The 57671-nt window shown below is 40.6% G+C and carries 56 protein-coding genes and 1 tRNA gene (1 of these 57 only partly in view); 49 read left to right on the top strand and 8 right to left on the bottom strand.

From position 1 onward, the window contains the following. The first annotated feature begins 65 nt into the window (after positions 1–65). From JRG66_RS01770 to JRG66_RS01640, 27 genes are all read left to right on the top strand, one after another. Positions 66–905, top strand: a complete 840-nt coding sequence (locus JRG66_RS01770) for an ABC transporter permease (protein ID WP_265164034.1) — start codon at positions 66–68, stop codon at positions 903–905. 185 nt (positions 906–1090) lie between these two features. Beyond that, positions 1091–2311: an ABC transporter ATP-binding protein gene (locus JRG66_RS01765; protein WP_265164033.1), complete on the top strand. Its 1221-nt coding sequence runs from the start codon at positions 1091–1093 to the stop codon at positions 2309–2311. Next, entirely contained in the window at positions 2296–3213 is a 918-nt protein-coding gene (locus JRG66_RS01760) for a sulfotransferase family protein (RefSeq protein ID WP_265164032.1), read from the top strand. Before JRG66_RS01765 ends, JRG66_RS01760 begins: the two co-directional genes overlap by 16 nt. Positions 3214–3446: 233 nt before the next feature. Beyond that, entirely contained in the window at positions 3447–4841 is a 1395-nt protein-coding gene (locus JRG66_RS01755; protein ID WP_265164031.1) for a capsular polysaccharide export protein, LipB/KpsS family, read from the top strand. 581 nt (positions 4842–5422) lie between these two features. Then, positions 5423–6259 (top strand): glycosyltransferase family 2 protein, encoded by an 837-nt coding sequence (locus JRG66_RS01750; RefSeq protein ID WP_265164030.1) that lies wholly within the window; start codon positions 5423–5425, stop codon positions 6257–6259. A 1-nt stretch (position 6260) separates the two neighbouring features. Beyond that, a complete protein-coding gene (locus JRG66_RS01745; RefSeq protein WP_265164029.1) occupies positions 6261–7097 on the top strand; it encodes a glycosyltransferase in 837 nt (278 codons plus the stop codon). Continuing rightward, entirely contained in the window at positions 7094–8020 is a 927-nt protein-coding gene (locus tag JRG66_RS01740; RefSeq protein ID WP_265164028.1) for a glycosyltransferase family 2 protein, read from the top strand. Before JRG66_RS01745 ends, JRG66_RS01740 begins: the two co-directional genes overlap by 4 nt. A gap of 38 nt (positions 8021–8058) precedes the next feature. Further along, complete coding sequence (locus JRG66_RS01735; RefSeq protein ID WP_265164027.1) at positions 8059–8895, top strand: glycosyltransferase family 2 protein; 837 nt, start codon at positions 8059–8061, stop codon at positions 8893–8895. Then, a complete protein-coding gene (locus JRG66_RS01730) occupies positions 8895–9845 on the top strand; it encodes a glycosyltransferase family 2 protein (protein WP_265164026.1) in 951 nt (316 codons plus the stop codon). The genes JRG66_RS01735 and JRG66_RS01730 overlap by 1 nt, the downstream gene beginning before the upstream one ends. Next, positions 9842–11062 carry a glycosyltransferase family protein gene (locus JRG66_RS01725; protein WP_265164025.1) on the top strand — a complete coding sequence of 407 codons (1221 nt, stop codon included), beginning with the start codon at positions 9842–9844 and terminating at the stop codon, positions 11060–11062. Before JRG66_RS01730 ends, JRG66_RS01725 begins: the two co-directional genes overlap by 4 nt. Positions 11063–11077: 15 nt before the next feature. After that, positions 11078–12229, top strand: a complete 1152-nt coding sequence (gene wecB / locus JRG66_RS01720; RefSeq protein ID WP_265164024.1) for a non-hydrolyzing UDP-N-acetylglucosamine 2-epimerase — start codon at positions 11078–11080, stop codon at positions 12227–12229. A 208-nt stretch (positions 12230–12437) separates the two neighbouring features. Further along, entirely contained in the window at positions 12438–13481 is a 1044-nt protein-coding gene (locus JRG66_RS01715) for a glycosyltransferase family protein (RefSeq protein WP_265164023.1), read from the top strand. Next, positions 13481–14644, top strand: coding sequence for a glycosyltransferase (locus JRG66_RS01710; RefSeq protein ID WP_265164022.1), 1164 nt, complete (start codon positions 13481–13483; stop codon positions 14642–14644). Before JRG66_RS01715 ends, JRG66_RS01710 begins: the two co-directional genes overlap by 1 nt. Beyond that, positions 14641–15792, top strand: coding sequence for a glycosyltransferase family 4 protein (locus tag JRG66_RS01705; RefSeq protein WP_265164021.1), 1152 nt, complete (start codon positions 14641–14643; stop codon positions 15790–15792). Before JRG66_RS01710 ends, JRG66_RS01705 begins: the two co-directional genes overlap by 4 nt. Positions 15793–16067: 275 nt before the next feature. Then, positions 16068–16751: a glycosyltransferase family 10 domain-containing protein gene (locus JRG66_RS01700; RefSeq protein WP_265164020.1), complete on the top strand. Its 684-nt coding sequence runs from the start codon at positions 16068–16070 to the stop codon at positions 16749–16751. Further along, the gene (locus JRG66_RS01695; protein WP_265164019.1) at positions 16748–17824 is read left to right on the top strand and encodes a glycosyltransferase family 2 protein; all 1077 of its coding nucleotides are present in this window, start codon (positions 16748–16750) and stop codon (positions 17822–17824) included. Before JRG66_RS01700 ends, JRG66_RS01695 begins: the two co-directional genes overlap by 4 nt. 44 nt (positions 17825–17868) lie before the next feature. Further along, on the top strand, positions 17869–18780 hold the full coding sequence (locus JRG66_RS01690; protein ID WP_265164018.1) for a glycosyltransferase family A protein: 912 nt from the start codon (positions 17869–17871) through the stop codon (positions 18778–18780). Positions 18781–19018: 238 nt separating this feature from the next. Continuing rightward, on the top strand, positions 19019–20014 hold the full coding sequence (locus tag JRG66_RS01685; protein ID WP_265164017.1) for a glycosyltransferase family 4 protein: 996 nt from the start codon (positions 19019–19021) through the stop codon (positions 20012–20014). Positions 20015–20126: 112 nt separating this feature from the next. Continuing rightward, positions 20127–21689, top strand: a complete 1563-nt coding sequence (locus JRG66_RS01680; protein WP_265164016.1) for a glycosyltransferase family 2 protein — start codon at positions 20127–20129, stop codon at positions 21687–21689. Further along, positions 21686–22702, top strand: a complete 1017-nt coding sequence (locus JRG66_RS01675) for a glycosyltransferase family 2 protein (protein ID WP_265164015.1) — start codon at positions 21686–21688, stop codon at positions 22700–22702. Before JRG66_RS01680 ends, JRG66_RS01675 begins: the two co-directional genes overlap by 4 nt. A gap of 2 nt (positions 22703–22704) precedes the next feature. Further along, complete coding sequence (locus JRG66_RS01670) at positions 22705–23487, top strand: hypothetical protein (protein ID WP_265164014.1); 783 nt, start codon at positions 22705–22707, stop codon at positions 23485–23487. An 83-nt stretch (positions 23488–23570) separates the two neighbouring features. Continuing rightward, a complete protein-coding gene (locus JRG66_RS01665) occupies positions 23571–24503 on the top strand; it encodes a glucosamine inositolphosphorylceramide transferase family protein (protein WP_265164013.1) in 933 nt (310 codons plus the stop codon). Positions 24504–24533: 30 nt separating this feature from the next. Beyond that, positions 24534–25343, top strand: coding sequence for a class I SAM-dependent methyltransferase (locus JRG66_RS01660; protein WP_265164012.1), 810 nt, complete (start codon positions 24534–24536; stop codon positions 25341–25343). Further along, on the top strand, positions 25340–26704 hold the full coding sequence (locus JRG66_RS01655) for a glycosyltransferase (protein ID WP_265164011.1): 1365 nt from the start codon (positions 25340–25342) through the stop codon (positions 26702–26704). Before JRG66_RS01660 ends, JRG66_RS01655 begins: the two co-directional genes overlap by 4 nt. 172 nt (positions 26705–26876) lie before the next feature. After that, complete coding sequence (locus JRG66_RS01650; protein ID WP_265164010.1) at positions 26877–27272, top strand: four helix bundle protein; 396 nt, start codon at positions 26877–26879, stop codon at positions 27270–27272. A 217-nt stretch (positions 27273–27489) separates the two neighbouring features. Next, positions 27490–28608, top strand: coding sequence for a glycosyltransferase (locus JRG66_RS01645; protein WP_265164009.1), 1119 nt, complete (start codon positions 27490–27492; stop codon positions 28606–28608). A 74-nt stretch (positions 28609–28682) separates the two neighbouring features. After that, a complete protein-coding gene (locus JRG66_RS01640; RefSeq protein ID WP_265164008.1) occupies positions 28683–30050 on the top strand; it encodes an O-antigen ligase family protein in 1368 nt (455 codons plus the stop codon). 84 nt (positions 30051–30134) lie between these two features. On the opposite strand, the gene scpA is transcribed toward JRG66_RS01640, so the two are convergent. The 6 genes from scpA to JRG66_RS01610 are packed head-to-tail and all read right to left on the bottom strand — an operon-like array spanning position 30135 to position 36254. After that, positions 30135–32210, bottom strand: coding sequence for a methylmalonyl-CoA mutase (gene scpA / locus JRG66_RS01635; RefSeq protein WP_265164006.1), 2076 nt, complete (start codon positions 32208–32210; stop codon positions 30135–30137). A gap of 3 nt (positions 32211–32213) precedes the next feature. Continuing rightward, entirely contained in the window at positions 32214–33605 is a 1392-nt protein-coding gene (locus JRG66_RS01630) for a methylmalonyl-CoA mutase subunit beta (RefSeq protein ID WP_265164005.1), read from the bottom strand. A gap of 42 nt (positions 33606–33647) precedes the next feature. Next, complete coding sequence (locus JRG66_RS01625) at positions 33648–33965, bottom strand: FtsB family cell division protein (RefSeq protein ID WP_265164004.1); 318 nt, start codon at positions 33963–33965, stop codon at positions 33648–33650. Between the two features lie 18 nt (positions 33966–33983). Beyond that, on the bottom strand, positions 33984–34592 hold the full coding sequence (gene udk, locus JRG66_RS01620; protein WP_265164003.1) for a uridine kinase: 609 nt from the start codon (positions 34590–34592) through the stop codon (positions 33984–33986). Positions 34593–34641: 49 nt separating this feature from the next. Beyond that, on the bottom strand, positions 34642–35076 hold the full coding sequence (locus JRG66_RS01615; protein WP_265164002.1) for a c-type cytochrome: 435 nt from the start codon (positions 35074–35076) through the stop codon (positions 34642–34644). Continuing rightward, entirely contained in the window at positions 35076–36254 is a 1179-nt protein-coding gene (locus JRG66_RS01610) for a PQQ-dependent sugar dehydrogenase (protein WP_265164001.1), read from the bottom strand. Before JRG66_RS01610 ends, JRG66_RS01615 begins: the two co-directional genes overlap by 1 nt. Positions 36255–36484: 230 nt before the next feature. On the opposite strand from JRG66_RS01610, the gene JRG66_RS01605 reads away from it, so the two are divergent. The 15 genes from JRG66_RS01605 to JRG66_RS01535 all read left to right on the top strand — a co-directional run bounded on the left by JRG66_RS01605 (position 36485) and on the right by JRG66_RS01535 (position 48600). Continuing rightward, the gene (locus tag JRG66_RS01605; protein ID WP_265164000.1) at positions 36485–36766 is read left to right on the top strand and encodes a type II toxin-antitoxin system RelE/ParE family toxin; all 282 of its coding nucleotides are present in this window, start codon (positions 36485–36487) and stop codon (positions 36764–36766) included. Positions 36767–36778: 12 nt separating this feature from the next. Beyond that, complete coding sequence (locus JRG66_RS01600) at positions 36779–37078, top strand: HigA family addiction module antitoxin (RefSeq protein WP_265163999.1); 300 nt, start codon at positions 36779–36781, stop codon at positions 37076–37078. 265 nt (positions 37079–37343) lie between these two features. Continuing rightward, entirely contained in the window at positions 37344–37925 is a 582-nt protein-coding gene (locus JRG66_RS01595) for a Crp/Fnr family transcriptional regulator (RefSeq protein ID WP_265163998.1), read from the top strand. Positions 37926–38114: 189 nt separating this feature from the next. Beyond that, on the top strand, positions 38115–38642 hold the full coding sequence (locus JRG66_RS01590; protein WP_265163997.1) for a YceI family protein: 528 nt from the start codon (positions 38115–38117) through the stop codon (positions 38640–38642). Between the two features lie 45 nt (positions 38643–38687). Next, positions 38688–39167, top strand: a complete 480-nt coding sequence (locus JRG66_RS01585; RefSeq protein WP_265163996.1) for a hypothetical protein — start codon at positions 38688–38690, stop codon at positions 39165–39167. Between the two features lie 5 nt (positions 39168–39172). Continuing rightward, positions 39173–39805 carry a DsbA family oxidoreductase gene (locus JRG66_RS01580; RefSeq protein WP_265163995.1) on the top strand — a complete coding sequence of 211 codons (633 nt, stop codon included), beginning with the start codon at positions 39173–39175 and terminating at the stop codon, positions 39803–39805. A 57-nt stretch (positions 39806–39862) separates the two neighbouring features. Next, positions 39863–40432 (top strand): YceI family protein, encoded by a 570-nt coding sequence (locus JRG66_RS01575; protein WP_265163994.1) that lies wholly within the window; start codon positions 39863–39865, stop codon positions 40430–40432. Positions 40433–40518: 86 nt separating this feature from the next. Then, on the top strand, positions 40519–40965 hold the full coding sequence (locus JRG66_RS01570; RefSeq protein ID WP_265163993.1) for a DoxX family protein: 447 nt from the start codon (positions 40519–40521) through the stop codon (positions 40963–40965). 390 nt (positions 40966–41355) lie between these two features. Next, a tRNA-Pro gene (locus JRG66_RS01565) sits at positions 41356–41430 on the top strand. A 261-nt stretch (positions 41431–41691) separates the two neighbouring features. Next, positions 41692–43230, top strand: a complete 1539-nt coding sequence (locus JRG66_RS01560; RefSeq protein ID WP_265163992.1) for a YifB family Mg chelatase-like AAA ATPase — start codon at positions 41692–41694, stop codon at positions 43228–43230. An 8-nt stretch (positions 43231–43238) separates the two neighbouring features. Continuing rightward, complete coding sequence (locus tag JRG66_RS01555; protein ID WP_265163991.1) at positions 43239–44390, top strand: DUF2891 domain-containing protein; 1152 nt, start codon at positions 43239–43241, stop codon at positions 44388–44390. Between the two features lie 89 nt (positions 44391–44479). Further along, a complete protein-coding gene (gene pxpA / locus JRG66_RS01550) occupies positions 44480–45220 on the top strand; it encodes a 5-oxoprolinase subunit PxpA (RefSeq protein ID WP_265163990.1) in 741 nt (246 codons plus the stop codon). Further along, positions 45217–45942 (top strand): 5-oxoprolinase subunit PxpB, encoded by a 726-nt coding sequence (gene pxpB / locus JRG66_RS01545; protein WP_265163989.1) that lies wholly within the window; start codon positions 45217–45219, stop codon positions 45940–45942. Before pxpA ends, pxpB begins: the two co-directional genes overlap by 4 nt. Next, on the top strand, positions 45939–46811 hold the full coding sequence (locus JRG66_RS01540) for a 5-oxoprolinase subunit C family protein (RefSeq protein WP_265163988.1): 873 nt from the start codon (positions 45939–45941) through the stop codon (positions 46809–46811). Before pxpB ends, JRG66_RS01540 begins: the two co-directional genes overlap by 4 nt. A gap of 265 nt (positions 46812–47076) precedes the next feature. Next, the gene (locus JRG66_RS01535; protein WP_265163987.1) at positions 47077–48600 is read left to right on the top strand and encodes a bifunctional GNAT family N-acetyltransferase/carbon-nitrogen hydrolase family protein; all 1524 of its coding nucleotides are present in this window, start codon (positions 47077–47079) and stop codon (positions 48598–48600) included. Here JRG66_RS01535 and JRG66_RS01530 read toward each other — a convergent pair whose 3' ends face one another. Together JRG66_RS01530 and JRG66_RS01525 are read right to left on the bottom strand one after the other, a co-directional pair. Continuing rightward, positions 48601–50004: an aldehyde dehydrogenase gene (locus JRG66_RS01530; protein WP_265163986.1), complete on the bottom strand. Its 1404-nt coding sequence runs from the start codon at positions 50002–50004 to the stop codon at positions 48601–48603. 48 nt (positions 50005–50052) lie between these two features. Continuing rightward, the gene (locus JRG66_RS01525) at positions 50053–50778 is read right to left on the bottom strand and encodes an energy transducer TonB (protein WP_265163985.1); all 726 of its coding nucleotides are present in this window, start codon (positions 50776–50778) and stop codon (positions 50053–50055) included. A 528-nt stretch (positions 50779–51306) separates the two neighbouring features. Between JRG66_RS01525 and JRG66_RS01520 the strand changes: the two genes are divergently transcribed. The 7 genes from JRG66_RS01520 to argB form a co-directional block, all read left to right on the top strand. Further along, positions 51307–51954, top strand: coding sequence for a GNAT family N-acetyltransferase (locus JRG66_RS01520; protein ID WP_265163984.1), 648 nt, complete (start codon positions 51307–51309; stop codon positions 51952–51954). Further along, positions 51951–53138, top strand: coding sequence for an argininosuccinate synthase (locus tag JRG66_RS01515; protein ID WP_265163983.1), 1188 nt, complete (start codon positions 51951–51953; stop codon positions 53136–53138). The genes JRG66_RS01520 and JRG66_RS01515 overlap by 4 nt, the downstream gene beginning before the upstream one ends. Next, entirely contained in the window at positions 53135–54100 is a 966-nt protein-coding gene (gene argC, locus JRG66_RS01510; RefSeq protein WP_265163982.1) for an N-acetyl-gamma-glutamyl-phosphate reductase, read from the top strand. The genes JRG66_RS01515 and argC overlap by 4 nt, the downstream gene beginning before the upstream one ends. Positions 54101–54154: 54 nt before the next feature. Continuing rightward, on the top strand, positions 54155–54943 hold the full coding sequence (gene proC / locus JRG66_RS01505; RefSeq protein ID WP_265163980.1) for a pyrroline-5-carboxylate reductase: 789 nt from the start codon (positions 54155–54157) through the stop codon (positions 54941–54943). Positions 54944–54947: 4 nt separating this feature from the next. After that, positions 54948–56078 carry an aspartate aminotransferase family protein gene (locus JRG66_RS01500; protein WP_265163979.1) on the top strand — a complete coding sequence of 377 codons (1131 nt, stop codon included), beginning with the start codon at positions 54948–54950 and terminating at the stop codon, positions 56076–56078. 83 nt (positions 56079–56161) lie between these two features. Continuing rightward, positions 56162–57118, top strand: a complete 957-nt coding sequence (locus JRG66_RS01495) for an N-acetylornithine carbamoyltransferase (RefSeq protein ID WP_265163978.1) — start codon at positions 56162–56164, stop codon at positions 57116–57118. Positions 57119–57193: 75 nt separating this feature from the next. Continuing rightward, positions 57194–57671: the 5' portion of an acetylglutamate kinase gene (gene argB / locus JRG66_RS01490; protein WP_265163977.1), read on the top strand. Its footprint extends 302 nt past the window's final position; only the first 478 of its 780 coding nucleotides appear in the window; the start codon lies at positions 57194–57196; its stop codon lies off the right edge, out of view.

Below are 57671 nucleotides of genomic sequence, written 5' to 3'. Positions count from 1 at the left end.
TTTCAAAATAATGTTGTTATTTTGAACTCCCAATCTATGCACGAATAATAGCTTAAAATTTGATTATGGAACCTAATGTTAGGGTTTATCAAAAAGGAAATAACCTAAGTCCCGGGAAAGTCTTAAGAGAGAGCCTGCAGGATATTTATAATTCCAGGTTCCTTGCCAGGCAACTGGCAGAGAGAGATATTAAGGCGCAGTACAGGCAATCCTATTTCGGGATTATCTGGTTATTTATTACTCCCTTGGCTACTGCGGCGGTTTGGGTATTTTTGAATATATCGGGAACTATTCGGGTCACAGATACCGGCACTCCTTATCCAGTTTTTGCTTTTTCTGGAACACTACTCTGGTCTATTATTACGGAGGCTATCAACTCCCCTACAGCAAGTACAAAAGCAGCAAAGGGATTGTTGAGTAAGATCAATTTTCCTAAAGAAGCACTTATTATCTCTGGGATCTATAAATTACTTTTCAACTCCTCGGTAAAAATCTTTCTGCTTATTGCTTTTGTGTTCCTGTTTGGGCTGGGTTTTCACTGGAGCTTGTTATTATTGCCTTTAGTGATTTTAAGTGCTGTGCTTTTTGGAGTGACCATGGGCTTGTTTCTAACACCTATAAGTATGTTGTACAATGATGTGGGGAAAATCCTCAGTATGGGGTTTAGCTTTTTAATGTATATTACCCCTGTGGTATATGCCATTCCGGAAACGGGAATTATGAAAACCATTATGCTCGTCAATCCATTTACCCCTCTGATTTTGACAGGACGGAACCTGCTGGTGGGGGCACAACCGGAATATCTTTCATATTACCTCGTGCTAATGGCAGGCTGTATTCCTTTGTTCTTTATTGGGTTAGTGATGTACCGTATTTCTATTCCCATACTTGTGGAACGCAACTAGTGACAAGCTTTGCGAGATCAACGGACCACAGCAATACTGGTGTAGTGGCGTCACTGTAAACCCATAGCCCAAGTCTGCCGACCGGCCGCATACAATCTCCTTTATAATCTTGTGTTAATCTCCCTTTTATTTTCCTATTTTTACTCCCACTCAATCCGCATAAACCGGCAAAATATTCCGTACCAGTGGTAGATAAAGAAATCCGCAACAATTCGTCAGAATTCGTGAAAACGGGGTCAGAGGAAGAAGAAGTCCTCGTTAAGGTAGAGAGCCTCTCTAAGAAGTTCTGCAAAGACCTTAAAACCAGCCTTTGGTATGGGGTCCAGGACCTAGTGGATAATTTTTTTGGAAGTAAGCCAGAAAGGCATCTACGCGATAAGGAGTTCTGGGCTTTAAAAGATATTTCTTTTGAGTTGCGCCGAGGGGAATGCCTTGGGCTCATTGGACATAACGGTGCCGGGAAATCTACTTTGCTAAAGATCCTAAACGGTCTCATAAAACCTGATGCCGGAAAAGTAACTATAAAAGGCAGAGTAGGAGCCTTAATAGAACTCGGCGCCGGATTTAACCCCATTCTTACCGGGAGAGAAAATATCTATAACAATGGGGCAATTCTAGGCTTTACTCGAAAAGAAATTAATGAAAAAGTAGAAGAGATCATCAACTTTGCGGAAATACAGGAATTTATTGATATGCCCGTACAACATTACAGTAGTGGGATGAAAGTGAGGCTCGGTTTTGCAGTTGCTGCTCAAATGGAACCTGATGTGTTATTTATTGATGAGGTTTTAGCTGTGGGTGATGTCAAATTCAGAGCAAAATGTTATGATAGGATTTCCAAATTATTAAATAATTGCGCAATCATCTATGTTAGTCATAGTATGCCATCTGTCAGCCGCATTTCAACCTTTATATTACATTTAAAAAGAGGAAATTCTACAATTTTCAAAAACATTGGAGAAGGTATAAACGACTATTTACATGATTCATCACAAGAACATCGGACTATTAAATTCAACGTTCCCGGTGTCAGTATTGAAAATTTTTTAAATTCTATGTCCGTTACTACTTTAGAAGGAATGAGTTATGAGTTTGATTTGTCAGTTAACAATTTTAAATTTACAAATGGAGGTTTTTACTTTAATATTTTATCCAGTGATCAGCTACCAATCTGTTTCAATCATTTTGCTTTCAATGATGGAATAATGAATGGTAAAAAGAAACTCCAACTGGAAATTGACAGTATTTATTTAACTCCTGGTGAATATTATGTCTCAGTGGTAATATACAATCACAAGGGAAAGGAACAGGTTTTATGGTACCAAAATATGACAAAAATTAAAGTTGAAGGGTTAAATCATTTTAGAGCCCCAATAATTATAGAAGGTAAATGGAGGATAATTTAGATCAAGATTGGTTAATTGTTGGAGGTTCACCTAGATCGGGTACTACTCTTATGGCTCTCCTTCTAAATAGCCACCCGAACATTTTTTTAACTAATGAACATAATTTACCTCAAATTTTAAACATTCTTAAAAAAGCTTTTTTTAAAGAAAATGAATTTTACCGTATAAACTCAAACTTTGAGCGGAATAAAGGTGTCAAGGAAACTTGGACAAATAAGGATATATTAGATCAAACATTACAGAAAAAGAATTCTTTAAATGGTGTTGCTGCATTTTTGTACCAACAAAATGCAAGAGCTTTGGGGAAAGTTAATCCTCTTATTGTAGGCGACAAATTGCCTAGGTACTATTTTGTTGACTTTGAAGAATTCAGCAATGTTGTTGAAAAACCAATAAAAATCATCCACATTAGTAGGCATCCATTGGACGTTATTAACTCTATGCTGATTAGATATCAAAACCGCCTAAAAGGCAAAGATACTTGGACCCTCACTTCTACACTAGAAGAATCATTAAACGAATGGATTCATGGTTGGAATTCTGTTGTAAAAAATGAATCGCAACAAATTTTGCATATAAAATACGAGGATTTATGTTTGTTTGATACTAAAATTATTCTTGAAAAAATTTCAAGCTTTTTACTAATTCCAAATACCTTTAATGCAAATATTATAGAAACCAATCAAAGTAAGCATTTTGAGAGAAAAGCTTTAAATGACGATCATATTATCAAAATTAAGAATCATTTGGGGAGTCTATTAAATGACTGGAATGAAACAAATTTACAGGTCTTGATTGAAAGGTATGGTGAATTTCCGACCATAAATACAATTAAAAAAGAGTCGAAAATATTAAGTAAAATAAATTCACTCAAAAAAAAGATTTTTAGAAAAAAAATCTAAGATCATTATTATAAGAAATGGCTCTTAGGTTCTCATAGCCATTTAAAATATGGTCATCATGGGAGAAAATTTATTATGATAACAATTCATTGCTAAAACATTTACCCTCTTAATAATAAAGTTTTTTCGATTTTAAAACTTAGAACTTGTACTTAATAATGAGAATATTATTCTTCAACGGATTTGTTGTCTTAGTATGAGAAGAATTTAAGAATAGAAAATTGTCTTATCCAATGAATAAAATATTATTTCTTCATAGCCTTCTTACCGAGGAACAAGTTGAATTTATAAATAAAGTTTCAAAAATTCTCCAAGCAAAAAAAACAAGACTTGTATTGTTAGGATGGGATAAAGAGGGGAAATTTAATCTACATCCTGAAAAAATTCAACTGCCTGTTAGTATTACCCAGTTTGATACCATCTATAAAAAATATATAATACGACAGGATTTTGAGCAGTATGCCCTAAATTTAAAGGAACTGGTAGACAGATTCGACTGGTGGTTTCCTAAATCTAGAAATAAAAAAGAACGATCACAAAGAGAATCATTTTTACATTACCATTTGCATTTCTTCCTCAAGCTTATAAATCTTCATGATCCAAGCTTAATTATAGTTTGGAATGGAAATGATCCACGACAATTATTACTTAGCCGATTGTGTGAAAATCTGAATATCAAAACGTTATTTATGGAGAGAGGAACTTTGCCATCTTTATGGTTTTATGATACTAAAGGTGTTTTAGGTAATAGTACAGTTGCTAACTTTAGATTCGATAATGCAGTTTTTGATATTACATATACGAACAGATTGGAGTTATATCAAAATTGGTATTTTCACACATCAGAAACACTTTGGGAACAGCCGGCCAGAAATGAGCAGATTAATATAAAGGATAAATTTGGAATAAAGAGTGGCCAGGAAATAATTCTGTTTGTTGGTCAGGTAGACAATGATATCCAAACCAAATTGTTTAGTCCCTATTTTAAATCTAATAAAGATGCTTTCCAATGGTTTATAAATTATGGAGTAAAGGATGATTACTTTGTTATAGGGAAACATCATCCTAAATCGCAGGTTTCAGTATCACATTACCGGGAGGCTATTGGAATAAATGAAAATATCGTTTGGACAGATGAATTAAAACTGGATGAATGTTTAAAGGTTGCAGATTTTGTGGTCACTGTGAATTCATCGGTAATTTTTGATGCGTTACTATTTGGCAAACCGGTATTATCCTTAGGAACTACAATTTTAGATGGGAAGAACATTTTATACGAATATTCTCCAGCAACATTTGAAAATTTATCCAGGGATTTTTATAGTAAAAATGATTTAACTAAAAAGATTATAAATTTTAAATTCTTTTTAGGCTATTTACTGGAAAACAATTTTATCTATTTTAACGATTCCAATGCCGCCCAAGAGTTCTCGAGAATACTTTTAAGTTTTGAAAAGGATACAACTAAGAAATTAAGCAGTGACAAAAGTCTAAAAGTGCTTGAAACTTATATAGTCAATAAAACCAAGATCGAGAACTCTCATCTTAGGAACCGCTCTGTTACTTCAAAACTAAGCAAGATTTTCAAAAAAATAAGAAAAAGAATAGGTTTAATCGTTGGGAAATAGAAAGAATATATAGGTTGTGTAAATAGTACTTACTTGTTTTAATCAAAGGAGGTCTTTGGATGATAGTTTATGTTTTATACTAATTAAACATATGAACAATAAAATCGTATCAAAATTATGAGGGAACTGCTGATTCTACTGGAAAAAAATAGCAAAGAATTTTAGGAATAGAATTCTTGATTCCACTTTTTTGAGTCAGGATTACATTGGAGTTTCATCAGTTAGAAATTTAGGAGTTAAACCTGCTAAAGGAATTTTTATTTTGCCTTTAGATTCAGATGATATAATCAAAGAAACTTATTTTGAACTGCAGTTGAAGCCTTTCGTGCTAAGTAACTTAAGTATAATACATAATATAACTATTAAATTGAAAGATATAAACGAAGACTAGTGCTTGGCAGAATAAGATTTAACGATGTTATTCAAAGAAAATATTATAACCAATTGTGCATTGTACAAATGCACAGATTGGGCGAGAGTCGATGGGTATGATGAAAATATGATTAGAATCTTTAATCTCAATATTAATAATATCGCAGAAATAAATAACTAATCAAAATAGGTCTGTTGAACAAATTTTAATGAGTACAATAATTTCTATAATAATTCCCTGTTACAATAACGCCAGTTATTTGGACGAAGCACTTGAGTCAGTTATATTACAAACTTTTGTAGAGTGGGAATGTATTATTCTTGATGATGGAAGCACAGATGACACTAGAGAAGTAGTAAAAAAATGGATAAAGAAGGATAAACGGTTCAAATATAAATATCAGAAAAATAGAGGAGTAAGTAATGCTCGAAATTCAGGTATAGAACAATCAAATGGTGAATTTATTCTTCCATTAGATGCCGATGATAAACTAAGTACTAATTATTTAGAAAACTGCTTTAATAAAATGATCTCGGGCAACTGGACGGTCGTGTACGGAAAAGCAATTTTCTTCGGAGATAGATCTGGAGAAATGAAGTTAGTAAAACCGATCTTAAGTAATCTACTGCATTTTAATTGTATTCACTGTTCAGGATTATTTAAAAAAGAAGACTGGAAAAAAATTGGTGGATACGACGAAAAAATGAAATTTGGTTTTGAAGATTGGGAATTCTGGATAAACATTTTAAGAAGGAAGGGGAAAGCTGCTTTAGCAGATAAAAGTTTTCTCTATTACAGGATAAAACCGAACTCGAGAAGTGAAGTAATAAATAACAATTGGCATAAAGAAAATAAAATGATTAGCTACATTTTTCAAAAGCACATAAAATTATATGGATATAAATCAAGTTATGAGCTCTACACAGAAAAATTAAAGCTGGAAAAAAGACTAGAAGCTTCTAGGTTCAATATGTCTTATAAAGATCTGGGAAAAGTACTTTTTCAAAAGTTAGTTAGAACTTTTGTTAACATAATTAAAATATAGAATGGTATCTATTATAATCTGTTCGAAACAAGGTGAAATATCACAGGCATTAGATGAAAATATTCATAGCACGGTGGGATTACCATTTGAATTAATTGTAATTGATAATTCTAATAATTCATATTCTATATTTGAAGCATATAACCAAGGAATAGAAAAGTCAATTTATCCATTTCTTTTGTTCGTACACGAAGATGTGCTTTTCCACACTCCAAAATGGGGTGAAATTTTAATTGGATTTTTTAGAGATAACCCAGGATATGGATTACTTGGAATTGCCGGAGCAGATTTTAAATCCAGAATTCCTTCAGGTTGGTGGGATTGCCCAATCGAAAATAAAATTGTTAATATAATTCAGCATTATCCTAATAATAATCCGGAATTGGAAAATATCGGTTTTGATTCTTCCGGATTGAAAGATGCAGTTGTTGTGGATGGTGTTTTTTTAGCCCTTAGAAAGGATCTTAATATTACGTTCAACGAAAATTTTTCAGGTTTTCATGGCTATGATCAGAATATTAGTTTTGAGGTGATAAAACGGGGATTTCAAATTGGAATTACTGATTCCATTCTTATCGAGCATTTTTCTAATGGGCAGCAAAACCGGGAATGGTTGGAAGCTATGGTGAAAATTCATCGGTCCTACAGGAAATTGTTGCCTTTATATTTAGGTGAGGTGCCGATGGAAAAACAGGAAGAAGTCAATTGCAGAAGATTTCTTGAGAAATGCCTTGAACAAAGAAAGAAAAAGTGGTTTTATTATTACTGGCTCAAATTGGTTTTTTTAAATCCTGTTTCTAAATTCCACTTCAAATTGGCGAAACAACAATTATCATGAAGATAGGGGGGATAGTAGTGACTTATAATGGGATGGAGTGGATAAAAGGATGCCTGACTTCATTATCTCAGTCAGAGTGCGATCTTGAGATCGTTGTTGTAGATAACTCAAGTGAAGATAATACTGTAGCTTTTATTCTTAGCAATTTTCCAGATGTCGTTCTTTTACAATCAAAAACAAATATTGGTTTTGGTCAGGCTAACAATATCGGTCTATCCTACGGTATAAAAAATAAATGGGATTATGCTTTTCTGCTTAATCAGGATGCAGAAGTCTACCCGGAAACAATTGAAGGACTAGTAGAAGTTGCCAAAAAAAATAAAGATTATGGAATTATTTCCCCCGTCCATTTAAATGCCTCAGGACAACAGCTGGATCCTAGTTTTTTGTATTATCTCAACAGGAATAGCAATAACGGAATGACTTCTGATTTGTTATTACAGAAACCCCTTGCGGAAATTTATGATTTTAATATGGTCAATGCAGCCGCGTGGTTATTGCCAGCCAGAACTCTTAGAACCGTAGGTGGGTTCAGCCCAATATTCTTCCTTTACGGCGAAGATGATAATTACTGTCAGCGGGTTTTGTATCATAACCTAAAAATAGGAGTGGTACCATCTGTGTTTATATGTCATGATAGTGGAAATAACAATACAATCCCTCTTGAAAAAGGCAGCGAAAAATACCTGGAGAAATTTCTTAATCAAAAAAAAGTAAGGTTTGGCAATGTAAATACAGAGGAGTACAAAAATTTAGATTCTCTGAAAATGGCTCTTTTAAAAAATGCTGTAAAATCTTTTATTTCGCTAAGATTTAATGATTTTAGAATATACCTGCAAAAAAGAAGAATGATTAGAAATTTGAATTTCAGGAGTTTGATCGAGAACGACAGAAAACCAGGGGCAAATTATCTTGATTTTTAATTGATATCCACTAAAAAATAAACAACTAATTTACGGGCATGGAGGAATTCCCTAAAATCTCGATAGTCATTCCCTGCTATAATGATGCTCCATTTATTGAAAAAGCAGTTATGTCTGCCTTAGATCAGACCTACATTAATAAAGAAGTAATACTTGTTGATGATGGATCTGACATAGAAACAAAAGTTGTGCTGAAGAAATTAAAACCGCGTCTCACGCAGCTTATTTCACAGGACAACAAGGGTCAAAGTTTTGCTCGAAACCGCGGAATCATGGCTTCCACAGGTGAATATATATTTTTAATTGACAGTGATGATTTTGTGGATGCTACTTTTTGTGAAAAGGCAATTCAGGCTTTTCACGACCAGGGAGATGTGAAAATTGTTAGTTGTTATGCAAGAAGATTTTATGATAATGGCGGATTTAATATTTTTAAAACCCGGGGTGGAAGGCTGAAAGACTTCTTACTGGAGAATTATGCTCTCGGTACTTCCATGTTTAGAAAAGATGAGGCAATTAAGGTGGGGCTTTACGATGAAGAAATGGATAAAGGATTTGAAGACTGGGAATTCTTTATCCGATTGCTGGAAAATGGAGGGGAAGCAGTTGTAATACCCGAGCCACTTTATCATTATAGAATAAGGAATGATTCCACTTCTGCGAGAGCAAGAGAAAGAAGAAAGGAATTACTTGAGTATATATACTTTAAGCATAAAAAACTTTACCTACAGCATTTCGATACATTTATCCCATTCCTGCTTGGCCGAATTGAAAAAGAGGAAAAAGAGAAAATAAAGAATACCAGGCGGCTTGAATATAAAATTGGGCAAAGGGTACTGAAGCCTTTGAGAAAAATAAAATCCCTTTTTAGATAGTGGAAAAACCGGACACCCCACAGGTTAGCATCGTAATGGCCACATTTAATCGGGCTCATTTAATAGAAGAGAGCCTGAAATCTGTAATTGATCAATCTTTCAAAAATTGGGAATGCCTGGTAATTGATGATGGTTCTACAGATGGGACGGGGGAATTAATTAAATCCATAGAGCTGATCGATGAAAGGATAAGATACTTTAAAAGACCTGAAAATTATAAAAAAGGCCTCCCCGGCTGTCGCAACTATGGATTGGACATAGCTAAAGGAGATTACGTGATCTATTTCGATGATGATGATATAGCACATCCCGACAATCTAAAGATCTGCGTAGCCGAGCTGGAGGACAATAATGTTTCCTATTGCAGATATTTGAGAGGTGTTTTCAGGGAAGATTTTGACGTGGTGTTCGATCGTGGATTAAACTATTCAAAAAAGATACTGAACATACGGGATTTGGAAGAAATTGTAATGGGCACACTTCCCTTTAATTCCTGTCAGGTAATGTGGCGAAGGGAATGTTTTAATAATAATTACTTTAACGAAGAGTTAATGTACGCCGAGGAATGGGAGTGTTACTTAAGAATTCTTCTTAAAAAAGTCAAAGGAGTTTCTGTGAACAAGGTGCTTTTTTATGGCAGAAAACACCTTAATTCCAATACAGGTGAATTTTATACAAATGATCCTGTGCGAAGAAGGTCTTATAGTAAGGCAGTAAAGCTTGTAATTGAAAACCTAAAGAAGAATGATCTACTTAGTGCAAAATTAAAGCAATACTTCATAAGAATGGGATTCTTCTTTAAAGATTATTCTATTATTCAGTATACCCTGGAAACAGTTGACTCTTCTACCCTTGAAAAATCCAAATACAGGCTGGGTTTTGTGTTATACCCCCTTTTAAAGAGGTATTTTAATTTTGTCCATGATCTAAAGAAAAGAACAAAAAAATGAAGTTTCTGGTAATTGCTCAGGATTTAAAGACTTCCGGAACCAGTGAAGGGATCGTTTCGCGTTCTTTTCTCGGAAAATTAAGGAAGATTTATCCCGAAGCAATTATCAGGGTTGTTTACCTAAGGAACATGGAAAGTGAAAATCAGCTGGATTTATTGCCTGTAAATTCCATTCAGGAAATCCAGGTAAGAAGGTCACCCCCAAAGTTCATCAAAATCCTTAACAGGATCTACTGGAGGGTCTTTAACAGTTCCCTTAATGACCAGTACCTGGTAAGTCAATATCGACACCATATAAAGAGAATTAATTGGACTGAATATGATCATATTTTTATTCGAAGTGCAGGGAATAATTATGAGACTATACTTGCGTGCAGCGGTCTGCCTCTTTTAAAAAATGCTGTAATCAATTTCCATGACCCTTACCCTCAGTTTTTAGATCCCGGTTCAGATCATGCTCCTTCAAAACTGGAGTTCAACAGGCAAAAAAGGATGCGGAAAATAGTGCTACAGGCAAAAACCTGTATCACACCTTCTCAATCCCTGTCTGAAGACCTGGAATTCTTTTATGGCTCCAGGAAAAAGTTTTACACTTTGCCTCATCAGTTCGCCCCTGCTGTATTTGCAAATTCAGCAATAACAAAGAAAAACGGAAATAGGGAAAAAGTGGTGGTCACTTATCAGGGGGCGGTTCAAATGGGCAGGAATCTGGACATACTTTTGGACGCTTATCTGGAATTACTCAACAGAAAAGGAGGCTTTAGGGACACAACGCAATTCCTTTTGAGGATCACCGGACCATATAGTTCAGAATTAAAAGAAAAATATCAACACCATCCGAATTTGATTGTTCTTGAACAAATCCCTTTTTCCAGGTCTGTTCAGGAAATGAAAACTGAAACAGATATTGTCATTATCCTGGAGAATTGTAGAAAGCGCAGTAATATCTTACCGGGGAAGGTTCCTTTTATTGCCTCCCTTAATAAACCTTTTCTCTGTCTTTCTCCGAAAATAAGTGAGTTGCGAAGGCTTATTCATGAACCTGCTTTTGTGGCCACCTGTGACGACCGGGAAGAAATTTTGCAGAAACTGGATCATCTCATTACCTCAGTGTTCCAAAAAAAGGAATTTAAGGAAGATCCTTTTAGAGGGTATTTCAATGAAAAAAACTTCAACAACCGACTAAAGGTAATATTAAAGGTTGGAAACAGCTTTTAAACCTTCTTGTTTTATATGTTTGTAATTGTAGCCAGAATCTACCTCAAATTAATTTCTGTTAATGAACTCCTGCTTGTATTTGGTACTCGACCTGAAGCTATAAAAATGGCTCCGGTTATATTTGAGCTAAGAAAAAAGAATATATCTTTTGCTGTATGTGTGACCGGTCAGCACAGGGAAATGCTTTATGAGGTACTGGATTTTTTTAATATTGATCCAGATTATTCTCTCGAGGTTTTGAGTTCGGAGCAATCTCTGAATGCTTTAAGTGCAAAGCTTCTATTGGCTGTAGATGAGGTACTGCAAAAAGAAGATCCAAGTGTGGTAATGGTGCATGGGGATACTGCAACTTCTTCTATGGCCGCCCTGGCAGCTTATCAAAGAGGAATAAGAGTAGTACATGTGGAGGCAGGATTAAGGACCTATAATAAGAGAGCGCCTTTCCCGGAAGAGATTAACCGGCAGATCACGGCAAGGATTGCCGATCTTCATTTTGCACCCACAGAAAATGCGAAGCTCAATCTTTTACAGGAAGGAATACCGGAATCGACAATTTTTATTACCGGGAATACCATTGTTGAAGCTTTGAAGTACGGCATTGCCAAAAGTAAGACTAGTCATAATGCCGAGATTGAAAGATTATCGAGGTTACTTGATCATGAGAAGAAACTAATTTTGGTCACAGGACACCGGCGCGAAAACTTTGGATTAGGATTGTCCAATCTTTGCGATGCCCTCAGGGAACTTGGGAAAAGTGGCGACCTGGAAATAATTTTTCCCGTTCATTTAAACCCGGCTGTACAGGAGGCAATTTATTCAAGGCTTGAAAAGGAGAAGAACATTCACCTGGTAGGTCCTGTTCAATACAGCACCATGTTATGGTTGATGGAGAGGTGTGCTCTGGTAATTACCGATTCCGGAGGGATTCAGGAGGAGATGCCTTTTTTTCGGAAGCCGCTCATTATTTCCAGGGAAGTCACGGAAAGAATGGAAGGAGTAGAAGCCGGTTTTGCTTTTTTAGCTGGGACGTCTAAAGAGCAAATTTTAAATAAATGCCGCAGCCTGCTTGCAAATCCTCCTGAATTCAGGAGTATGCAAAATCCGTATGGGGATGGTTTGGCTGCAGAAAGAATTGTAGCAGTTTTAGAACAATTACGTGAAGAATAAATCGATCAATATACTTGTTGTTGTAGAATCTCTAGATATAGAAGGCAGTAGTGGTGCAAAAGCAAATCTGGCACTTATTAATAACCTGAGGACGGCAGGATTTGGAATCGAAGTTCTTCACTACACCAGGAAAGAAGTAATTCTGGATGGAATTTCAACTACTGCAATTTATGAGAAACGCAGGAGCCTGTTCTTTATTTTGAGTCGATTGGAAGCTTTTCTTAGGACTCGTTTAAAATTACCGCTTAATCGGGTGGTGGAAAAGCAATCAGGTTTTTCATTTACGCTACTGAATGACCGCAACAGCATAATTTCATATTTAAAAGGAATAAAACCTGAACGATTTGAACTTATAATTACCCTTAGCCAGGGAGGAAGTTTTCGGCCCCATCATGCTCTGTTAAAGTTGCCGGAGTGGCACTGCAAATGGTTGGCCTATATTCACGATCCATATCCTATGCGGCACTTCCCCCCGCCATATACCTGGACAGAACCGGGTTCAGAAAAAAAAGAGTCTTTTGTGCGCCAGATCTCCGAAAAAGCTGCTTTTAGTGCCTTTCCGAGTAAACTACTTTTGGAATGGATGGGACAGTTTCACCCTCAGTTTTTAAACACAGGAGTGATAATTCCTCACCAAATACCTCTTCAGGATAAAAAAAATGTGAAACTACCGGACTGGTTTAATCCTGCAAATTTTAACATCATACATGCAGGAAATTTGTTGTGGGGGCGCGATCCGGTTGGGTTGATAGAAGGATTTCAATGCTTTTTGCAGAATTTTCCTGAAGCAAAGCAAAATGCCCGTTTAATATTTATTGGTGGGAAAAATCATTATTCACAATTGCTGAGGGAGGTCATCCAAAAGCATTCGGAAGTTTACGTTATCGAAGAAAGAATTCCCTATGATTTGGTGGCATCTATACAAAACTTAAGCTCCGTCAATGTAATACTGGAAGCCAAGTCAGATTTGAGTCCTTTTTTGCCGGGGAAATTTCCACATTGTGTGGCTGCTAACCGGCCCATTTTGCTGTTGGGGCCTCCTGTAAGTGAATCTCGAAGGCTGTTGGGAAGCGGATATCCTTTTTGGGAGGAAATAAATAGATCTAATAAAATAGCCCTATTAATCGAACAGCTGTACGATCAATGGAAAAAACGTAGTGTAAGCAAATTAGACCGTCAGGATCTGGAATTTTATTTATCTTATAAAAATTTAAAAGAAGTAATTCTCGGCTTAAAGAAATATGTTCAATAATGAAAATTTTGATGCTTTCTGTCTTATCACATCACTGCTTTAACTGGGCTCTTCAGCTCAAAGATTCCGGACATGAGGTATATTGGATGGATGTATACGACTCAAATACCTACATCCAGAAGATTGATTTTGCGACTCAAATAGTTTCGTGGAAAAATAGAGTCGAAATACCCGGTAAGTATTATCTACGCAAACATCTTCCGGGTCTAAATTACCTGATGGATAAAATTAATAATAGAAAATTTTTAGATGTATTTGAGACAAAACTGCAGGAAATTAAACCAGATGTAGTACAGAGTTTTGAAATGCATTCTGCCTGTATACCCATTTTAAGTGTTATGAAAAAAAATCCAGAGATTACATGGGTATACTCCTCCTGGGGAAATGATCTTTATTTCTTTCAAAGGGATTCGGCCAAAAAGGAAGCAATGCAAAATGTTTTACATCACGTGGATTATATGTTTGCGGATTGTACAAGAGATTTTCATTTAGCTAAAAAATTAGGATTTAAAGGTGATTATTTAGGTACTTATCCTACAGGAGGTGGTTACGATTTAAAAGAACATTCAAGTAATATTTTCGCTCATAAAAGCAAAAGTACAATTCTTATTAAAGGCTATCAACACAGGTTTGGGAGGGCTAAAAAAATTCTAGAAGCTTTATTATTAATAAAGAAAGTCGTTGAGAATAATAAAGTCATTGTCTTTGGAGCAAATGAAGAAATTCAATCCTTTGTAGATTCCGAAATGTCAGACTGGAATAATGTTAGGGTTCTGAGTGCCATAGGACGTGATGAGGTCATGAAGTTAATGGGGGAATCAATTATTTACATTGGAAATAGTATTTCGGATGGAATGCCTAATACCTTACTGGAAGCTATTATAATGGAAGCTTTTCCTATACAGTCAAACCCGGGAGGTGCCACGTCAGAACTCATTCAGCACGGGAAGAATGGATTTTTAATTGAGAATCCCTTAAATGAAAATGAAATTGCCGGCCATATAAAAGTTGCCCTTCAAGACAAAAATATAATAAGAAAGGGAATTGAGTTTAACACAATTTATTTAAAACCCAAGCTGGAACGCGATTATGTGCAAAAACAGGTTTTAGAGAGTTACAGTTTAATTGAACAGCAATTGACTGAGAAATCTGGTTCCCTATGAGAATTTTAATGATCTCCATGTCTTCCAGTCATTTTTTCAGATGGACTGAACAACTTAAAAATTCGGGACATCAGGTGCATTGGATTGATGTCTTTGATTCTAATACTTATGTGGAGAAAATAGACTTTGTTCACCAAACAATTGGCTGGAGGAATAAAATTAAATATCCCGGGAGATATAAATTAAAAGAAAAGCTACCATGGCTGGACAAATTGGTAAACAAATTCAACCAAAGAAAACTGGAAACTGTGGTGGAAAGAAAATTGAATGAGATCCAACCCGATGCAGTTCATAGTTTTGTAATGTATTCAGCCTGTGTGCCAATTTTAAAAGTGATGAGGAAAAATCCGGCCATTAAATGGATCTATTCTGCCTGGGGGAATGATCTTTATTTTTACCAGAACCGGCCACATTACTTATCGAACATAAAGGAAGTACTTCCTGTGCTGGATTTTATGTTTGCCGATTGTAAGCGCGATTATTTCATTGCACAAAAACATGGTTTTAAAAAAGAATACTTAGGGACCTTTCCTACGGGAGGTGGATATGATCTTAAAAGATACGAACAATTTGTAAAGCCATGGGATGAAAGAAAGATTATTCTTGTTAAAGGCTACCAACATCAATTTGGGAGGTGTAATGCCGTTCTACAAGCTTTGTTGGCAATTCGGGAAGAAATAAAAGATTTTAAAGTTGTGGTGTTTGCCGCAAACGAAAAAGTAAAGGAATATGTCGCAAGACCGGAATTCAAAAATTTCAAAAATCTTGAAATAAAGGGATTTGTAAACCCCGGGGAAGTTATGAAATTAATGGGAGAGTCTGTACTTTATATAGGAAACAGTATATCTGATGGAACACCCAACACACTTTTGGAAGCTATAATTATGGAGGCCTTTCCTATTCAATCCGATCCTGGTGGGGCAACTTCTGAAACGATAACACATAATTTCAATGGGTTGTTAATCAAAGATCCGGAAGATCCTTCTGCCATAGCATCTACTGTAAAGACCGCGCTCAATAATCCTGCAATGATGGAAAAGGGAATAGAGTATAATAGGATGAATATTAAGCCCCAACTCGAAAGAGAATATTTGAGATCCAGGGTTTTAAAAGCTTATGGCCTGGTGGAAAAAAGTCTTAAGAACTGAATTGAATGATCAAAATTTTCAAAATAAAAAGTTTCGCTTATACTCCTTTCAATAATCAGAAAGACCTGGAGTATTTAAAAAGTAAAGGCTTGATCCTTACAGAATCTCCCGGGGAAGCGGATATTTTAATAAGTCAAAATTTTCGACATCTTAAAAAGTATTTTTGGCAGTACCGCAGGAAGAAAGCATTTTTGGTCTGGACCTTCGAGCCCAGGTTTGACACCTCTTTCCGGTCTTCGAAAAGTATCCTTTTCGGGCTTCATAAATGTTATTTTATGAATGTATATACAGGAGATGTTTTCACTTCTGCACATACATTTCATTCTGACAAAATTAACAGGCAATTAGATCCGTTAAGCCCGGATTTTCAATTTAAACACAGAAAAATTGTGGCTTTAATGTCTTATTTCAAAGGTGAACATGCAACACCTTTGTACAGGAATGGCCGGGATATCGATCTTATAAAGATGCGCTCCAGGATTGCCCTTGAAGGTTATGCCGGGGGAATAATTGATATCTATGGAAAAGGCTGGCCACAAGGTTTGGCAATCGAAGATTCCCGATCTGGTGACTGGCCAACACGGAAAGCTGAAATACTTGAGAACTATTCATTTAATCTGTGTTTTGAAAACACCATTGCTCACAACTATATAACTGAAAAAATTTGGGATAGTATTGAAAACTACTGTTTGCCAATTTATTATGGAGAGGGAACAGGTGTTTATGATGTATTTCCTAAAAATAGTTTTATAGATTATGCTGATTTTAAGCATCCGGAAGAGCTTTTTAATTTTATAAAAAAGATGAAGAGTGATGAATTCAAATTGAGATTAAACAGTTGTATAGACATTTATAATTCAATAAGTAAGCAAGGGGAGAGCTTTTACTGGAGCAGGAGAAAGGAGAGCCTTGATAAGATTATTTCTAATTTTAATAAAATAATATATACTTCGGTTTGATCACAATAATTTATCCTTTTCGAAACCGGGATTTAATAAGAGTTGAAAACTCTTTTCTTTCCCTCAAGGAGCAAACCTGTAATAAGTTTGAGGTAGAATTTGTCGATTATGGATCTAATGAAAAAACGGCCGGAAAAGTCAGGGAACTTTGTGCTAAATTCTCTTTTGTAAATTACTCTTATTGTTATACTCAGTTTCAACCCTGGAATAAAAGTCGAGCCTTAAATTCGGTAATAAAATCATTGGAATCCGAATATTGTTTTGTTGCCGATGTGGATATTATCTTTCATCCTCAATTTATCGAAAAGGCCATTCAGCTTCAGGATGGCTATAGAAGCACATATTTTCAGGTAGGATTTCTTTCTGAAGGAGCTAAAATATTACCAAATCATTTTTCGACAGGCAACTATAGGAAAAGTACCCGGGAAGCAACCGGTTTAAGTATGTTTCCTGTGAAGTTATTACAGGAACTCCGCGGGTTTGATGAATTTTATCATTTTTGGGGTGCGGAGGATACCGATATGCATGTACGCTTAGAAAATGCCGGATATGAGGTGCATTTTTACGACAAAGAGATTTTGCTACTCCATCAATGGCATGTTTCTTACCGCAGTGCAGAGGAGAAGGTATTAACCGAAAACTTGCAAATAAAGGGAATTGTACAGTTAAACCATCAATATCTTCAAAATACAAGAGTCATTAAAAGAATTCATGCCAATCCTAAAACATGGGGTGAAGTGATGAATGCTACTCAATTAAAAAGTTTGATGAACCAACCATTTACATTCAAATTAGATAACGATAAAAAAAAAGTGGATGCGTTGATATATGGTCAATTACCGCAATTACTAAAGGGAAATTTTAAAGTTCAAATTCGAGAGCAATCGATTTCCAGATCTATTAATTTTCATTTAAAGAGAATTGCCGGGAAAAAGGCGCCAGAGTTCTATTCTTTAAAGGAAGTGAACGACCTTGTTTTAAGTCACTTAATTTCCTTTTACCGCGATTGTCCATACATTTTTAAGGTAAATAGAAAAACAGGGACAATAATTTTTGGCATTATTAACAGTTGAAAGACTTGGATAGGATATAAGAACATTTAGAAGAAATAATTAGGATGAGAAGTGGAACAAACCCTCAAAAGGCTAAGGAGAAGATACGTCTGGAAAATAAATTAAGGGTTATAATGGTAGTTTTTATCCCCAATACTGTGGGGTTTTATGCCAATTCCCTGGAGGTTTTTAAACTCTCACTGAGATCTCTTATTGGCAGCAACAGCGATCAATATAAAATAACTGTTGTTAACAATGGCTCGTGTCAAGAGGTGCAGGACTTTTTAGCGTCATTTTCGGGAGAGGAAATCGATACAATAATATATCACAGTAAAAATATTGGTAAAATAGACGCCCTTATTGGTGCTGCAAGGGGAGCAAGGGAGTCTTTAATCACCTTGACAGATGCAGATATCTTGTTTTTGAAAAATTGGTTTCCTGCGACACAGGAAGTATTCCATTCTTTTAAAAAGGCCGGATCTGTTTCACCAATTCCCTTTCGTCACGGGTTTTATTATGGTACGAGTTCCGTATTAAAAGATATTCTTTTGAAAAAACTCAAATTTCAAAAGCTTAAAATCCCTGAAAATTTTGCAGATCATAATAAATATCTGGAAAGTATAAACTGGGGCAATGAAAAAACAGATTCGTTAGACTGGCCGGTAGTTCAAAAAGCAAATGTAAGGGCAATAGTGGGTAGTGGACATCAGGTGCTCACCATAAAAAGAGAAATTTTATTCTCAACCGTTCCTATTTCCCCTTCCCTCACACTTATTGGTGAGGATTCAGAGTTTAAATATATTGACGAACCTATTGACCGGGCCGGGCTGCTTAGATTAGCAACCTTCAGGAATCATGCTTTCCATATGGAAATACACTGGAACCCTGGATGGAGGAAAAATTCAATGCAGCCGGAGCAGAAGAATCCAAAAGTAGTTCCTCAGATATCAAAGAAAAAGTTATTAAAAATCAACTAACTCTGAATTTTAGGATTTATCAGTTTAGGAAGTTTATATCTAAAAGGTTATTCAATTTAGTATATAAAAAATCATGAAGAAGATCCTTATTATTGGTCCAATAGGAGACGTAGGAGGTAGGGAGATTGAAGCAGGTTTTATCCCTTCCGCTCTTTCAGATCATTTTCAAATTTCAGTTTTTTCCACTGCCAATATCACAAAATCTTCACAGGTTTATAGTTATCCCTTTAAAGGAAAGGTGACTTCTCTAAAAGAAGTACTCTATTTAAATTATATTTCCTTACGACCGGCAGCTTTATTGAGTTATTACAGGAATGGTCAAAATGCTCCTGTACATTATTATGTAAATAATCGTTTTAATTCCGGTAAGGGATTGAAAATAAAGGAAAGGGAGCAACTTAGAAAGGTGATTGGAGAAGTAGACTCTGTTTTTATTATAGCTCATCTTTTCTCTCTAAGAATTAAAGAAATAAGTATAGCTTCAGAAGCTAAAAAGAAGATCATATTCAGAACTACCGGGTCTATAGAATTAAGAAAGACATTTCCCGATTATCTGGAGAAGGTTACCCACTTTTTCCACCATTCTCATGACAATGCCCATAAATTACATAACTACATCAAAAACCGGAACTACTCAATAATTGATCAATCTGCACCGAATGAAGAACTTCTGCTTAAAATCCCTCCATTGAAGCGGCAACCTTCTAACTTCGTTGCCATTGGCAGATTTAGTGCAGAAAAAAACTTTCAATTTCTTATCTCTGAATTTAAAAAATTTTGCCATGAATTGGATAAGTTATATTTAATAGGAGATGGAGAATTAAAGACCTGGTTGCTTGAAGAAAAAGGAGGTAACGAAAATATTATTTTTATGGGACAAAGGACCTCTGGAGAGGTCGCTGAATTCTTTAGAAGTGTGGACTGCCTGATCATCCCTTCATTGCATGAAGCAGGTCCATTGGTAGGGATTGAGGCCATGGCAGCAGCAAAAATTATATTGAGCTCACCTGTAGGTGCGATGCCTGAGCGCCTCAAGGATACTTTGAATAATTTCTGGTTTGAACCGGAGGATGGCGGTTCATTGGAAAGAGAGTTTAAAAGAATTAAAAATCTTTCACTAAAGGAAACTGAAGAAATTTCCCTTAGTAATCGGAAGAATTATTTAAAATCCTATTCCCGGGAGAAAATCTCAAATTTATATTGTCATTCCATTGATCGTATCCTTGGTAATTAAAAGATATATTATCTTTTGACTTTTATAATATAATTGAATCTACTTAATTTCAGGTATTATCTTTCCGAAAATGGAACAATAATATACTACATTTGTTCTAAAGCCCCTCAATTTGAAGATCCTCGTTCATAAAAGAGCACAAGTTCCTGTCGAAGTTATTTCTTCTAACGGGGAAGAGACAGTCCTGGAGAGCACCACATGTACTGCTGCTTTATGGGAACTCGCCGGCCGTTTCCCTCATGAACTTATCGGCTGGTGCGAGGAGGCTTATTCGAAGCAATTGGATCTTACAAAATGGAATGATATTTTTCACCATAATTTGATCATGGCATCCTATGCGGTGGACTCTACTTTTTTACCTGAGAGTATAGGTTACGTAGAGCAGCTGCCATTCGCCAATCTTAATCGTGAGGTACTTTATGGCACCTGGAGAATGAGCAGGGATGTAGGAGGGATATATGGAAAGGTATTGCTGCGGTTTAAGCCTTTAATGAACCAGGTCAAAGATTTTGAATACCTCTTAAATTCCGTTGCAAAACTTGGGCAGCAGAATTCTCTTTTCTGCTACAGTGCTCCCGGCCTGGTAAAGGAACCTCCGGCTAAACCTGTAATACATACCGCTTCCCGACAACAACTTTTCAGTTTTGTATATCAGCATTATAACTCTGTATGGTTGCTGATCCTTACCTGGTGCATTTATAAATATGAGAGAAAGTTTCCCGTTACCTTCCTTAAGGGAGTTAAAACAGATAAATATTTTCAGAAAAAAGTGGATCTCACGGAAATTCCTATCTCTTCCTGCAGATTTACAGAGGTTTCAGAGGCAATAGATGTGGTCATTCCCACCATGGGCAGGCGGGAGCATTTGTACAATGTGCTAAAAGATTTTTCAGAACAAACCCTACTTCCACGAAAACTTATCATAGTAGAACAAAATCCTGATTTAAATTCTGTTTCTGATCTTGATTACCTGAAAAAGGAAAAGTGGCCATTTGAGATCCTTCACCATTTCATTCACCGCACAGGGGCATGTAACGCTCGTAACCTGGCTCTGGCTGAGACGGCAGCCGATTGGGTATTCTTTTCTGACGATGACCAGAGATTTGAAAAAGATTTACTGGAAAGTATTTTTAGGGAAATTAAAAAATTCGGAGTTGATGGTTTAACTACCAGTTATCTGCAAGCCGGAGAAAAAAAGAATTTTACGGTACCAAAACAATGGGGTACTTTTGGAGCCGGAAATAGTGTGGTACTTGGAGCATTCGCCCGAAAGGTAAAATTCTCCCCTGCGTTCGAGCATGGGTATGGAGAAGATATGGATTACGGAATGCAGTTGCGCAACCTTGGTTGCGATATCATATATCATCCCGGTCTTACTATTCATCATCTTAAGGCAGAGACCGGAGGCTTTCGGGAAAAAACCAATATGGATTGGGAAATGGAGCATATTAAACCAAAACCTTCCCCCACTCTAATGGCTTATGCGCTAAAATACTATTCAAAAGAGCAGCTAATGGGGTTCAGGACTTCCTTGCTTCTCAAATACTACAATAAACAATCTGTCAAAAATCCTTTTAGGTATAACAGGGAAATGATAGAAAGCTGGAAGAAGAGTAAAAGGTGGGCAAAGAAATTGTTACTGCTGGAAAGAACCTTTAAACAGAGAGCAGTATGAAATTTGGGTTGATCATTTGTACCTATCAGCGATCGGAGGCGATATTAAACTTGCTGCTTTCCGTTAGGGAGCAAACCCATTATCCCGATCAAATTTTGGTTATAGATGGTTCCCTGGATGATCGAACTGAAAATGTATTGCAGCAGCAGGAATTTTCCAGGCTGGAGTATTTTAAAGTGGGTAAAGAGAATAGAGGTTTAACGAGACAGCGGAATTTTGGGATCTCTAAATTAAGTCCGGAAATTGAAATAGTCTTTTTCCTGGATGATGATGTGATCATAAGCTCAAAATATTTTGAGGAGATCCTGGGTACTTATAAAAATTTTCCTGAGGCATTGGGGGTTTCAGGTTATACCATAAACGAAACTGAATGGAAAGCAGTGGAGGAAAATTACGAACCAACTTCCGGGGAATTTATGTTTGATGGATGGGTGCGAAAAGAAGGCAGCAGGTTTTTATTACGCCGCAGATTCGGGCTTCAACCCGATGAACCACCTGGTTATATGCCCGAATTTTCTCATGGTTATTCTGCCGGCTTTCTACCTCCCTCGGGAAAGACTTATGAAGTAGAAATGCTAATGGGAGGTATTGCTTCTTACCGCAAACAGGTTTTTTCAGAATTCCGGTTTTCACCTTTCTTTGAAGGATATGGCTTATATGAAGATGCCGATTTTTCTCTAAGGGTCTCCAGGAAAGGGAAACTTTATGTGAATACAGCAGCAAAACTGGAGCATTATCACGATGAAGCGGGTAGGCCTAACAAATTCAGGTATGGGAAAATGGTTCTTAGAAATGGCTGGTATGTATGGAGGCTAAGGCATGCAAAGCCTTCCTCAAAAGCCATACTGAAGTGGCACGGCACCTCTTTTTTGCTTACTTTGGTGCGCCTTGGGAACGTTTTTAATACCTCGAAAAAAAAAGAAGCTTTGACAGAAAGTCTCGGCAGGATAGCAGGATGGTGGAGTTTATTGCTGGAGCGGCCGGGTACAAAATTTAAAAATTCCGTAGAATAGGCATGGATTTAAAATCACTCTTCAGATCACGGAATTATCAGCATTTCTTTCACAGGATAAAACCCTTTCCTGCTTCAGTAAAAAAAGAACCGCTTGACTACTCAGGTTTTGAGGATCTAAATGACCTAATTGAATATCTTGAGATAAAAAATTATAAAAAGATCGTGGTTGTGGCCAGTGGCCCTTCTGCCTCGAAAATAAACTATGACCAAGAGAACCTCTATTTTGCCTGTAATGATTCTCTAAGACTGGTGCAGGATCTTCCTCATGTGTACATGCTTTACGACATGTTTTACCTTACCAGGTATTTAAAGACCTATGGAGGTGAGAGTGGCTGGAAAGGGAGTATCTTCTGGTATAACTACAACAACCCTCACTCCCACAAGATCTACAGGCTTACCCGTAAATATTTAAATTACTATTCCAGGAAAAAAAGGGAGTTTTTAATTACCAATAAGGCCGGGGAGGATTTACAACCTGTTTATGGCCAGGTGGAATCGCTACTACAGGAAGTTTTTGATTACAGGCACTACAGAGTAAATTCAGGTTTTAATACCCTTGTGTTTGCTGCTTTAATGGCACATCTTGAAAATAAACCCCTGGAAGTATATGGTCTTGACATGGGCATTGGTGGGAATAAATATTTTAATAAAGATTCTCCCCTGGGGCGCAGTGTGAAGTCCCAAAAAAACAGGGAACTTGTGGGAGTGTTCCTTGATAAACTATATAAGAGTAAAGTTGAGACAATGAATTTCTCTAATTTTCAGGGGAATGTTGAGGGTTAAGCTTTAAATCCGGAGAGAAAATGAAGAGAGGAGGGCTGTTTTTCCTGGGGTTCTTAGGAATTTTGCTGGTAATCATTCTAATAATGAACTACAGATATCCTTTTATGGTTGCCCGGGGAGGAAACTGGTCGGTAGGATATCAGGAAGCCTCTCAGATTTCCGGTTTTAATTTTAGGCCCATTAATATAATTACCCACCAGGAGGTGAACAGGCTAACCGAAGAAGAAACAGCCTATATAGCCGATCCTTTTTTTATAAGAGAGCAGGATACATTTTACCTTTATGTAGAGATCAAAGGGATAGACAATGCAAATATTGCTCTTTTCACTTCTAAAGATGGAGTAGATTATAGCTATGCAGGAATTGTTCTGGATGAAACTTTTCACCTTTCTTATCCTCAGGTCTTCCGTCATGAAGAGAATTATTACATGTTGCCTGAAACCAAAGGCTCAAACCAGGTGCTTCTCTATAAAGCTGAAAAATTCCCCTATTCCTGGCAAGTTGAGGATACATTAATTAAAGATAGGGCTTTAAAGGATGCTTCCATTCTTTTAAGTGATGAACTTAACCTCCTGGTGGCAGTAGATGACGATCTAAAGCAGGTAATGTTCAAGGCAGATTCCCTTTTTGGAAAGTGGAATGAAGTAAAGGAATTTGAACCTCGCTGGGGGAATGAAAGCCGGCCGGGTGGAAGATTTGTTTCAATTGATAAAGACTGGTATCTTCCTCTTCAAAACCATGCAGAAGGCTACGGTACCGGAATCTCATTATATAAACTGCTTATTACTTCGGAAGACTATAAATTTGAACTGGTAGATAAATTACTCCTGAAACCTCAGGAAGAAATTAAGTGGTTGGAGAGAGGAATGCACCACCTGGATGTGCAGCAAATGCCTGAAGGGGGTTACTACATGGTTTATGATGGAGACAGGAGTACAAGCGGGGAGAGGGAACTTCAGTGGAAAAGATCTGTAAAATGGAACCTTGTGGATCTATACAATTACTTGCAGTTTTAATTGGAAAAGTTCTTAATTGGAACTAAAGTTATGAAACAGAAAAAGAGGCCAACAGTAAATCAATTACAGCGGGAATTTTATGATTCCAAGAAGAAAAATTTACCCACCCGACTGTGGTCTTACTTGAGGAATGGAGCTCTTAACCGTATCAAGAAGAAGGTAGGTATTGAAGCCGATATTTATAAGCTGCATAAATCCTGGTTTGGAGATCTCTCCGAAAAGAAAGTACTGGACCTGGGCTGTTATGCGGGAAATTCCCTTAGTTTTTACCTGGCTGAAAATTCGAAAAGTTATCTGGCCATAGATCTTAGCCCAAAAGGGATCGGGAACCTGGACAGGCGTCTTAAAAATATTCCTGGCGCCCGGGCCGAAGTAATGGATTTTCTTTCTGAAGCTTTTGAAGAAAAGGATTTTGATCTTATTTATGCTTATGGTGTGTTGCACCATTTTAAAGATGTAGATCAACTTATCCTGAAGCTAAAGGAAAAGCTTAATCAAAACGGAATAATTGTAAGTCATGATCCGCTGGAAACAAGTTTACCTATCAAGACAATCCGAAGGATTTATCGTCCTTTCCAAAGTGACCGGGCCTGGGAATGGCCTTTTACCAGAAAAACTTACTACAGTTTTGCAAAGGAATTTAGGATAGTCGAAAGAAGGGCGGTTCTGGGAAAGACGAAGTGGACGACCTTGCTCAATGTTCTGCCGGTGCCTGAGGTGAAAAAAATAAAGAAGGCCACCAAGTGGCATCATGAAGATTGGGAGCGTTCGGCAAGAGATGATGAATACATGTTCAGCTGTATGCATTTGAGCATGCTGATGCAAAAAAGGATTAGATGAGGTTTTCGATCTTTTCTCATGTGGAACATATTGAGCGGGAGGGGAAATATTATGCTTACGCCCCTTACGTGCGGGAGATGAATATCTGGCTGAAGCATGTGGAAGAGGTGGAAGTTGTTGGGCCAGCCCCCCGGTCCCCGAAGGGGGAGTTCACAGGGAAAGAATTGTATAGGCATAAAAACCTTACTCTTACCAGAATATCCTCATTTCATTTTTTGAACCTGATAGGTGCAGTAAAGGCTATTTTAAAAATTCCATATATACTCTACAAGATATTAGGAGCAATGAAGAGGGCAGATCATCTGCACTTGCGCTGCCCCGGGAATATTGGACTTCTTGCGTGTATTTGCCAGATCTTTTTTCCATCTAAACCAAAATCTGCCAAGTATGCCGGAAATTGGGATCCGGAGGCGAAACAGCCCTGGAGTTACAGGTTCCAAAAATGGCTTTTAAGCAATACATTTTTGACCCGGAATATGCAGGTGCTGGTATATGGGGAATGGCCGGGGCAGTCAAAAAATGTTGTTCCTTTTTTCACAGCTTCGTTTTCTGAGCAGGAAAAAGCTGAGGTGCCAAAAAAGGCATTTTTAGAACTTTTTATTTTTTTGTTTGTAGGCAATCTGGTGGAGGGGAAGCGGCCACTGGAGGCGGTGAAACTAGTTGAGCAATTAATAGTTAATAGCGAATTATCATTGCCGAAAACTTCTGTATGTCTAAAGATTTATGGAAGCGGACCGGAGAGAGAAAAGCTTGAAAAATATGTAAAAGAAAGTCAGCTTGAGGGTATGGTGCAATTTTATGGGAGTAGACCTTTAGAGGAAGTAAAAGAAGCTTATCAAAAAGCCCATTTTGTGATCCTTCCTTCAAAATCGGAAGGCTGGCCCAAAGCCATTGCCGAAGCTATGTTCTTTGGTTGTATTCCCATTGCTACTCCGGTGAGTGGTGTGCCGTGGATGCTAAATTACGGTAGTAGAGGGATATTATTAGATGAGTACAAGAACCAAGAACCTAGAGCCAAGAACCTAGACGGGGAAAAGGAGTGGTCAGTGGTCAGGGGACAGTGGTCAGAAGGGGAACAAAGCCAACAGCCAACAGCTAACAGCCAAGAGCTAAATAGGAGTGGACAGAGTACAGAGGACAGTAAGGATCAAGAGCCAAGAACCAAGAGCCAAGATAAAGGTAGGCAGTGGTCAGTGGTCAGTGGACAGTGGATAGAAGATATTACTGAAATTAAGGAGTTATTGGCTGATCCAGAACGTATGAAAAAGATGTCTGAGGCAGCAAAAAAATGGAGTCAGCAGTATACGTTGGAGAGGTTTGAAGTTGCTATTAGGCAAATCCTAAAGCGAAAGAAATTGTGAAGATCTTAAGGTTTAAGGTTCATTGTTCAGCGTTTAAGGTGTTTTGGAATTTTAATTAATAATTTGGTTAAAGAAGAGAATTTGTAGTTCTCGAGTTTGAAAATTTGATTCTTAACCAAATATTTCAATCCTTTCCAGAATGCACCGAGAACGTTAAACGTTTAAAAAAACTATGGGGAAAATTGAAAAGTTTGAGGATCTCGAGATTTGGCAATTAGGCCGGGAGATATGCCAGGATCTGGAGGTGCTTTTTGAATCTACGCATCTTGGAAAAAGGTTTTCTTTGCTAAACCAAATGGATAGAAGCTCAGGTTCCATAATGGATAATATAGCAGAAGGCTTTGGAAGAGGAGGAAATCTTGAATTTCGAAATTTTCTTGGTTTCTCCCGTGGCTCCTGTTCTGAGTTGAAGTCTCAACTGTATCGGGCAAAGGATAAAAAGCTGATCACAGAAGCAGAGTTTCTGCAATTGGCCAATAAATGTGAAAAGGAAATCGCAAAAATAACGGCTTTTATAAATTTTCTCAACCGATCTAACCTTAAAGGATCTAAATTTAAAAAGGCTTGAAATTATAAAAAGGAAGCGGATGCACCGATGAACTTTCTTCAAGAATGTCAAAGGAAATTGCGAAAATTAAACCTTTAATAAATTTTATAAACAGATCCAGTTTAAAAGGTTCAAAATTTAAAAAGGATTGAAATTAAAAATTGAAAACGAATGCACCCTGAACGTTTAACGCTGAACGTTTGCAGAATGCACCTTGAACGTTAAACGTTGAACAATAATGAAAAGGGAATATCATAATGAGCCAGGAATCAACATGCGTGTCCTACAGTTAATCGACAGCCTGCGCCCCGGCGGCGCCGAACGCATGTCCGTCAATTATGCCAATGCCCTGGCAAAGCGGATTGACGGTTCTTTTCTCTGCTGTACTCGTATGGAAGGTTTACTGAAAAGCCAGCTGGCACCGCAGGTAGGTTACCTTTTCCTGGAGAAACGAAGCCGTTTTGGGTTAAAAGCACTTTTTAAACTGAGAAGTTTTGCAAGGAAGAACAAAATAAACATCATTCAGGCCCACGGCAGCTCCTGGTTTATGGCTGTACTGCTAAAAATTTCTCTTCCAAAAGTGAAACTGGTGTGGCATGACCATTTTGGAGAAAGAGCGGAAAAAAAATTAAAGCCAGGGATATTATCTATTTTTTCGCGATACTTCGACGGAATTATTTGTGTTAACTCCCAACTCAAAGATTGGGCTGAAAAGAATTTGAATTGTAAAAAAGTAAGTTATATCCCCAATTTTCCATCCCGTCTTGTTGAAGGTGGAGCGTTACCAGGGCTTAATGTGACAGAGGGTTTTAAAATAGTGCATTTGGCCAATTTAAAACAGCCCAAAGATCACCTGACCCTTCTCAAGGCCTTTCAAATATTGGTAGAGATCGATTCTTCTGTCAGTCTGCATTTAATAGGAAAGGAGGAAGAAGATCTCTATTCCAAAGAATTAAAAAAATTCCTGAAAGAGAATGGCTTGAATGAGAAAGTTCATTTTTACGGAGAGCAGGGGAAGGTTGCGGATTTTTTGGCCCAGGCCGATGTTGGGGTACTTTCTTCTTCTTCAGAAGGTTTGCCTGTTGCCCTGCTTGAATATGGTCTTGCAGGTTTGCCGGTGGTTTGCACCGCGGTAGGAGAGTGCGAAGCTGTAGTGGGAGGTAATGGCCTGGTGGTCCCGCCTAAAGATGCTGAAGCCTTTTTTAAAGCACTGCAATACTACTTTGAAAATGAAATAGAGAGGAACCGGGATGCGGTTGCCTTTCAAAAAAGGGTTTTTCAAAATTATTCTGAAGAACAGGTAGTAGAACAGCTTTTAGATTTTTTAAAAGAGTTGTATGTTCATCAGGAGAAATAAAAAAGTATTGTTGATTAAAGAAGATATTGTTGAGAAACAGGAGATCACCTAAAGTTATTCAGAAACTCTTACAGGTGGAGTACATAAAGCTGTTGCTGCTTCATATAGGTATAGCTTTTGCAATTTACCTGTATGAGCCTCTTTCCATGCTTTATTTCTTCTCAGTTTTTGCTTACTTCATATTTATCATACTTCAAAAAAAGAATAAGAACAATGAAGCCTTAATGGCAGCCGCGTATATTGCGGGAGTTGAAATTTTTTGGAGGATGACCGGAGGAGCTATTTTCTATGAGACAGGAAAATATGCTGTAATAATTTTTCTGCTTATCGGTATGCTTTTTAAAGGAGCTTCCGCAAAGACAACACCTTTCTGGCTTTACCTGTTGATTCTTGTTCCGGGGATTGTAATTGCTTCCCTTAACCCCGATTATGATGAGGTGTTTCGAAAAGCAGTGGCATTTAATCTCAGTGGACCTGTTTGTCTCGGGGTCTCAGCTGTCTACTGTTATTACAAGAAAATCTCAAGAAAAGATTTTCAGAGGGTCCTGTTAATGTTATTATTACCCATAATAACTAATATGTTCTACCTCTATTTTTATACCCCAAGTTTGCAGGAGATGGTCATTAACATAGGTGCAAATTATGCAGCTACTGGAGGATACGGTCCAAACCAGATTGCCACGATAATGGGAATGGGATGTTTATTATTAGTCATTCGTCTGTTTGACATTAAGGGGAAATTGGTCAACCTTGTTGATCTGGGATTGTTGGGTATGATGAGCTACAGGGCTTTGATCACTTTTTCCAGGGGAGGAATAGTTACTGCAGTGATATGTGCCGTGGCTTTTATTATGCTTTTGTACTACAAACAAGACCGAAGAGAGCAAAGGCAATTACAATTGAAAGTTATTTTTCTGGGAGGAGTTCTTTTTGCTTCCTGGGCATTTTCGGCAGCCGGAAGTTCGGGTTTGATAGTGAATAGATGGACCGGGAAAGACGCAAGGGGTAGAGAGAAGGAAGATTTGACTACCGGAAGAGTAGACCTCTTGTCGACTGAACTTGAAGCTTTTTATCATAATCCGGTAGTCGGAGTTGGGGTGGGAAAAGCTAAATCTTATAGAGAAAAAGAACTGGGAGAAGAAATTGCTACGCACAGTGAAGTGAGCAGGCTCCTTTCTGAACATGGTTTATTAGGTCTTCTGGGAGTTACAATTTTAGTGGTTGTACCTTTACTCTTCTGGCTGAAATTTAAAAATAACTACTTCTTTCTTTGCTTTATGTTGTTCTGGTTTCTCACCGTAAACCACTCTGCCATGAGAATAGCACTCCCCGCATTTGTTTATGGGCTGGCATTATTGTATATAGTTGAAGATAAAAGAACCGATAGAAGGATCATAATTAACGAAAGAAAACCCGGCTTAGTTGGAAGTTCTCACTCCTGAGGTTCTCAGTTCAATTTTGCTTATCTCAGGTTTTGTAAATTTAGAACAATAGCATTGATATCCGTTAGCCATTACTGACCAACCTTAGTCAATCAAGATCTCTAGCAGTTGAATGGCCGCTTCACTAATCTTTGTTCCGGGGCCAAAAACGGCTACGGCACCTGCGTCAAAGAGGAACTGGTAGTCCTGTGACGGGATCACCCCGCCTACAATTACCATAATATCTTCCCTGCCGTGTTTCCTGAGTTCTTCAATCACCTGTGGCACCAGTGTTTTGTGCCCTGCAGCCAGAGAAGAAACTCCCAAAATGTGCACGTCGTTTTCCACGGCTTGTTTTGCAGCTTCTGCCGGGGTTTGGAAAAGTGGCCCAATATCCACGTCAAAACCAACATCGGCATAACCTGTAGATACTACTTTGGCACCACGGTCATGCCCGTCCTGTCCCATTTTTGCCACCATGATCCTGGGGCGTCGGCCTTCCTGTTCAGCAAACTTGTCGGCCATTTCTCTCGCCTTTTTAAAGGAAGCATCGTCTTTGATCTCTTTTGAATACACTCCGCTAAATGATTTTATCTGTGCTTTGTACCTGCCGTAAACTTCTTCCAAAGCATCGCTTATCTCCCCAAGGCTTGCGCGCTTACGGGCGGCATCTACAGCCAGCGCCAGGAGGTTTTCCTGCCCCGATCTTGCTGCTTCGGTGAGTTTTTGAAGCGCCTGTTTTACTGTTTCATTGTTCCTGTCGGCTTTCAGCTGATTAAGCCGCTCAATTTGCTGCCTTCTCACCGACTGGTTATCTACCTCCAGGGTCACGATGGGGTCTTCTTTTTCCCTGCGGTATTTGTTTACCCCTACAATTATATCCTGGCCGCTGTCAATCCTTGCCTGCTTAATGGCTGCGGCTTCTTCTATTCTTAGCTTTGGAATTCCGGCCTCGATGGCTTTGGTCATACCGCCCAGCTCTTCCACTTCCTGGATAAGCTCCCAGGCCTTATGGGCGATCTTGTCTGTGAGTTCTTCCACATAATAACTACCAGCCCATGGGTCTACAGTCCGCGTGATCTGGGTTTCCTGCTGCAGGTGCAGCTGGGTGTTCCTGGCAATCCTGGCAGAGAAATCTGTGGGCAGGGCGATAGCCTCATCAAGGGCATTGGTGTGTAAACTCTGGGTGCCCCCAAAAGCAGCAGCGGCAGCTTCTATAGAAGTACGTGCCACGTTGTTGAAAGGATCCTGCTCGGTCAAACTCCAGCCGCTGGTCTGGCTATGCGTTCTAAGCGCGAGGGATTTTTCGTTTTTCGGGTTGAACTGTTTCACCAGTTTTGCCCACAGCATCCTGGCTGCACGCATTTTGGCGATTTCAGTAAAATGATCTAAACCTATGGCCCAGAAGAAGGACAGGCGCGGTGCAAAACTGTCGATGTTCATCCCGGCTTCGAGGCCTTTTCGGATGTATTCTAGTCCGTCGGCTAAAGTGTAGGCCAGTTCGATCTCACTGGTGGCACCTGCTTCCTGCATGTGGTACCCCGAGATACTAATGCTGTTAAAGCGGGGCATATTTTTGGAGGTGTACTCAAAAATATCAGAAATGATCTTCATCGAAGGAGTGGGAGGATAGATGTAGGTGTTTCGCACCATAAACTCCTTTAAAATGTCATTTTGAATGGTTCCTGAAAGCAGTGCAGGTTTTACGCCCTGTTCCTCGGCAGCCACGATGTAGAACGCGAGTATGGGCAGTACCGCCCCATTCATGGTCATGGAAACCGACATCTGGTCTAGCGGGATCTGGTCAAAGAGCACCTTCATGTCTTCTACCGAGTCTATGGCCACCCCTGCTTTCCCAACGTCTCCCACCACTCTTTCGTGGTCACTGTCGTACCCGCGGTGGGTGGGAAGGTCAAAGGCTACCGAAAGCCCTTTTTGTCCCGCAGCGAGGTTGCGGCGGTAAAAGGCGTTACTTTCCTCGGCGGTTGAGAACCCGGCGTACTGGCGAATGGTCCAGGGCCGCATCACGTACATGGTGCTGTAAGGCCCCCGCAGGTAAGGCGGAATTCCCGCAGCAAAATTGAGATGAGGCAGATCCTTGTACTCGCAGGCATTTTCGGGTCTTTTGGAATCTTTTTTAATATTTTTCAGTTTTAAATGCTGAAGATCCTTTCTGCTCATATCTTATTTTTCGCCGTTAGTACTTGCTTCCTGCTGTAATCTTTCCTGTTCTGTTTTTTCTGATAAACGTTTTTCAATCACCGGCTGCAGCAGCGTCTTTCGCGGTTTTTGCTTCACGAACGGATACAGCTCCAGCTCGTCTTTCATCCTGTCCTGCGCATTAGGATATTTGTTGGTTCCCACCAGTACCAGTTTGCCTTCATCAAAAGCCTGCTGTTCGTTGGCTGCACTTTCAGAAATTTTCTTCTGAATAATTCCCTCTTTTAATTGAGTGACAAAGCCACCGCCTTTCTCAATATTCTTGAAAATATCCAGGGCTTTATCGGCCATTTCGTGCGTAAGGGTTTCAATATAGTAGCTGCCTTCAGCAGGATTGGCCACTTTCTCAAAGTAGCTTTCGTGCTTAAGGATCAGTAACTGGTTACGGGCTATGCGGCTTCCAAAGTGGTTGTTTTTATGGTAAATGGCGTCATAGGCCATATTGCAAACGCTGTTTGAGCCGCCAAGCACTGCACTCATACATTCGGTAGTGGTGCGCAGCAGGTTTACATTGTAATCGTAAAGGGTTTTGTTGCGGCGGGTGGGCTGTGAAAGTATGTCGCAGCCGGTATCAAGACCATATTCGCTGCTAAGGGTTGAAAATAAAAGGCGCAGTGCCCTTATTTTGGCAATCTCAAAAAAGTAATTTGGCCCTACCGAAACAAGGAACTGGAATTTTGCCCTTTTTGACTCCCCAGCTCTTTCATTAATGTGATTCAGATATTCATTGAGGTGAGCCATGGCGTAGGCCAGCTGCTGCGGAATGGTAGCACCGGCATTTTGATAAAGCCCGGTATCGACAGAAATAAAAGATTCAAGGTTATGGCATTTTTGGAGCAGGGTGTCAAGAAGTTGGTAGTCTTCCTGCTGATTTTTGTACCAGTTGCCGCTGCGGGCAAGATTTCCTATAATGTCAAACTGAAGGAAAACCTTTGAACCTGGCCTTACCTGCTCATCCAGCTTTAGGAAAAATTCTTCGGAAGCAACTTCAGGCTTCAGGTATATGGGAACTTCAGGATTTAGGCCTTCAAAAAGCTGTTTTAGCTCGATTTCTTCGGAAGGAAGTATAAACCAGATGCTTTCGGCGCCTTTCCGAAGGGATTCATGGGCTTTTTTATTGGCTTTTTCAGCAGAAGAGACATAGATCTGCTGGGTGACGTTCCATTTTAAAGGACTTCCAGGCTGAATGGGCTCTGGTGATTCTTCGGCATGGTAAAAAGGCTTTACATTGATGCCATCAAGAGATTTCCACACCAAAGCTTCATTGTAATCGGCTCCCTTCAGGTCATACTGTATCTTCTGTTTCCATTGTTTGGCCGATACTTCTTCAAATTCACTGAATAAATTCTCTCTCATTTCCATAAAATTAAAGGGCCTCTAAAATGCCATTTTTGGCACCTAATCTACTGCTTCCTTATACTCAATGATAAAGATCTCTTCATTTTCCCTCTTCATGAAATATTCCTGCCGGGCAAATTTTTCAAGCTCGAGGGAATCGTTAAGATTATCCATTATGGCTTTGTCGCGTGAGATCTCGTTGAGGTAGTATTCCTTGTTCTTTTTCAGGTCGTCGATCTCAAGGTCGAGTTCTCGGTGAATCAACCAGGAATTACTGTCAAGGAAGAGCATCCAGAAGCAAAAAGCCGCCAGCACCAGCGTATATTTGTTGGCAAAGATGCGTACCCATCTATTGTTGCGGATGTCTTTTAGCTTCATAACCCGAAATATACAAAATTACAGTAAACGCTGGCGAATGATTGTTTGTACAATATCAACAGCTACAGTATTGTAGCGATTGGTAGGGATTATGATGTCGGCAAATTCTTTGGTGGGCTCTATGAACTGCTGGTGCATGGGCTTAAGCGTGGTTTGGTACCTGTTCAAAACCTCTTCGAGGTCACGGCCTCTTTCGGCAATATCGCGCTTAAGTCGGCGTATAAGGCGCTCATCACTATCGGCATGTACGTAGATCTTGATGTCAAACATCTCCCTAATGTCGGGGTGGGTGAGGATGAGGATCCCCTCAACGATGATCACCTTGCGCGGCTCTATGGTAATGGTTTCCCCCGTGCGGTTGTGCTGCTTGAAAGAATACACGGGCTGCTGAATGTTTTTGCCTGCTTTAAGATCTTTAAGGTGGGAGACCAGCAAATCAAAATCTATAGATTTTGGATGATCAAAATTGATCTTGGTACGCTGCTCGTAAGTGAGGTGACTGGTGTCCTGGTAGTAGGAATCCTGAGAGATCACATCTACTTCTTCATTTTTGAGCTCTTCTATAATCTGATTTACAACAGTAGTTTTTCCGCTCCCGGTACCTCCGGCAATTCCAATGATCAACATATTTTAATTTTCGGCAAAGGTAATTATTTACCGATTTAATAAATATGGTTTATTTTTTTATAGCGGCTACTTCTTCTTCGGTCACCTCGCTGTTAAGGCTGTTGCCCCAGGAATTGTTGATGTAGTTCATCACATCGGCAATTTCGTGGTCGCTTAAGCCCAAAGCAGGCATGAGGTTGTCGTATTTCTCGCCATTGACCTTAATTGGGCCGCGCAGGCCATATTTAATAGCGTGTATAGATTCTTCCTGCTTTTCTTTAATCCAGTTTGAATTCTGAAGCGGTGGAAAAACACCTTTTATGCCTTCCCCGCCCGAGAGATGGCAGGAAGCACAAAAGTTGTTGTACACCCGGGCGCCGCGCGAAATACTTTCTTTCATTTGCGGAGAGAATTCCACCCGGGCGGTTTCTTCAGTTTTTTCTTCGGAAGAATTCTTGCATCCGCATAAAACTAGCAGCAGGCAGGCCGTTAAGAGTTTCTTCATTACTGTTGCTTCGGAATAATTCTAACAATACCTTTTCCTTCTACCGAAACATACAGGTCACCTTCAGGCGATTGTACAATATCGCGAACCCTGCCAATTTGCTCAAGAATTTTCTCACGGGCGGTCACGGTTTTACCATCAATCGATAAATGCTCCACGTACTGGAACTTTAGGGAACCCACCAACAGGTCTCCCTGAAGTTCTGGATATTTGTTTGAAGTTACATGTACAAAACCACTTGGGGCAATTGAAGGAACCCAGTAATAAAGCGGATCTTCAAAATCTGGCCCCGAAGTTTCATCGGTGAAGGATGTGCCGTCATAGTTAATTCCGTAGCTTACCAGTGGCCAGCCGTAATTAGCAGCTTTTTTTACCACATTAATCTCGTCGCCTCCCTGTGGGCCGTGTTCATGAACCCAAATCTCGCCTGTGCTTTCATTGTAGATCATTCCCTGCGGATTCCTGTGACCGTAAGAATAAATGGCGTCCAAGGCTTCTTCCTGTCCTACAAATGGATTGTCCTGCGGAATGCTGCCGTCAAGGTTGAGCCTGTACACTTTTCCGCCGTCGCGGGTAAGGTCCTGCGGGTTTACGTCGCGATCGCCGCGGTCACCCACGCTAAAGAACAAATGCCCCTGCCCGTCAAAAGAAATCCGGGAGCCAAAATGCTGACCACGGGTAGAATTAGGCGTGGCCTTATAAAGAACTTCTTTACTGGTTAACTGATTGTTCTCCAGTTTTGCACGCATTAAAGCCGTATTGCCACCTTCGCCTTCACCTTCTTCGGAAGCATAGGTAAAATAGATCCAGCCGTCACTTTCATAATTAGGGCCAACGGCTACATCAAGAAATCCGCCCTGGCCGCGGTTGTACACCTGGGGTGCGCCCTGTACCTGTTGTTTTTGGCCATCTTTAAAGTGGATAAGTTCCCCGCTTTTTTCGGTGATAAGGATGCTGCCATCGGGCAGGAAATCCATACCCCATGCAATCTCAAGATCGGGAACTACCACTTCGTATTCATATTCGGCTGTAGTGAGTTCTTCTTCAGGGATGGTCACTGGAGAATTCCCCACAATAGTGTCATTGTCTATCACCTCGCCGGGTTCCTGTGTTTTCCCGTTATTTTCGCCGCAGGCAATAAAACCAAGGGCAAGGCTAAGAATAAAGAGTCTTTTCATCTTAAGGTTTTTATAGATTGGTTGAACCTCCCGTAAAAGGGAACTTCAAAGATAATAAGAAAAACATGAAGATTGGAAATGGGCTTAAGGGCGAAAAAGAGCACGCCCGATATGCCTTTTTTGAGAGGGAAGAAAAGCCCGGAAGGAGCAGTTAAAGAGCAAGGTTTTTATCGTACATATTTTTTCTTTTTACTTATCTTTGGCGTTAGTACCGTTTAACAATATTAATTGTGATAAAATCATTTGCAGACAAGGAAGCTAACAAGATTTGGCATGGCACCCAGTTAAGAAAGCTTCCTGCTAATTTTCAGAACGTGGCTCGAAGAAAATTAAGAATGATAAATAACGCTCAAAACATAAATGACTTGAGAATTCCTCCAGCTAACCACTTAGAAAAACTGAGCGGAAACCTGGAAGGTTTTTATAGCATTAGAATTAACAAGCAATGGAGAATAATATTCAAATGGAAGAATGACAGTGCATTTGAACTTCAAATCATTGATTACCATTAAAAAGAAAGGAATATGATAAAACTAGAAAACATACATCCCGGAGAAATTTTAAAGGAAGAATTTTTAGATCCGATGGAGATATCAGCTTATAGACTTTCCAAGGAAACCTTTATTCCCCAAACCCGAATTAGTGAGATCATTAAAAAGAAAAGAAGAATAACTGCCGATACGGCACTTCGGCTCTCAAAATATTTTGGGACAACTGCAAAGTTTTGGTTAGGCTTACAGGATGATTACGATCTGGAAGAAGAAAAAATCTTAAAGCAGGAAGAGTTGAGTAATATAAAGCCTTTGGAAAATAACCCGGCCTAACTCTGTACGTTTTAAATCGGGGATTTTGAAGTTAGATTTGCAGGAATTTATATCCTTAACAAAGGCTTTAAAGCTTCAACATCACGCAAAAAGCTACTTCCCTTCTCATTTTAGAAGACTGCTGTGAAAACAAAGGAGACATTTAAAACTCCTGAAGTGTCAAAAATGGCATTTTATAAGCTTATTCCATCATAGAAGCAGGTGATGAAAAGCGGATATAGCCTCGGAAATTATATCTATCTTTAGCCCATATTTCGCTTTTGCCATGTTTGAATTTCTACAAAAAAAGGTCAATGATACCATCACGGTAAGTGAAGAGGAATTCGAGTATGCAAAAACCTTGTTTCAGCCTAAAAAACTTCGGAAAAGGCGCTTCATCCTGGAAGATGGAGATGCCTGTATCTACACCATTTTTGTAGAAAAAGGGCTGCTTAGGAGTTTTACCATAGATGAAAAAGGCAACGAACACATTCTGCAGTTTGCCCTTGAAGGCTGGTGGAGCGGAGACCTTTACAGCTTCCTGACAGGCGAAGCTTCAGAATATAATATTGAGGCCCTCGAAGACAGTGAGCTTTTGCTCATCACCAAAGAGTCATGGGACCAATTGCTTGATGAAGTCCCGGCTTTTGAGCGCTATTTCCGGATTCTTATCCAGAACAACCTGATTGCCACCCAACGCCGGCTCATGGGAACTTTTAGTACCACGGCCGAGGAGCGTTACCAGAAAATGCTGAAGCAGTTCCCCGATGTGATTCAGCGGGTGCCACTTCACATGATTGCCTCATACCTTGGGGTGACACGCGAAACGCTAAGCCGTATTCGCAGCCAGATTACTTCGGGTTCATAAAAATACTCCTCAAAAATGTCATTTTTGACTTCTGTCTTTCAAATTCAGTTGTGTACTGGTTTGAAAATGAGTCTTTCCGCAGAAAACCGTGACATAGATCACGTTCATTTATTATCATAGGTCATTGGCCACGGCAAGCATCGCCCGTAAATTTGCCTTGTAAATAATTAATCATTTAAAACAAAAGATATGGCAAGTACAAAATGGAACATCGACCCAACCCACAGTGAAGTAACTTTTAAGGTAAAGCACCTAATGATCTCTACCGTTACAGGGAAGTTCAAAGTTTTTGAAGGTGGTGCCGAAAGTGAGGGCGATGAATTCAAAAAAGTGAACAATGTTGAATTTAAGGCCGATGTAAAATCTATAGACACCAGCAATGAGCAAAGGGATGAACACCTTAGATCTGGCGATTTCTTTGACGTTGAAAAATATCCTTACCTTGTTTTTAAGGCTGAAAGCTTTGATGTGAACAATGATACGGTTGAAGGCGAGCTTACTATAAAAGATGTGACCAAAACCGTTGTTCTTGATGTTGAGTATGGCGGACAGGTGGTAGATCCTTACGGACAAACCAAAGCCGGATTGACCGTTTCGGGAAAAATTAGCCGAAAAGAATTCGGGTTGACCTACCATGCTGTGACCGAAGCAGGAAACGTGGTGCTGGGTGACCAGATAAAAATAAATGTTGAAGTTCAGTTTGTAAAAGAAGCTTAATTTCATTCAAAGTTAAAGCGCGGGCAACACTAAAAAATGAAGAAGATGGTGAAGAAAACAATAGCAGTTATTGGAGATACCGGGAAGTTTTGCCCTGCTCTCACAAAAGCGGCGGTACAGCAGGACTTGCGCCTGCTGTTTATCTCCCACAATGAAGAGGTGGTCTCTAAGGTGAAGGCCCAGCTGGAAGAATTAAAAAAACCTACCGAAGTAGAATTTATTTCGTGCGAGAAGGAAGGTTGCTGGGAAGCCGAGATTATTGCTTTTACCAGGCCCGAAGAGATTGAACCTGTTCTTTTTGAAAGGATCAGGCAGGTTTCGACCCAAAAAACTGTTGTGGTCATTTCTCATCGACCCGTAAAGACTTCGGAACACGAAAAATTTTGTTTTCAGGAACTGCTGCCGCATTCAAGGCTGGTAGAGCTGGAAATAAAAGGTTCAGAATTCCGCGTTTTTGGAAGGAATTTAGAAGCAAATCAATATGTACAGGAGTTCTTTGAAGCTGCCGGTTACCAACAAAAATAATATATATGGAAGTCAAAATCTGGTCAGACGTTAGATGTCCTTTCTGTTATATAGGAAAGAAGAAATTTGAAGCTGCGCTCGAAAAATTTGAGCATAAAGATAAGGTGAAGGTCACCTGGAAGAGCTTTCAGCTTGACCCGGCTCTACAAACAAGAACAGACATCAACACGCTTGATTACTTTGTGGAAACCAAAGGGGTTACCAAAGAGCAGGCCAGGCAAATGTTGAGCGGGGCCACGCAAATGGCAAAGGAAACAGGCCTTGATTTTCATCTTGAAGATTCGGTGCTGGCAAATTCCTTCAAAGCCCATAAACTCATTCAGATGGCGAAATCAAAAGATCTGGGTAACGAAATAGAAGAAGCCCTGTTCAAAGCCCATTTTGAAGCCTCAAAGAACATAGATGATCCTGAAGTTCTGGTGGCGACAGCCGCTTCAATAGGAATGGATGAGGCCGGGGTTAAAGCCATGCTGAATTCTGATGACTTTGAATACGAAGTAAAACAGGATGAGCTGGAAGCGCGGAATATTGGGGTACGCGGAGTGCCATTTTTTGTGTTTGACGACCGTTACGCCATTTCGGGAGCGCAACCTGCCGAAGCTTTTCTGGAAACACTCCAGAAAACCATGAACCCTTAGCAATTAACAATTACAAGAAACTAAAAATCACAAACTCTAATCAAAAACTTTAAACAAATGAAAAAATTACTTTCTCTTTTAACTATTGCTTTTTTAAGTACAGGCGTGTTTGCTCAAACCACCTGGAAGGCCGATAAAGCCCACTCACAGGTTTCCTTCGGAATTACGCACATGACAATTTCGGAAGTTGAAGGCCTTTTCAATGAATTTGATGCTACGATCGAAGCTTCCGAAGAAGATTTCAGCGATGCGAAATACACAGTGGAGATCCAGGTTCCTTCTATAGACACCGGGGTGGAGATGAGGGACAACCACCTTAAAAACGCCGATTTCTTTGATGCTGAAAAGTATCCAAAAATGACATTTGTAAGCACTTCTTCAGAAAAAGTTGGCGAAGGTAAATACAAAGTGACAGGAGACCTTACTTTTCATGGCGTGACCAAGCCTGTAACGCTTGAGGTTTGGCACCGCGGTACCGTAAAAGATCAAAAAGGGAATTTGATTACAGGTTTTGCCATAAGCGGGGACGTAAAAAGATCTGATTTTAACCTGGGACCCGATTTTCCTGAAGCAGTATTGAGCGACAAGGTGGTAATAGACGTTGACGCCGAATTTAAGAAAGCTTAAAAATAGTATTTTTGGGGTCGGGGACCTTCAAAATGTTTCCCCTACAAAACAATTCTGGTTTCCGGCTCCTTTAAATCATAAACGATATGCTGCATACATTTTTCAATAGAAACTATACAAACATCCAGGTAGATGTGGTGCTGTTGTTGCTAAGAATAGGCGTTGGGGCAATGATGCTGGTTCACGGCCTGCCAAAGCTCGAGCTGTTAATGGCAGGAGGAGAGGTGCAATTTCCCGGCGTGATGGGTATGAACCCTACACTTTCACTAATCCTTGCGGTATTTGCCGAATTTTTCTGCTCCATTTTACTAATCCTTGGGCTTACAACAAGGTTTGCCACAATCCCTTTAATGATTACCATGCTGGTGGCAGTGTTTGTGATTCACGCAAATGATCCTTTCGCAAATCAGGAACTGGGGCTGCATTATTTATTGACGTACCTCGCCTTACTTATATTGGGGGCAGGTAAGTTCTCTGTTGATGCTTTCCTGATAAGGAATGTGGAGAAGCAACAGCCGGCCAATTCATTATAATAATGCCTTAAAAAGCTTATTTTTAGAAGGTTTTCCTGGGCAAATTGGTTTTTATCAGGAAACAACAACTGGAGGAGAGCCCCTGAAAATTTATTTACTTCAGTAAATTTTCAAAAAAGAGCAGGAATTGGGCTTCAATGCCAACTACTTTCTTATATTTGCAGCCGCTAAACAAATTCAGGATTCAGGATTTACGCCTGTTGGAATTTGAAAACTGTTTATTGAAATTTATCAGCATAAGCTGATATAGGGCTTAGTTCTTCTCCAGATTTATCTGGAAATTTGCTCAGGATAAACTCCTGACCGGTTATCGTGCCTGCTTTGGCAGATAATTGGAATTGGGAAATTTTAAAATATTGAATTTTGAATTAACTGCTTTAGCTGTTAATTCGGGGTGTAGCGTAGCCCGGTTATCGCGCCTGCTTTGGGAGCAGGAGGTCGCAGGTTCGAATCCTGCCACCCCGACTTTTTTAACAAATAATCTTCTTTAAAGCCCTGTAAACACAGGGCTTTCTTTTTTTGTATTGAGGTGTTCCGATATTTGGAGTCAATCTCAAAAGTTCCGGTTTAGCTGGATATCCAAAGTTATCTCCCTCAAAAAAATCCATACTTTCCAGAATTACCTTCCAAACAAAATCTGGTCTAAAAGATCTACTTGTTGTTTAAACAGAACATTAAGATCTTAAGCCGAAATTTTTACTACTTTTAGTCAAAAGATTTTATTTAATGCTGGTAAAGGTATACGGTAGTGCGGTTTTTGGCGTTGAAGCCACCACCATCACGGTGGAAGTAAACGTTGATACCGGCATTGGATACCACCTGGTAGGACTTCCCGATATTGCCGTAAAAGAAAGCAGTTTCAGGATTGCCGCGGCTCTTAAAAACGTGGGATATTCGCTTCCGGGGAAAAAAATCACCGTAAACATGGCTCCTGCCGATCTTAGGAAAGAGGGCTCTGCTTACGACCTCACCTTTGCCATGGGCATTTTAATGGCTTCAGGGCAAATAAAAGCAACTAACATAGGCGATTATATCATTATGGGGGAACTCTCTCTTGACGGGAGCCTGCAACCCATAAAAGGGGCTTTGCCTATAGCCATCAAGGCCAAGGAAGAGGGTTTTAAAGGTTTTATTCTTCCGAAGCAAAATGTGAAAGAAGCTGCTATTGTTAGTGGCCTGGAAGTGTATGGTATTGAAAATATAGATGAGATCATCCGCTTTTTTGACAAAGGGGAAGCCCTGGACAGAACCGAAATTGATACCAGGAAAGAGTTTTACCAGGAGCTGGAAAACCCGGAGCACGATTTTGCCGATGTTAAAGGGCAGGAATCTATCAAACGCTGTATGGAAATTGCTGCAGCGGGTGGGCATAATATTATTTTAATTGGTCCGCCGGGAGCGGGAAAAACCATGCTGGCAAAGCGGCTGCCGAGTATCCTGCCGCCCATGACCCTGCACGAAGCTTTGGAAACTACAAAGATTCACAGTGTGGTGGGAAGGGTAAAAGAAAATGTAGGGCTTATGGCTCACCGGCCTTTCAGGAGTCCGCACCACACGATAAGCGACGTCGCATTGGTAGGCGGGGGGGCTTATCCGCAACCTGGAGAGATTTCTCTGTCCCATAATGGGGTCCTGTTCCTCGATGAACTTCCGGAGTTCAAAAGAAGTGTTTTAGAGGTGATGAGACAGCCTTTGGAAGACAGGGAAGTGACTATTTCTAGGGCAAAATTCACCGTGACATACCCTTCAAGTTTTATGCTGGTGGCAAGTATGAACCCAAGCCCCAGCGGATACTTTAACGATCCCGGCTCTCCTGCCACATCTTCCCCGGCCGAAATGCAGCGGTATTTAAGCAGGATAAGCGGACCATTACTAGACAGGATCGATATACATATTGAAGTTACACCGGTTCCTTTTGAAAAACTTAGCGATGAAAGGCGTGGGGAGAGCAGCCTGGAAATAAGAAAAAGGGTGATCGCCGCAAGACAAAGGCAAACCGAAAGATTTGCAGATAATGATAAGGTGCATTACAATGCACAAATGAATGTAAAACAGATCAGGGAGCATTGCGCGCTTGATGCAGATTCCATGAACCTGCTAAAAGTGGCTATGGAGCGGCTCAACCTTTCTGCCCGCGCCTATGACCGAATTTTAAAAGTATCCCGTACCATTGCCGATTTAGAGGATTCAGAAAAAATTAAAGGAGCTCACATAAGTGAAGCCATACAATACCGCAGCCTCGACAGGGAAGGCTGGCTTGGATAATTTATAGTATGAAAAAGAGATTTTTAGTGATCGCTGCGTTTGCAGTAATAGCCTGTAAAGGTAATGATGAAACCCAGGTAAATGAAGGTGTTGAAACAGACTCTACTCTTGTAGATGAAGTTGTGGCCATACTCGAACCTTCAAAGGCCGTTACTTTAACTGTAGAGGAGGCCAATAAGCTGGCCAGGCTTCCACTTAACTGTATTGGGGTTGAATATCCTAACAAGCTCAACCAGACCCTCGCCGAAGCCGGCGACATTGGTGAGCCCCGGGAGCTGCACCCCGCATTTTACGGGTGTTTTGACTGGCATTCTGCCGTGCATGCACACTGGTCGCTCGTTAAGCTTCTGAAAAAATTCCCCGAAATGAAGAAAGCCGAAAAGATTCGGGAAGTTTTAAAGAATTCTCTTACCGCCGAAAATATTAAACAGGAAGTGCAATACTTTAGTCGGGAGCAGGAAGGAAGTTTTGAGCGCACCTATGGCTGGGCATGGGTTTTAAAACTGGCCGAAGAGCTGCACACCTGGGACGATCCGTTAGCAGCAGAGCTCCGTGCCAACCTGCAGCCCCTTACCAATCTTATGGTGCAAAAGTTTGAAGAATTTCTTCCAAAGCTAAACTACTCCATCAGGGTTGGGGAACACACCAATACGGCCTTTGCTTTGTCTTTGGCGCACGATTATGCCTCGACTGCAGGAGATGAAGACCTGCAAATGCTGATCGAGAAAAGGGCCAAAGATTACTATTTAAACGACGATAACTGCCCTATTGAATGGGAACCGGGCGGATTCGATTTTCTGTCGCCCTGCCTTGCTGAAGTAGATATCATGCGACGCGTGCTTCCGCGGAAAACTTTTGACCTGTGGATGCAGGATTTCCTTCCGCAGTTGCAAAAAGAAGATTTTAGCATGGAAGTAGCCGAAGTAAGTGACAGGACCGACGGGAAACTGGTGCACCTCGACGGGCTCAATTTTAGCCGGGCCTGGGTCTTCTACGGCCTCGCCAATCAATATCCCGAGCAGTACGGGCATTTGAGGGCCCTGGCCAACGAGCATGTGGCTTACTCTTTTCCAAACCTGGTGGGCGACAGCTATGAAGGCGGCCACTGGCTTGGTAGCTTTGCTCTTTACGCCATACAGGAAAGTAATAAGAAAATGTAAGGGCCGAAATTGTGAATTCTGCTCCCGGACGATCTTTATCCATTGTTCCGGTTGCAAGGCTATTTATAAAGATTTAGAGAGCTATTACAATGAAAAAAGTACACATAAACTGCGATCTTGGAGAAGGAGGGGAGCATGACGAACAGCTCATGCCGCACATATCTGCCTGTAATATTGCCTGCGGCGGCCATGCAGGAACGCTTGAGACTATGCAGCATACGGTTGATCTGGCTATGGAACACGGCGTTGAAATAGGGTCTCATCCGTCGTATCCCGATAAAGAAAACTTCGGAAGGCTTTCTATTCCCATGGAAAAAGAGGAGCTAAAAAGAAGCCTGGTCGCACAAATTATGAGCCTGAAGCAGATTGCCGAAGCTGAAGGGGCCGTACTTACCCATGTGAAACCTCACGGGGCACTTTATAACGACGCTTTTCACAATGCTGAAGTCGCCCAAATTATCGTAGATGCTATCCTGGAATTTGGGAAAGAACTTGTGCTTTACGTGGCTGAAGGTTCTGTAATAAGTGAGTTGGCAAAAGCAAAATTACAGCTGAAATTTGAAGCCTTTGCCGACAGGAATTACAATGTAAACGGCAGCCTTGTGAACCGGCAGGAACCCGGTGCCTTAATCACCAAAAAAGAGGAGGTGCTGCAGCACCTTTTGACCATGGTGTCTAATCGAAAAATCACCACTCAAAAAGGCCAGAAAATTAACACTTTTGCCAGCACGTTTTGCCTGCACGGCGATACTCCCAATTCGGTAGAAATTCTTGAATATCTCCACAGGGAATTACCTGCCAAAAATATCGAAATCTACAAAGCTCGATGAGTGACTTTCCGAAGATAAAGAGAATGGGTGAGGGGGCTGTTTTGGTAGAATTTGAACCAGAAATTTCTCCCGAAATCCTTGAGAAAGTAGTAAAGTTGAAGAAATTCCTTCAGGAAAAATTAATTAAACAAAAGGTTGAGGTAATAAGTGCATATAACTCATTAATAATTAATTACCTGTTATGTATAGAGGATGTTTATAATGAGGTTTGTGCCCTTTTGGAAGAGTTTTCAGGAGCTAATATAGATGAAATTATTGAATCTGAATTATTTCACGTTCCGGTGTGTTATGATGATGTTTTTGGACTTGATCTCGGGGAGATATCCAAAGCGAAAAACCTGTCGGAAAAGGAAATAATCCGCTTGCATTCTTCGGTAGATTACCTGGTGTATTTTACGGGTTTTTTGCCCGGCTTTTTATACCTGGGAGGGCTGCCTAAAAAACTTCATTTTTCCCGTAGATCCCATCCCCGGAAAAAGGTGCGGAAAGGGGCTGTGGGAATTGGTGAAAAACAGACGGGAATTTACCCGCAAACCAGTCCCGGCGGATGGAATATTATTGGCAATTCGCCGGTAAAATTATTTGATCCGGGAGCAGATAAACCATGTAAGATTTCGGCGGGTGACAGGCTGAGGTTTTACCAGGTAGACCTGGAGGAGCATCAAAGAATTTTGGAACTGGTGAAAAGAGGGGAATTCAGTATAAAATCTGAAAAACTATGATGGCGCAGGTGGAAATTATACAGCCGGGATTATACAGCAGCATTCAGGATTTGGGTAGGTACGGCTATCGCGGATTTGGGGTGCCCACATCGGGAGCCATGGACAGGCAGGCGGCAAAACTCGCCAACCTTCTGCTGAAGAATGAACCAGAGGCCGCGCTGCTCGAAATCACGCTGCAGGGGCCAAAAATGGCATTTTTTGGGGCTGCTAAAATTGCCATTACGGGAGCCCGGCTCTCTCCGGAACTCGACGGCGTGGAACTGGAAAACAATCAGGTGGTGAACGTGCTGCCGGGGCAGGTGCTTGGCTTCGGAAAAAGAAAAAGTGGCTATAGGGCTTACCTGGCGATCAAAGGCGGCTTTCAAACCGGGAAAGTGCTTGGCAGCAGAAGCTGGTATGCCGGTGTAACTCCAAACAGCCGACTGGAAAAGGGCATGAAATTGCCTTTTTTGGAGACTGAGCCCGAATCTGTTTCCAGATTTTCTTCGGTTAAAGTTGATGAGCACATCGCTTCGGTAGTAGTTGAGGCATTACCTGGGCCCGAGTTTGAGCTGCTTCAGCCTTCAGAAAAAGAAGCGCTTCAAAAATGGCGTTTTTCAGCAGCAAAAGAGAGCAATCGTATGGGAATTCAGTTTCAGGAAAAACTGGAGAACAAGCTGGAGGCGATTCTTACAGGGCCGGTGCTTCCCGGTACGGTGCAGCTCACGCCTTCGGGTACTTTAATCGCATTGATGAGAGACGGGCAAACTACCGGTGGTTATCCCCGAATTCTTCAGTTAACAGAGACAGGAATAAATACTTTGGTTCAGAAATTGCCGGGTGAAAAGTTCGGGATAAAGCTGCTTGAGTACAGCCAATTCAAAAAATAGAAGGTGCCATTTCCATAAGGTTGTTTAAATCCCCTACACTTTAAACATCCCGAAAATGACACCCTTCTTTACTAGATTAGGTAGTATAAATTTAATCAAACTCGATATAAAACGGGTAATTTTCTCTAATGATTTAATGATTTGAAGTAAGAAAAATCCTGAATGTGTTAGAGCGGACTAATCAATAGGGCCTTAATAAATTTCTCTGCTGCTGAATATTTTTAAAGCAGCGGCGAAAGAAATATCTTTGTAAAAAAAATTGTAAGTGATAGATTCTGCTAAAATTGAATTGCGAAACCTGAGTGTTAAAGACTATAAGGAATTAAAGATCTCGATGATTGAGAGCTACGATGCCATGCCTAATGAGTATTGGAGCGAGAAGGAGATCAAAAACCTGATCAAGAAATTTCCCGACGGGCAATTTTGTATAGTGATCAACGAAAAGATCGCAGGCTGCGCCTTGTCGATCATCGTTGATTATAATAAATTCGACGACAATCATACTTATGAGCAGATCACCGGGGGCGAAAATTTCTCTACCCACACCAAGAGTGGAGATGTGCTTTACGGGATAGATGTGTTCATTCACCCCGAATTTAGGGGGATGCGGCTGGGACGAAGGCTTTATGAGGCCAGAAAGGAACTCTGTGAACACCTAAACCTTAAATCTATCATTTTTGGGGGGCGAATTCCCAATTATGCCGAATATGCCGAAGAATTTACGCCCAAGCAGTATATTGAGAAGGTGAAAGTGAAGGAAATACACGATCCCGTACTTTCTTTCCAGCTCTCTAACGACTTTCACGTGAAAAAAGTGATCAAGGGATATTTGCCGGGAGATCATGAAAGTAAGGAGTTTGCCACGCTCATGGAGTGGAACAATATTTACTACACCAAGCCCGATAAGCTTATCAATACAGCAAAGACAGTGGTGCGCCTGGGCCTTGTGCAGTGGCAAATGCGGTTGTTCAAGGATTTTGAAGCCCTGGTGTCTCAAATTGAATTTTTTGTAGATGCGGTAAGTGACTATCAGAGTGACTTTATCCTGTTCCCCGAGCTCTTTAATGCGCCTTTAATGGCCGAGTACAACCACCTAAATGAAGCCGAAGCTATCCGCTCCCTGGCTTCATATACCGATAAACTGCTGGAGACTTTTGTAGATTTCGCCATTACCTACAATATCAATATCATTACCGGGAGCATGCCGCAAATTATTGGGGAGCACATGTACAACGTGGGCTATTTGTGCCGTCGCGACGGAAGTTACGAGCGCTATGAAAAATTACATATTACTCCGGCCGAAGGTTCTGCCTGGGGGATGAAAGGTGGCAGCCAGTTAAAAACCCTCGACACCGATTGTGGTAAAATTGGGGTGCTTATTTGTTATGATGTTGAATTTCCGGAATTGGGAAGATTACTGGCCGAGCAGGGAATGAACATACTTTTTGTGCCTTTTATGACCGATACCCAAAATGGTTATTCCAGGGTGAGGCTGTGCGCCATGAGCCGGGCCATAGAAAATGAATGTTATGTGGCAATAGCCGGATCTGTAGGGAACCTCCCAAAGGTGAACAATATGGATATTCAGTACGCGCAGAGTGCCGTATTCACGCCATCTGACTTCTCATTTCCGGTAAACGGAATTAAAGCTGAAGCCACTCCCAATACTGAAAGTACGCTGCTTGTAGATGTTGATCTTGACCTGCTCAAGGAGCTGCACACTTTTGGAAGCGTTAGAAACCTGAAAGACCGCCGTAAAGATCTATATTCCCTTAAACTGAAGAAATAGTTAAAGCCTTTTCATCACTTTTTTAATGAGCGGGAGTTTCCCACCATAAGGAGCATAACGTAGCGGGATATCTATCCAGGTTGCCCGTTTGCTAACGCTCTTTTTGTGCGTGAAAGTGTCAAAAGAGAATTTGCCGTGGTAGCCGCCGTAGCCGCTGCTGCCCACCCCGCCAAAAGGCAGGTTCTTATTGGCGATATGCACCACCACATCATTAACAGCACCCCCTCCAAAACGGTATTTTTGAAGGGTTTTTTCTGAAAAATCTTTGTCTTCAGTAAAAACGTAAAGCGCAAGGGGATCGGGATAATGGCTGATGATCTTATGAATTTCTGATTCTTCTGAATAGGACAGGACCGGGAGGATGGGGCCAAAGATCTCATCCTGCATCACATCAGCTTCCAGGGAAGGCTCGTTGAGCAGGGTGGGTGCGATATAATTATCACCGGGAGCAGTTTCCCCGCCTGTGATAATGGTTTGGCCCTCAAGCATTGCCTGCAGCCTTTCAAAATTCTTCTTATTGATGATCCTCGCATAATCTGGCGACTTTTTTATCTCCTCGCCAAAGGCAGCATTAATTTCCTTTTTTACGGCCTCGGTAAATTCTGTTTTCTTTCGTTTATCTATCAGGATGTAATCGGGGGAAATACAGGTTTGTCCGGCATTTATGAATTTTCCCCAAACAATTCTTTTCGCTGCCAGACCAATTTTAGCCGACTCATGAATGATACAGGGATTTTTTCCGCCGAGTTCGAGAGTTGCGGGCGTAAGATTGGGGGCTATGGCTTTGGCCACAATTCTTCCTACCGGAACGCTTCCGGTGAAGAAGACGTAATCCCATTTCTGTTTTAGCAATACTTCCGAAGTTTCAACGCCTCCCAATACTACTGCAGCCTGTTCTTCAGGAAAAACTTCAGCAAATATATCTTTGGTGAGTTGAGAAGTTGCGGGAGCGTATTCACTGGGTTTGATCACAACGGTATTTCCCGCTGCAAGTGCGCCAATGGCCGGAGATACACTTAACTGAAAAGGATAATTCCACGGTGCCAGCACCAGAACTTTTCCGAAGGGCTGTGGGTATATGTAATCTTTTGATGGAAAATTGAGAAAAGTGCTCTTTACCTTTTGAGGTTTTACCCACTTCTTCAGTTTTTTTATAGTGTATTTGAGTTCGCTAAGAATGAGGGCGGTTTCGGTCGCGTAGGTCTCGAATTCGGGCTTTCTGAAATCGGCAAAAAGGGCGGCGGCTATTTCTTTTTCCCTGCTTTCAATCGCCTTCTGGAGGGCCTTTAATTTTGATATTCTTTCAGTAACATCTAGTGTGTTACCGGTCTCAAAAAAGGCATTTTGAGAGCTGAGCAGTGTAGGAATGTCAACTGCTGCTATATTGTTGATTTCTTCAGCCATAATTTTTCATTGTAATTTACAAAAATTATGACTTAAGCTAAAGCCGTTTTATTTTACGAAGCTCATTGGTAACCTGAACCTTGTGGATACCGGTTCTCCAAAGTGCCGGGCGGGCTCCCATCTTGGCATGTTGCTCAATACCTGAACGGCTACCGCATTGTACCAGCGTGGGGCGCCCTCAACTACCTGTACTTCGCTAATTGCTCCTTCCTCATTAATGGTAAAAATGAGGAGCACTTTAACCGTAGTGCCTTTCTTTTGTTTTTCAGGCACCGGCAGGGTACTTTTCAAATAATTTTGCAGGGCTTCATTTCCGCCGGGATAGGAAGCTGAGACCCAATAAGGGAAATGCTCAATTTTCTCACCTTTTTCATTCCATACCATGCCCGATTTAAATTTGTCTTTTTTAAAGAAGTCGTGCCGCTTTTTATTGCCGTTGGGCCACCAGGCGATGAGCTCGCCATGCCGGTCTCCATTTTTGTAATCAATTTCGTACCATGGCTCTCCGGTTTTGTACCAGAATTTATGTCGGCCTTCATTCACCGGTTTCCCATCTTTAACAGCCAGATACTGTTCTGCAGAAAGGCTGCCATCAAGGCGGTAAGTCAATCTCTTAATTATTGCATCCCCTTTATCAGTTTTTTCCTCTATCTTATAAAAAGTAGCCTCGGCAGGACTGGTCACTACTTCATATTTTTCATTCATGTAAATTTTTTCCTGGGCAGAAAGTATTGCGGTAAAAAGCAGGAGGAGGGCGAGAACTGTATTTTTCATTTTTTATGAACCTTTTTCAGTAAAAGGGAGGAAAATTGAGAATATGATTATTCGGGTTAAAATTCCGCGGGAAAATACTGTAAAAATTTAAAAGCCAAAAAAGGAAATCCGTAAAAGCGGATTTCAAAAATGCAGGTTTAATGCTGAAAGCTATATAAAAACTAAGGTTGGAAGTGATATTATTTTTCTAATTTGTTTTGGTTTTTAAAAAATAAACTTACTTTTACAACGTGATTTTAAAGTTTCAAATAATAATAAGGCCCATGCTGCGCCGCCGGATGTAGTCCATCTGTCAGCGCAAACCCTCTTTTTTGTCTTATTTTTTATTTAATTTTTTTATTTTGAATCACATTTTCCCACAGTACATTTCTCATTTACTTTGCAGGCTTTCTCCCGAAATCTCTTTCAGGCGCCGCCGCAGTTTCCGCCGCACGTTTGTGCGTGCTTAATTTTTTATGGAACCCAGGTGAGTCCGGTTCTTTCCCCGAAAACCCTTTCTTGATTTTTTAACCTTTAATTCTTTAGCACATGAAAATTGTCATTGCTAATGCTTCTCATGAAAAGTATGCACAGGTAATTTGTGATACTATTGAAGAATCTGCCAAAATTCGCGGCACAGGTATAGCGCGCCGTACGCCCGAGTATATTCTTACCAAAATGCAGAATGGCAACGCCGTTATTGCCCTTGAAGAGGACAGGTTTGCAGGTTTTTGCTATATCGAAGTTTGGAGCCACGAGAAGTTTGTAGCCAATTCAGGACTTATAGTTCATCCCGATTTCAGGAATCGGGGACTGGCAAAGGATATCAAAAAAGCCATTTTTGAGCTCTCCCGTAAAAAATATCCTCATGCCAAGATCTTTGGGATCACCACAGGCCTTGCGGTTATGAAGATCAATTATGAGCTGGGGTACCAGCCGGTGACCTTTAGTGAACTTACCGATGATGAGAGTTTCTGGAAAGGTTGCCAAACCTGCAAGAATTACGATATTCTTACCCGTACCGAAAAGAAAATGTGCCTTTGTACCGGTATGCTCTACGACCCTGTGAAAAAAGAGAAAGTTAAAGAAAAATCAAGACTGAACGACAAGGCGTTCACCCGATTAAAAAGTATAAAACAAACCCTTTTTTTCAAAAAAGAAAAAGCGGTTGAAAAAATTGAAAATAAATTAAAATGAAAAAAGTAGTAATAGCTTACAGTGGAGGCCTGGATACCTCTTATTGCGCCAAATATTTGTCTAAAGAAGAAAACTTTGAAGTTCATGCAGTGAGCGTGAATACAGGTGGGTTTAGCCAGGAGGAGATTGAGCGCATTGGCAAAACAGCCAGGGCAATTGGCGCGGCTACCTACACCAACCTGGATGCGGTTTCTTCCTTTTACCAAAAGGTGGTGAAATATCTCATTTTTGGGAATGTACTCAAGAATAATACTTACCCACTTTCAGTAAGTGCAGAACGTATCATCCAGGCGATAGAAATTGTAAACCACGCCCGTAAAATAGGAGCGGGTTATATTGCACACGGTAGTACCGGTGCCGGAAATGACCAGGTGAGGTTCGATATGATCTTTCAGATCCTGGCCCCCGAAATTGAGATCATTACACCAATCCGAGATAAAAAATTGACCCGGCAGGAAGAGATCGATTACCTGCAATCTCAGGGCGTAGATATGAACTGGGAAAAAGCAAAATATTCTGTAAATAAAGGTTTGTGGGGAACCAGCGTTGGCGGTGCCGAGACCTTAACTTCTGAAAAACCCCTGCCCGAAGCAGCTTTTCCTTCACAACTTCAGGAAAAAGAGGCTTCGCGTGTGACCCTCACCTTTGAAAAAGGGGAACTTACAGCCGTGAATGGAGAAGAAAATTCTCCCGAGAAAAATATAGAAAAGCTGGAAGCACTGGCTTCAGCATATGCCATTGGCCGTGACATTCACGTAGGAGATACTATCATTGGGATTAAAGGAAGGGTAGGTTTTGAAGCTGCCGCGGCTTTAATTACTATCAAAGCTCACCATCTTTTGGAAAAACATACCCTCAGCAAATGGCAGCTACAACATAAAGATAATGTGGCCGGCTGGTACGGAATGCACCTTCACGAAGGCCAGTACCTTGATCCTGTAATGCGTGATTTTGAAGCTTTCTTGCAGAACTCCCAGCAGCAGGTAAGCGGGGAGGTTTACGTAAGCCTGCACCCGTACAGGTTTGTTCTGGAGGGGATTTCTTCTCCTTTTGATCTTATGAACAGCGGCTTCGGAAAATACGGGGAAGAAAATAATGCCTGGACAGCACAGGATGCTAAAGGATTCATTAAGATCTTAAGCAATTCAGGAAAGATCTATAACCAGGTAAAACAAAAATCATGATCAAAGCAGGAATAATTGGAAGCGCCGGTTACACTGCCGGGGAATTGATCAGGATACTGGTTAACCATCCGCAGGTAGCCATCGATTTTGTTTACAGTACTTCAAGTGCCGGAAAACCTGTACACGCCATACATCAGGATCTGGTTGGGGAAACGGATATCCTTTTCAGCGACAAAATACATCAGGATGTGGATGTGGTTTTCCTTTGCCTGGGGCATGGGAATTCCAAAAAGTTTTTGGAGGATAACAGTTTTTCAAAAAATACGAAGATCATTGATTTGAGTACAGATTTCAGAAATAAAGAAGAAAAGCACTCTTTTGTTTACGGCCTGCCCGAACTGAACCGCAAGAATATTGAAAAAGCCAATTTCATAGCCAATCCCGGCTGTTTTGCCACGGCAATCAACCTGGCACTTTTACCTCTTGCATATGCAGGCTTACTAAAAGAAGATGTGCATGTGAATGCCGTGACCGGGGCTACCGGCGCCGGAACTTCTTTTTCGGCTACCACGCATTTCGCCTGGAGAGACAACAACTTTTCTGCCTATAAAGCTTTTGAGCATCAACATTTGTCTGAGATAGGACAAAGTGTGCAGCAGCTGCAGGAAGGCTTTGACCACAAGATCAATTTTATCCCTAATCGGGGTAACTTCTCCCGCGGAATTCACTGTACAGCCTACACCTTTTTTGAAGGAGTGCTTGAAGATGCGAATGGGATGTACAAACGTTTTTATGCTACCGCCCCTTTTACTCATATTGTAGAAGAAGAGCTGCATTTAAAGCAGGTGGTAAATACCAATAAATGCCTTATAAGGCTGCAAAAATTTGATGACAAAATATTGATCACCAGCGTGATCGATAATTTGCTGAAGGGTGCCAGTGGGCAGGCGGTTCAAAACATGAACCTCATGTTTGGCCTTGAAGAGAGCCTTGGGCTTAAGTTGAAAGCGAATTATTTCTAACTAACACAGATCTCACAGGTTGTTATACCTGTGAGATCCTTAAACCTACCAGATATGAAAATAGCAATTCTTGGAGCGGGAAACCTGGGGCTCTCAATCGCCAAAGGACTCCTGGTGAGCAATGCTTACAACACCCTTTATCTCACTAAAAGAAAAACAGAGGCTATTCAGCAATATTCTGAATATGAGAATGTGGTGGTTACGAAAAGTAACCGGGAAGCTGTTCAAAATTCTGATATTCTCATCCTGGCAGTGCAACCCAAGCAAATTGAAACCGTACTGGAGGAAATTAAAAACGACCTGCACGAGAGGCATGTGATTATTTCGACCATCACGGGAGTGAGTGTAAGCAGGATCGAAGATTTGGTGGGAGATCATATCATAATCCGGGCAATGCCTAACACTGCCATTGCCGTAAAGAAATCAATGACCTGCCTTTGCAGTAATGAAAAAGGGCGAAAACAACTTCAGGTAGCAGAGGCCATTTTCAACAAAATGGGCACCAGCATGGTAATTCCCGAAAACAAAATGCAGGCGGCAACAGTAATATGCGCCAGCGGTATTGCTTTTTGGATGCGATTAATAAGGGCAACCACTCAAAGTGCCGTGCAGTTGGGTTTTGACGCTAAAGAGGCACAGCAACTATCCATGCAAACCTGTCTTGGTGCAGCGAGTTTATTGATAGAATCGGGTAAACATCCCGAAGAAGAAATAGACAAAGTAACCACTCCTATGGGCTGTACCATTGAAGGCCTTAACGAAATGGAGCACCACGGCCTCAGTTCTTCGCTAATACGGGGAATGCAGGCTTCATTCAAAAAAATCAATAATATTTCTAATTAGCCCCATGAATTTATTTGACGTTTATCCATTATATAATATTACTCCTGTAAAGGGAGAAGGCTGCCACGTGTTTGATGCTGAAGGCAAAAAGTATCTCGATTTGTATGGCGGTCATGCCGTAATTTCGATAGGCCATTCCCATCCTTCTTATGTGAAAGCCGTACAGGAGCAGGTTCAAAAACTGGGATTTTATTCCAATTCCATAAAAAATCCGTTACAGGATGAACTTGCCGAAAAGCTTTTACAGGCTTCTGGACTTGAAAATTATAAACTTTTCCTTTGTAATTCGGGTGCCGAGGCTAACGAAAATGCACTAAAACTCGCCTCCTTCCACACAGGGAAAAGCAGGATCATCTATTTCAAAAATGCCTTCCACGGAAGGACTTCCGGTGCTGTGGCAGTGACCGATAATGAAAGTATAAAAGCTCCTTTTAACAAGGCTCATGAAGTTACCTGCCTTTCTTTTGAAGATGTGGTAGGCCTCGAAAATGAGCTTTTAAAAGGGGATGTTGCCGGGGTCATTGTGGAGGTCATTCAGGGCGTTGGTGGTCTCGATGAAGCTTCAACAGAATTTTATCAGGCTACCGCGAAGCTTTGCCGGAAATACAACGCGCTCCTGATAGCCGATGAAGTGCAGTCGGGTTACGGCCGCACGGGCGATTTCTTTGCCTTCCAAAAACATCAAATTTACCCCGATATTATTTCGGTGGCAAAAGGAATGGGCAACGGGTTTCCAATAGGTGGAATCCTTATTTCTTCGGAAATTGAAGCCAGGCACGGCCTGCTGGGAACCACCTTTGGAGGTAATCATTTGGCCTGTGCAGCGGGTATTGCCGTTCTTGACGCGATTAAAAATGAAAACCTGATGCAAAATGCCGCTGAAATCTTTGAATATGTAAAGGAAAAAGCCACTGAAATTCCGCAGGTAAAGAAAATAAAAGGAAGAGGCCTGATGCTGGGACTCGAATTTGACTTTGAAGTAGCCGCTCTTCGGAAAGACCTGTTGTTCAATTACCAGGTCTTTACAGGTGCAGCTTCCAATAAAAAGTTATTGCGAATCCTGCCGCCGCTAAGTATCCAAAAAGGGCATTTTGAGCAGTTCTTTTCGGCCTTAAAATCGGCACTTGAAAAATAAAGAATAAATAAAATCTCACAGATTAAAATGAGACCTCACAGGTTTTTTAAACCCTTGAGGTCTCAATAAACATATTTTTAAAAATGAAGAATTATATCAGCCTGTCAGATATAGAAAATTTTGAACAGACGATAACTGAAGGGCTTCAGCTTAAAAACAACAATACTGCAGCAAACCTGGGTAAAGGAAAGACTTTGGGAATGTTGTTTTTTAACCCCAGCCTTCGCACCCGCCTAAGTACCGAAAAAGCTGCAAAGCTCCTCGGTATGGACGTGATGGTGATGAATGCCGATAAAGACGGTTGGGCGTTGGAATTTGAAGATGGTGCCATAATGAATTCCAATAAAGCAGAACACATCAAAGAAGCAGTTGCCGTTTTATCCCAATATTGTGATATTATTGCGGTTAGGGCATTTCCCGGTCTTGAGGACAGAAAAAAGGATGAAGAAGACCTGGTGATAAAAAGTTTTAAGAAATACGCTACAGTACCCGTGGTTAACCTGGAAAGCGCGACCGGACATCCGCTGCAGGCCCTCACCGATGCCATGACCATTACCGAGCTTCAAAAAACCAAAAGGCCAAAAGTGGTGCTCACCTGGGCACCTCACCCGCGGGCCTTGCCTCAAAGCGTTCCCAATTCGTTTGTCGAGGCCATGCACCGAATGGATGTTGATTTTGTAATTGCCAATCCGCCGGGTTATGACCTGAATCCTGAAGTGAGAAAGGATACGCAGGTATTCCACGATCAGGATGAGGCCCTTAAAGATGCCGATTTTGTTTATGTAAAGAACTGGAGCAGCTATGAAAGCTACGGAAAGATCTTATCTGAAGGCAGTTCCTGGACCTTTTCTGGTAAAAAAATGCTTTTAACGAATGATGCCAAAGTACTGCATTGCCTTCCGGTAAGGCGAAATGTGGTAATTGCTGATGCGGTGTTAGACAGCCCTAATTCCGTAGTAATCCAACAGGCCGGAAACAGGACGTTTGCCGCACAGGTGGTGCTGAAGAAGCTGCTTGAAAATGCAGGGGAAAACTCTTAAAAAGGGCACATTTTAAAGCCGAAATAAATTCAGAAAGTAAATAATCTCAGGCTAAAAAGCCGAAAACATGTCCACATGGGAAAACAAGATCTCAGCATTGTAAAAATAGGAGGGAAGCTCATAGAAAACGAAGAACGCCTGTCTTCATTCCTCCGGGATTTTGCCGCCCTTAAAGGGCCAAAGATCCTGGTGCACGGCGGTGGAAACATGGCCACCGAAATGGCTTCCAAACTTGGTTTCGCCACTCAGATGATTGACGGCCGCAGAATTACCGATGCCAACTCGCTCAAAGTGATCGTAATGACCTACGGCGGACTCATCAACAAGAGCATTGTTGCCAGGCTTCAGGCTCTTGGGGCCAACGCCATTGGCTTGTGCGGGGCAGACGGGAAAAGTATTATTTCTAAAAAACGTGCGGTTAAAGAAATTGATTATGGTTTTGTGGGAGACATCGAAACCGTGAATGTGAGTTTTATCAACAGCCTGCTGGGGCAGGAGTGCATCCCGGTGTTTTCAGCGATTTCAGCTACCCTTGAGGGACAGCTTTTGAATA

Origin of the sequence: Salinimicrobium tongyeongense, assembly GCF_026109735.1 — a bacterium.
In the GTDB taxonomy this organism is placed as follows: domain Bacteria; phylum Bacteroidota; class Bacteroidia; order Flavobacteriales; family Flavobacteriaceae; genus Salinimicrobium; species Salinimicrobium tongyeongense.
This window is presented reverse-complemented; position numbering and strand designations above follow the sequence as displayed.

Coding starts and splice junctions, on each gene's coding strand:
- JRG66_RS01770 (WP_265164034.1), top strand. CDS start 66: ATGGAACCTAATGTTAGGGTTTATCAAAAAGGAAATAACCTAAGTCCC.
- JRG66_RS01760 (WP_265164032.1), top strand. CDS start 2,296: ATGGAGGATAATTTAGATCAAGATTGGTTAATTGTTGGAGGTTCACCT.
- JRG66_RS01755 (WP_265164031.1), top strand. CDS start 3,447: ATGAATAAAATATTATTTCTTCATAGCCTTCTTACCGAGGAACAAGTT.
- JRG66_RS01750 (WP_265164030.1), top strand. CDS start 5,423: ATGAGTACAATAATTTCTATAATAATTCCCTGTTACAATAACGCCAGT.
- JRG66_RS01745 (WP_265164029.1), top strand. CDS start 6,261: ATGGTATCTATTATAATCTGTTCGAAACAAGGTGAAATATCACAGGCA.
- JRG66_RS01740 (WP_265164028.1), top strand. CDS start 7,094: ATGAAGATAGGGGGGATAGTAGTGACTTATAATGGGATGGAGTGGATA.
- JRG66_RS01735 (WP_265164027.1), top strand. CDS start 8,059: ATGGAGGAATTCCCTAAAATCTCGATAGTCATTCCCTGCTATAATGAT.
- JRG66_RS01725 (WP_265164025.1), top strand. CDS start 9,842: ATGAAGTTTCTGGTAATTGCTCAGGATTTAAAGACTTCCGGAACCAGT.
- wecB (WP_265164024.1), top strand. CDS start 11,078: ATGTTTGTAATTGTAGCCAGAATCTACCTCAAATTAATTTCTGTTAAT.
- JRG66_RS01710 (WP_265164022.1), top strand. CDS start 13,481: ATGAAAATTTTGATGCTTTCTGTCTTATCACATCACTGCTTTAACTGG.
- JRG66_RS01705 (WP_265164021.1), top strand. CDS start 14,641: ATGAGAATTTTAATGATCTCCATGTCTTCCAGTCATTTTTTCAGATGG.
- JRG66_RS01700 (WP_265164020.1), top strand. CDS start 16,068: ATGAATGTATATACAGGAGATGTTTTCACTTCTGCACATACATTTCAT.
- JRG66_RS01690 (WP_265164018.1), top strand. CDS start 17,869: ATGAGAAGTGGAACAAACCCTCAAAAGGCTAAGGAGAAGATACGTCTG.
- JRG66_RS01675 (WP_265164015.1), top strand. CDS start 21,686: ATGAAATTTGGGTTGATCATTTGTACCTATCAGCGATCGGAGGCGATA.
- JRG66_RS01670 (WP_265164014.1), top strand. CDS start 22,705: ATGGATTTAAAATCACTCTTCAGATCACGGAATTATCAGCATTTCTTT.
- JRG66_RS01665 (WP_265164013.1), top strand. CDS start 23,571: ATGAACTACAGATATCCTTTTATGGTTGCCCGGGGAGGAAACTGGTCG.
- JRG66_RS01660 (WP_265164012.1), top strand. CDS start 24,534: ATGAAACAGAAAAAGAGGCCAACAGTAAATCAATTACAGCGGGAATTT.
- JRG66_RS01655 (WP_265164011.1), top strand. CDS start 25,340: ATGAGGTTTTCGATCTTTTCTCATGTGGAACATATTGAGCGGGAGGGG.
- JRG66_RS01650 (WP_265164010.1), top strand. CDS start 26,877: ATGGGGAAAATTGAAAAGTTTGAGGATCTCGAGATTTGGCAATTAGGC.
- JRG66_RS01645 (WP_265164009.1), top strand. CDS start 27,490: ATGAAAAGGGAATATCATAATGAGCCAGGAATCAACATGCGTGTCCTA.
- scpA (WP_265164006.1), bottom strand. CDS start 32,210: ATGAGCAGAAAGGATCTTCAGCATTTAAAACTGAAAAATATTAAAAAA.
- JRG66_RS01630 (WP_265164005.1), bottom strand. CDS start 33,605: ATGAGAGAGAATTTATTCAGTGAATTTGAAGAAGTATCGGCCAAACAA.
- JRG66_RS01625 (WP_265164004.1), bottom strand. CDS start 33,965: ATGAAGCTAAAAGACATCCGCAACAATAGATGGGTACGCATCTTTGCC.
- udk (WP_265164003.1), bottom strand. CDS start 34,592: ATGTTGATCATTGGAATTGCCGGAGGTACCGGGAGCGGAAAAACTACT.
- JRG66_RS01615 (WP_265164002.1), bottom strand. CDS start 35,076: ATGAAGAAACTCTTAACGGCCTGCCTGCTGCTAGTTTTATGCGGATGC.
- JRG66_RS01610 (WP_265164001.1), bottom strand. CDS start 36,254: ATGAAAAGACTCTTTATTCTTAGCCTTGCCCTTGGTTTTATTGCCTGC.
- JRG66_RS01600 (WP_265163999.1), top strand. CDS start 36,779: ATGATAAAACTAGAAAACATACATCCCGGAGAAATTTTAAAGGAAGAA.
- JRG66_RS01595 (WP_265163998.1), top strand. CDS start 37,344: ATGTTTGAATTTCTACAAAAAAAGGTCAATGATACCATCACGGTAAGT.
- JRG66_RS01590 (WP_265163997.1), top strand. CDS start 38,115: ATGGCAAGTACAAAATGGAACATCGACCCAACCCACAGTGAAGTAACT.
- JRG66_RS01585 (WP_265163996.1), top strand. CDS start 38,688: ATGGTGAAGAAAACAATAGCAGTTATTGGAGATACCGGGAAGTTTTGC.
- JRG66_RS01580 (WP_265163995.1), top strand. CDS start 39,173: ATGGAAGTCAAAATCTGGTCAGACGTTAGATGTCCTTTCTGTTATATA.
- JRG66_RS01575 (WP_265163994.1), top strand. CDS start 39,863: ATGAAAAAATTACTTTCTCTTTTAACTATTGCTTTTTTAAGTACAGGC.
- JRG66_RS01570 (WP_265163993.1), top strand. CDS start 40,519: ATGCTGCATACATTTTTCAATAGAAACTATACAAACATCCAGGTAGAT.
- JRG66_RS01560 (WP_265163992.1), top strand. CDS start 41,692: ATGCTGGTAAAGGTATACGGTAGTGCGGTTTTTGGCGTTGAAGCCACC.
- JRG66_RS01555 (WP_265163991.1), top strand. CDS start 43,239: ATGAAAAAGAGATTTTTAGTGATCGCTGCGTTTGCAGTAATAGCCTGT.
- pxpA (WP_265163990.1), top strand. CDS start 44,480: ATGAAAAAAGTACACATAAACTGCGATCTTGGAGAAGGAGGGGAGCAT.
- pxpB (WP_265163989.1), top strand. CDS start 45,217: ATGAGTGACTTTCCGAAGATAAAGAGAATGGGTGAGGGGGCTGTTTTG.
- JRG66_RS01540 (WP_265163988.1), top strand. CDS start 45,939: ATGATGGCGCAGGTGGAAATTATACAGCCGGGATTATACAGCAGCATT.
- JRG66_RS01530 (WP_265163986.1), bottom strand. CDS start 50,004: ATGGCTGAAGAAATCAACAATATAGCAGCAGTTGACATTCCTACACTG.
- JRG66_RS01525 (WP_265163985.1), bottom strand. CDS start 50,778: ATGAAAAATACAGTTCTCGCCCTCCTCCTGCTTTTTACCGCAATACTT.
- JRG66_RS01520 (WP_265163984.1), top strand. CDS start 51,307: ATGAAAATTGTCATTGCTAATGCTTCTCATGAAAAGTATGCACAGGTA.
- JRG66_RS01515 (WP_265163983.1), top strand. CDS start 51,951: ATGAAAAAAGTAGTAATAGCTTACAGTGGAGGCCTGGATACCTCTTAT.
- argC (WP_265163982.1), top strand. CDS start 53,135: ATGATCAAAGCAGGAATAATTGGAAGCGCCGGTTACACTGCCGGGGAA.
- proC (WP_265163980.1), top strand. CDS start 54,155: ATGAAAATAGCAATTCTTGGAGCGGGAAACCTGGGGCTCTCAATCGCC.
- JRG66_RS01500 (WP_265163979.1), top strand. CDS start 54,948: ATGAATTTATTTGACGTTTATCCATTATATAATATTACTCCTGTAAAG.
- JRG66_RS01495 (WP_265163978.1), top strand. CDS start 56,162: ATGAAGAATTATATCAGCCTGTCAGATATAGAAAATTTTGAACAGACG.